This window comes from Polynucleobacter kasalickyi (assembly GCF_900176405.1).
Classification (GTDB): Bacteria; Pseudomonadota; Gammaproteobacteria; order Burkholderiales; family Burkholderiaceae; genus Polynucleobacter; species Polynucleobacter kasalickyi.
In genome coordinates this window covers 57,672-115,342 of record NZ_FWXJ01000009.1, presented here as the reverse complement: position 1 = coordinate 115,342, position 57,671 = coordinate 57,672, and the positions used below count along the sequence as shown (strand labels likewise).

Below are 57,671 nucleotides of genomic sequence, written 5' to 3'. Positions count from 1 at the left end.
CTTTGGTTTCTTTACCTTCTGCGATTAAAGTACCAACGCCCGTTTTCGTATAAAACGCTGGAATACCACAACCACCGGAGCGGAGTTTCTCAGCGAGTGTGCCTTGTGGTGTGAGTTCTACTTCCACTTCACCAGCAATAAATTGACGCTCAAATTCAGCATTACCCCCAACAAACGAACAAATCATCTTTTTAATTTGTCCATTTTCTAAGACGATACCGAGGCCGTAACCGTCGATCCCGCAGTTATTCGAAATCACTGTCAAGTTCTTAGCGCCAGTATCTTTCACACCCTGAATCAAGGCTTCAGCAATACCACACACGCCAAAGCCACCGGAAGCAATCATTACGCCGTCTTTTACAACATCAGCCAAAGCTTCTTTGGCAGAACCAAATATCTTATTCATTGTTTGTCCTTTGAACTCTTAATTAATTTTTCTTTTTTTGATTGCTAAACTTCACAATGGTACATTATCGAACATTTCCCCAAACTGGTCTATTTTTGACCTCAATTCGCTTAAGTGACCAGTAAACCATCATCCGCTGTAATAATCGAGCCATTCATAAAGCCAGACTGCTCACTAGCCAGTAATAACAAGAGCCCATCCAAATCAGTCGCTTGACCAATGCGCTTGCGGGGGAGTTTTTGGATCAGTTTTTTGCCCAAATCCGTCTCCCAGTGCTCAGCATTAATCTCGGTTTCTATGTAACCTGGACAGATGGCATTGATATTCATGCCGTACCGCCCCCACTCGAGTGCCATCGCCTGCGTCATATGAATCACCGCCGCTTTACTCATGCAATAGGTGGAAATTTGCGAAAGCACCTTTAAGCCGGCCACGGAAGCAATATTAATAATCCGCTGCGCAGGCGCTGGATGACCGCTATCTTGAGCTATTTTTGCTCGTTTAATCATATACTTACCGACAGCTTGCGCCACAAAAAAAGACCCACGCGTGTTGGTATCAAACACAAAGTCGTAATCCTTGGGAGTGACATCCACAATCCGCTGGGTCGTGGAAACTCCCGAGTTATTCACCAGGATATCAATCTGACCGGCGCTGGCAAGCACCTGTGCGATCGCCGCGTCAATCGACTCGGTTTGCGTTACATCCATCGTCACACAATGCGCCGTGCCACCCGCTTGCGCAATTTCCTGGGCCAAGGCTTGTAAACGATCTAAACGCCTCGCTGCGAGAACCACAGTGGCACCCGCTTGTGCCAGGGTTTTCGCAAATTGTGTGCCCAGTCCACTAGAAGCTCCCGTAATCAGAGCTACTTTGCCTTGTAAATCGATTTGATACGCCATCAAAACCCCTTTCAATCCGTTTTAAACCAACTATCTCGCCAACACCATTGAGACAACCCCTGCTCTATTCAGCATTTGCTTTTCAGCGGCCTTGCGTCCCAATTCATTTGCTTTTTTGTAATTTTATGGTCAAAGCTACAAAATTTATTTAATGTACACCGAAAATGTCATAATTACACTGTTCATCATTTAGCCAGATCACTTATTTATGCTTAGTAATTCGACTCTTAACAAAATTAATAAAGAACTTTTAGCAACGCAAGGTCCACGTGAATCGATGGATTACGATGTTGTGATCGTTGGCGGCGGCCCAGCGGGTTTATCCACTGCCATTCATTTGAAGCAACTAGCGCAAAAAAATAATCAAGAGATTTCCGTCTGTGTCCTAGAAAAAGGATCTGAAGTGGGTGCGCATACCCTCTCCGGCGCGGTCATGGACCCGATTGCTTTGAATGAACTGATCCCTAATTGGCAAGAACTTGGTGCCCCGTTGAATACGCCGGTGACCGAAGATCGTTTTTTATTTTTGACCAAGTCTCGTGCGATTAAGACGCCGAATCTGCTCTTACCCGCCTGCTTTGTAAACCACGGTAATTACATCGTGAGTTTGTCGAACTTTACCCGTTGGTTAGGTGAACAAGCCGAAGGTTACGGCGTTGAAATTTTCCCGGGCTTTGCAGCGGCAGAAATTTTATATGATGATCAGCAACGTGTCGTTGGGGTTGCGACTGGCAACCAAGGTCTAGGTAAAGATGGTGTACCCACCAAAAACTTTCAACTAGGGATGGAACTCAGAGCCAAATACACGATTTTTGCGGAAGGTGCGCGTGGTCATTTAGGTAAACAACTGATTAGCAAATATCAATTAGATAAAAATTCAGCACCACAAACCTATGCAATTGGTATTAAAGAACTGTGGGAAATTGATCCGGCGAAACATCAGCCTGGACTCGTCGTACATACCGCTGGATGGCCGCTCAAATCCGACACCTATGGTGGATCGTTTTTATACCATCTAGAAAATAATCAAGTTGCAGTGGGTATGGTCGTTGGCTTATCGTATAAAAATCCGTACCTTTCTCCTTTTGAAGAGTTTCAACGTTATAAATTACATCCGAAAATTAAACCGTTTTTTGAGGGTGGCAAACGTCTCTCTTATGGTGCCCGTGCCATTACCGCAGGTGGGTTAACGAGCCTACCAAAAGTTGTGTTCCCAGGTGGTGCACTCGTTGGTTGTGATGCTGGCTTCTTAAACGCCTCCAGAATTAAAGGCTCACACAGTGCCATCAAGTCAGGCATGCTTGCTGCCCAAGCTGCTTTTGAGGCAATTAGCGATAACCGTTCGTATGATGAACTGAGTAGTTATCCTTTGCAATTTAAGCAAAGTTGGTTACATCAAGAATTATCAAAAGCAAGAAACTTCAAACCTTGGATGGCCAAGGGTTTACTCACCGGCACCATCATGGTAGGACTTGAACAAAAACTCCTCGGTGGCAAAATGCCATGGACGCTTAAAAACAAACAAGCTGATCATCGTTATATCGAGAATGCTGAGTATCATCAGCCGATTGATTATCCGAAACCGGATGGCAAAATTACTTTCGATCGCCTCTCTTCTGTCTTCTTATCAAATACGAACCATGAAGAAAATCAACCGGCACATTTAACCCTTAAAAATATTGACACACCCGTCAATACGAATCTGGCTAAATACGCTGGCTTAGAATCTAGATATTGCCCAGCAGGCGTATATGAGTACGTTAAGGATGATGGGATTGAGAGGTTACAAATCAATGCACAAAACTGCGTGCACTGTAAAACCTGTGACATCAAAGATCCGACTCAAAATATTGTCTGGGTCACACCTGAAGGTGGTGGCGGTCCTAATTACTCTGGCATGTGATGAATGGTAGCGTTACATGGCGTTGAGATTAGCCCTAGGTAGCGCTCCATCACTAACATCCCTACAAATAATCAATATCCTTATTTTGCGAAATAAGTTGTGGTTCTTTTTTATAAAAGCGTTTACATTTAATTCTTAAATGGTTGTACCAATTATTTAAGGAGTTCAACTGATTCAATCTTAGAACTATATTCCCAAGAGTCTTCATCAATCTTTTATAAATTACTTAGACCGCACATATCAAAATTGCTATAGATTTAATGTTCCTTTTAATTGAATCTCATCAGCATTTTTTTCGCATAATTTAAAGTTGCCAGAGTCAATCTTCTTCACAATCCATTTTTCAGGTGGCTCATCATCTAACTGGATGTAAGAATTCCCGTTTGCGAAGTTTGACGGATATATTGCTAGGCAAAGTTTTCTTGTTTTGGATGACTTAAATAAGATTCCATCAACACCAGCCTTATGTGCCATTTGACCAAATATTTGACCATTTGCAGGAATGTCAGCCTGCGCAGGCTCTTTCCTCCAGTCGCTTGCTAATAAAGACTCCATCAACAAGGTTGAAGAGTTAATTAAGGTAGGAGTTGGAAGATTTAGGCGTGTTGCAGATTCGTAAATAGGCTTTGGAATCTTAAATTTCGAGATTAAACGAACAAATTTAGTTAGCGAAGATTTTTTGGTTAGATCAAACACTTTATCTAATGATCCTGAAATACTTATGCAGGCATAAGAGCGCTTATTTGTTAAAGATATTTCTTCAGGAGTCAAAGAACTTCCTACCCGTGGACTTCCAAATGCCTCTGCTCTTGCTGTAGGTTGATCCTCTGCGATATAAAAAGCCGAAAATGTTTTGAGAGCGCTGCTTGGAGAGATGTTTTCACCAATATTGAATCGTCCACCGTATTGTTTCAAACTACCAATAGTACATAAGGGGTGATTTGTGTATTTCCAAGTTAATGCACGCTGCCAGGATTCAAACTGATAGTCTTCAATACAACTCTCAGAAATAGAGTCAATCAACTCTTCAGCAATTGTATTTCTTTGAAAGGCTAATTCAGAATAAAAGTCCCATTGATGTTTAAGATAATCCTGGCTGAGTTGTTTGGCCTTTTGAAGGTTAGTTAAACTGCCTTGTTCAAGGAGGTCAGCGACCTCTTTTCCCATATCCTTGATGGGTGGTTTTTTAATTTTAGAAGCCCTCTTTACTTTAGGCGAGATAATTGGTTTCTGTCCTGCCAATTAACGTCCTTCTTCCAAAGCTGTTTGGATAAATTTAAGTAGTTTCTTGTATCGACCAACTTTGATCATATCTCGGGGTGCTACATCTCCAAGTAATGGATTTGGCACTTTAAACCAAAGCATTGTTTTTGTTTGATCATTGAAAAAGCTATGGACAAGCGCAATTACTGTTGCCCATTCAAGCACTCGTTCTGTTAACTCTGCTGGAACTTTATCGTCAAAACGAATTGACCCAATAGGTATGCCAGAGGCTATGGATATGTCCTGCTTTGTGTAACCCAAAATATCTTTAACTTTGTCATAGTCAGGCTTACCCGACTTTTTAAATAACCCTAAATCATCAGACTGTGGAATAGAGTTAAATATAGCTGGATGAATCTTTGTAGCGACTGTTTGCATTCTCATCATTCCTTAATTTTAAGCAATATTTCCATATTTTTACCATATTTAACCACATAAACACCAAGGTTAAGTACTGATATTTACGATTGAAATTAAAGGGCCTTATTATTAAACTTTATATAGCAAATAATCATCTGTGCTTACAGGAATCTAAATTTAGTAGTGAGTTCTAAAAAAACAAAAAATTAAAAAGCTTTGAGATTTCAAGTTATCTTGATAGCTAAGAGGCTATGGTTGAATACTTGTCTCAAGTCTTAGAAGATGCTGACCATAATGAACTTATTCGTGCACTTGGCAATATAGCCAAAGGTATGGCGAATGTTGCCAAAGATCCTAGTTTAGGTCGTTAAAGTCTACATAAAGCTTTATCAGAAGAATCTCAAGCAAAATTTGACACGATTTCGAAAATAATTAGTGCTTTAGGTTTGAAAATGAGTGTTCACATTTAATTTTTAAATACTTTTGCTAAGGTACTTCGTATTTAAACTTACTTGGCATCTAACTCAAGAACAAATATTTTATTTACTTTAATTTGTGATCTTAAATTATCCATAATAATTTTATTGTTATTACAAAAAAGTAATGTTAGAATCTTTTTGTATGTACAATTTATTGTATGAACATTACTTACGATTTGGAAAAAAATGCAAAAAATGTTCTTGAGCGTAATTTACCCTTTGATAAAGTTACTAACTTCCAATGGGATTCAGCTCTATTAAAAGAGGACATACGTTTTCGCTATCCTGAACAAAGATTTATTGCTGTGGGTTATCTCGATGATCGATTACACGTGTTGTGTTTTTCAGAAACTGATTTAGGAATTAGAGTCATCAGTTTCCGTAAAGCCAATAAAAGAGAGCAAAAGGTTTATGAAAAAAATATTACCCCTTACAAATGAAGTTGGTGAAGTACGAGAGCTTCTTGCTGAAGATTTAACGATGTTTAAGCCAGCTAACGAAGTGCTTCCAAAGTCCTTACAACAAAAGTTAGGTGTACGTGGGCCTCAAAAAGCACCTAAGAAAATAGCAACGACGATTCGACTTTCGCCTGATGTGCTTGCAGCTTTTAAAGCAACTGGAGATGGTTGGCAAACTCGGATTGATATATCTTTGCGTCAATTCATCAAAGAACATCCGTTGTTAGGCGAGGCATGCCTCTAAATGAGGAAAAAACCAGCCTCATAGTGTGTGCACTCTAAAATTCAATTTCATCATACTTTCCTTTGGAGGTAGAATAAAAATTCATTGAACGATAAAACTTTAGAAACAATGACCGTTCAATGAATCACTTACTTATAAAAAAAACGAGGAGACAAGACTTGAATAATCAAATTCTTACAGGTGCAAAAACACCGACGCCAATGGCACACTATTGCCAAGGGGTCTTGCATCGCAATACCATTTATGCAGCAGGACAAATCGCTTCAGACTACCAAACGGGTGTCGCGCCTGAGGCCAAACAAGATCCAGCCTTTCCCTACTATGGCTCTAATATTCAAAAGCAAGCAAGGTACATTCTACAAAATCTTCAGTCGGTTTTTGAGAGTGCTGGCAGTAGCTTTCGTGATGTAGTGAAGTCGCAAGTATTTTTAAAGGATTTAAATGACTTCTATTATTTTGATCAAGTATGGAAAGAGTTTTTCCCATCCCCTCCTCCTAGAACCACTGTGGAAGTCGGCGGCTTACTCGTCCCAGGCTGTAAAGTCGAAATTGATCTCTGGGGTGTACAAGCCAAAGTGCCCCGTCAAGTCATTATCGGTAAAAAAACACCGACGCCCATGGCCCACTACTCTCAGGGTATTCTGATCGAAAATGTGCTCTATGCGGCAGGTCAAATCGCCTCCGATTATCAAACAGGGGTTGGTCCTGAAGCGAAGCAAGACCCAGCGTTTCCTTACTACGGCTCTGATATCCAAAAACAAACCCGTTATATTCTAAATAATATTCGAAGCGTCTTTGATGCAGCCGGTTGCGACTATCGAGATGTCGTCAAAGCTCAAATCTTTTTAACGGATCTCAATGATTTTTATTATTTTGACCAAGTATGGCAAGAGTACTTTCAACATCCAGTACCCAGAACCATCGTTGAAGTACAAAAATTATTAGTGCCAGGTTGCAAGATCGAAATCGATTTATGGGGGGTATTACCGAATACGCCCAAAAGAGAAATTACGCTAGATGCGACTAGCGAGCAACCATCCTTTTGTAATGGCGTGATGGTGGATGACACCCTGTACGCCAGCGGACAAATTGCTTCTGACCATAAAACACCAATCATTCAGATCGCACATCAAGATGCAGCTTTTCCTTACTACGGCTCTGAAATTCAAAAACAGACCCGCTTTGTGCTGAATCGTTTGCAACAGTTATATAGGGAAGGTGGCTTTGATTTGGCAGACACCGTCAAAGCACAAGTCTTTTTAGCAGACCTGAATGACTTCTATTACTTTGATCAAATTTGGAAAGAGTATTTCCCATCGCCTCCTCCTAGAACTACTTTAGAAGTTGGCAAGTTCTTGGTGCCGGGTTGCAAAGTACAGGTCGATTTAACCGCAGCAAAAGCTTAAGGAACTGCATGTAAGTGTATGTAAGCAGTTAACTCTGTCATTGGATGAATGAGGCTAAAAGCATTCTTTAAATCATTCGACTGATCAGCAGAGTTAACTTGCTGTGTTTTGCAGTGTTTACCTAAAAAGCAGGATGCCCATGCGAATGGGTAATCTTGATAGATTGTTTAATGGCAAAATAACCGATCACACTAGCGATCGCCGATAAGCCAAAGACATGCTCGGCCCCCAATACATCCCAGACCCAGCCGGCTACAAAGCCGCCGACACTGCCACCAATACCATAAGAGATCGAAGTATATAAAGCCTGACCTCTCGCTTGGGTGGAACCATTAAACCACTGTTGCAAAAAGCGCAGACTTGAAGTGTGATGCGCCCCAAAGGTCATTGCATGGAAAATTTGCATGAGTAATAACAGCCCAAAAATCGGCAAATAGGCAATCGTTGCAAACCGCAAGGCCGCTACGATAAAACAAGCCGCCAAAATCTTTTGCGCCCCAAACTTCGCCAAGAAAAAGCGTTGGTAATAAAAGAAGAGGACTTCAGCTAGTACGCCGAGCATCCAAAAGAGCCCGATTGTTTGTGTGCCATATCCTAGTTTAGTAAGGTAGAGCGAATAAAAAACATAGTAGCTCGCATGCGCAAAAATCATACAAAAGCTCGAAGTAAAAAACCACATCACTTCTGGCTTTTTCAGGATAGCGAGGATCTCACCTTTTTGACGCTCGTACACTTCATGTGGTGGCTCCCACAGGGTCCAGGTACTGACGACCACACCGCACATCAACGCTAGCGCGACATAAGGTAAGGTTTCAATGCCAGATTTTTCAAACCAAAAACCACCGACCGAAACAGCCAGAATAAAACCAATCGAGCCCCACAAGCGAAGTTTGCCGTATTTACTCTCAAAGGCATTTTCTTTTTGTAACGCTCGGATGGTCACTGCTTCACTGAGTGGTGTCAAACTACTACTGAAGGTATTGAGGATAAACATCCAGGCCAATAAAAAGTAGAATTGGTTTGAAACAAAGATACCCAAAAACACAATCAAAGCAAGGATCACGGTAACCCGCATCAGGCCAATGCGGTCTCGGCGATGGTCCGCAAACCATCCCCAAGCAAAAGGACCAATAATCCGCGTAAATTGCAGCATCGACATGAGGACGGAAATTTGGAGCGCTGTAAAGCCAATATGGTTAAAGTACAGACTCATGAAGGGACTCACAATCCCTAAATAGCCAAAATAAAAGAAGAAAAAAGCCGCAAAAGTATAGTGGCTAGCCGCCACTTTAGGGCTACCTGACATTAGAGCGTTTGCGGATTTTGGGCGGCAATCACCGGTGTCGCAGAACGCACATCAGCACATTGTGCACGGTGCAATAAGACATGATCCATGACGACTAAGGCTAGCATTGCTTCGGCGATTGGGGTTGCCCGAATGCCCACACAAGGGTCGTGACGACCTTTCGTTTGCACTTGGACAGGATTGCCAGTCGCGTCAATAGAATCTTTAAAGGTTAAGATACTGGAGGTGGGTTTAATCGCAATCGATACGACCAAATCTTGGCCAGTACTAATACCACCAAGTACGCCACCAGCATGGTTACTGGTAAAGCCCTCAGGCGTTAAATTATCGCCATGAAAACTACCGCGTTCACTCACACTCGCAAAGCCGCTACCGATTTCAACCCCTTTGACGGCATTAATCCCCATCATGGCGTAAGCGATATCCGCATCTAACTTATCGAAAAGTGGCGCCCCCAGACCCACTGGCATGCCAGTCGCTGTCACAGTAATTTTTGCGCCACAAGAATCCCCTTGTTTACGCAGTTGATCCATATAGTCTTCCAACTCAGGAATCATGGTTTGATTGGGCGCAAAGAACGGGTTATGCGGGATATGTGCCATGTCTTCAAAGGGAATCGCGAGATCACCTAACTGGGACATATAACCGACAAATTCAATGCCGTAATGCTCTTTTAACCATTTTTTAGCAATCCCGGCTGCTGCCACTACCGGCGCAGTTAAACGCGCCGAAGACCTGCCACCACCGCGTGGATCACGGATCCCGTATTTCTGTTGGTAGGTGTAGTCAGCATGTCCAGGACGGAAGGTATCCAAGATATTGCCATAATCTTGGCTACGTTGATCGGTATTGCGAATTAATAAGGCAATCGGTGTCCCAGTAGTTTTACCTTGATAGACACCTGACAAAATTTCGACTTGATCTGGCTCTTGACGCTGCGTCACATGCCTAGAAGTGCCAGGACGACGACGGTCTAAATCAATCTGTAGATCCTGCGCACTCAGTTCTAAGCCAGGAGGGCAACCGTCGACCACGGCACCAATTGCTGGTCCGTGAGATTCACCAAAAGTGGTGGTACAAAATAGATGTCCGAGAGTGCTTCCTGCCATACCCTATATTATGGCATTTTATTGTGACAAGAGCTGATTTTATTGTGGCGACTCTTCTGGCCAGTCTCTGATATACGCTTTCAGCATGGAGTTTTCAAAGCCTTGCGCCTCAACCACTGTTTTGGCCACATCATAAAAAGAAATCACGCCCATCAGCATTTGCTGTTCCATCACGGGCAAATAGCGAGCGTGCTGGTTGAGCATCATCCGCCGCACTTCATCTAAGGCCGTTTCTGGGGTACAAATCAAGGGACTTTCATCCATCACCGCACCCACTTTCACCGCACCCAAGGTGCCATGGGACTTGGCGAGTGTACCGATCACTTCCCGAAAGGTCAAAATCCCGACGAGTTCACCATACTGCATCACCAAAAGAGAACCGATGTCATGCTCAGCCATGATATGCACTGCCGTTACAACGGATGTATCGGGGGCAACTGTATAAAGGGTATTCCCTTTTAAGCGCAAAATATCACTAACTTTCATGCTGTTCTCCTTAACTATTATTCATTCAAGTCTATTCTGACTTGCGTCTTCTGTAAAGCCTAATTCTATTCCTATCTTTTGCTGTGCGATGGCTCAACCGAATCACTGTGGCGAGAAAATACTTCCTGACGAATTTGGGGCAAGCTCGCAGTTAATACCGCGCCAGCCAGCGTCACCCACCAGGTCAGATAAATCCATACCAAAAATAACGGACCAATCGCAAATGCTCCATAGAGTGTTTTATACACGGGGACTTGTGAGATAAAAATCGTAAAACCATACTTCGTGAGTTCAAAGACCGTCGCCGCCACAGCGCCCCCAATGATGGCATCTTGATTCGTCACCCGCACATTGGGACCAAACCGATACAACATCACAAATGGCATACAAGTTAAGAGGAAGGGGAAAATCACATCTAATGAATTCAGTTGATCGGCAAAACCAAAATCTAACTTGTGGGTGGCGGTCATGATGAGTGACGTTAAATAAATACTGACCCCTAAAAACACCGGTCCACAAGCGGTCACGACGCTATAAAACATGACTTTCTTCAAGAAGGAGCGCTTAACCTTCACCTGCCAAACTTGATTAAATGACTTTTCAATGGTCATTAAGGTTAAAAATGCCGATATAAATAAACCGGCAGCACCAAACAGCGTTAAACCCTTACTGTGATTAGAGAATTGCATCAAATAGCCACTGACCTTGTGACTGAGCACGCCAGGAATGAGGGTGGCGGTGAGCCAACTTTGGATTGCTTCCCGTAAATTAATAAACTGCGGTAACTGACCAATCAAAATCGTCGCAATCGACAGCATGGGGACTATCGCTAACACGGTCGTATAAGCCAAACTAGCCGAGACTTGATTAATTTGTGCCGCAGCAAAGCGTTTCCGCCAAAAATAGAACACCATTTTTAGATATTGGATTTTTTTTAACTGTCGGGAATTTACATGCATTGCTGTTTAAAATTTTTAGAATCAATTTCAATTATCATACAAATATGCAAACCCTTAATTTATTAGTTTTATATTACTCACGGCATGGTGCCACGCGCCAGCTCGCCGAACTCATTGCGGAAGGGATTGAATCCGTGAGCGGCGCCAATGCGATTTTACGCACTGTGCCAAGCGTCTCAACTGTGAGCGAAGCAGTAGCCGCCCAGATTCCGCCTAGTGGCCCACCCTATGCGGAGTATGCGGATTTAGCCAACTGTGATGGCTTAGCCTTAGGCTCACCCACCCGCTTTGGCAATATGGCGGCTGCCATGAAGTTTTTCTTAGATGGTAGTACCAGTGAGTGGTTACAAGGCTCCTTAACTGGCAAGCCTGCCTGTGTCTTTACGAGCAGCAGCAGCATGCATGGTGGTCAAGAAAGTACTTTATTAACTATGATGATTCCGCTCTTTCATCACGGGATGTTGTTAATGGGCTTGCCCTACTCTCTGCCCGAATTACATCACACCAGTTCAGGTGGCACACCCTATGGCGTGACGCACGTGGCAGGTGGCAGTAATCAATTAGCCATTTCGAAAGATGAGCAAAGCTTAGCCTTCGCACAAGGTCGACAATTAGCGCAGTATGCCCAACTCCTCAAACAAGCAAAGCCGAACGCCAGATGACTCTCTTTAAATACCCTTTGAACGCCTACCAGAAAACCGTGTTGGTGACGTCCGTCTTACTCTGCCTGTTATGTGTTGCCTGGGAATGGTTTTTAGCGCCCTTAAGACCACATGGTTCGCTCATGGTCTTGAAGTGTTTGCCGATTGTGTGGTTACTCCCCGGCTTATACCGAGGCGCTAACTACCAGTTACAAGCACTCTCCATGGTGATTTTATTGTATTATCTAGAGGGCGTTTCCAGGCTGTTTGAAAAAGGCTTAAACCCATGGTTGGCCGGGCTCGAACTGATCCTTTGCAGTGTCATATTTTTTGCGGTTTTAAAGCACCTAGGACCGATTAAAAAGGCGGCGCGCGCGAACAAAGAAAATCAACCACCGTCGACCGACACGCCAAACTAATCCCTGTCCAGCAACTGACATCTGTACCAGTTGTTAACATGACTAAATGTTAACGTGGCTATACCGCTAACGTGGCTATACCTTTAGAAATTACCTAAAGAAAATGAATCAAGGATTTTGACGAAACTGGGGACGAACATGCTAGCTCCAGCAATGGCTGACTAGAGAGTGTTCGTCTTACAAAGCACACGAGGCCGATTAATTAAAGGCGTATGCGACAGAATCGCCAGTCACACGATCGGTACTTCTTCGATTGCGAGATTGATCTCTGATCATATTTTTCTCAACGGCTTCAGCCAACAAATGAGACAGTGTTGAAAAATAACCCATTGCTAGCATCGTCGGCTTAATGATTTTTTTACGACCATCAATGTCGTTATGAAAATCGACATACCCTTTTTTGCGTAGGTTTTTGATACGGGCATGCAAGGTAGCACGCGAACCAATTTTATCAATCGAAATTGCTTCGTTCACTAGTAATGAATTTTCTTTTTTCCAACAAAGAGAAATTTCATTTAATAGTTCGGATTCAATACTATCTAGGGGTGGGAACTGTGGCATCTTCTTGAGTGCTTCTAAAGCCTCAATAAAATGCAGATAAGTTTCGTACTTATGACTGTGATCCATTATAAATTTTCCAATTATGAGTTTTGTTTGCTGGAAATGCGGAATATCTAGAACATGTTCAAGATATGCTTATTTTATTTATAATGAATATCCCTTAATAGAGGGAATCAGTACCTTTATATTGAGTTATTTTGATCAAATTACAGAGAAAAATACTAGCCTGAATCTACTATCCAAACTAGTATTAAACAGCATTACTCTGGTTGAACTTTCGCATTAATCACGACTTGTTCCCATTTCTTTTTCTCTGCCAACACAAATAATTTCGTATTCGCCGGTGTATCTGCTGGCGAATAGCCGCCCAACTCCACAATACGTGATTTCACTTCCGGCGTATTTAATACTTTCTTAGTGGCCGCATATAAAGTGTCGATTATTGGTTTAGGGGTTTTGGCCGGTGCAAACAAGCCAAACCAAGCCGTCACTTCAAAGTTCGGAAAGCCCGCTTCGGCCATCGTCGGTACATCTGGCAACTCTGGACTACGTGATTTACTCGTCACCGCGAGGGCTCGTAATTTACCACTCTTAATAAACTGCATCGAGCTTGGCAAATTGTCCATCATCATATTTACTTGTCCACCCATCAAATCGATTAAAGCAGGACCAGCGCCTTTGTAAGGCACATGGACGATATCAATCCCGGCTTGAAACTTGAACATTTCTCCTGACATATGAATCGATTGACCACGACCTGAAGAAGCAAAGGAATATTTACCAGGATTTGCCTTCGCCAAACTCACAAATTCTGCTACTGTTTTAGCCGGCGAGTTCGCGTTGACCACAAACACATTCGGCGTTGCCAACACCATGGTGATCGGCTCTAAGTCTTCCACTTTATAAGGCAGTGTTTTGTACAAACTGTAGTTAATGGCATTCGGTCCAATATTACCCATAATGATGGTGTAACCATCTGCCGGACTACTAATGAGCGCTTGCGTGCCAATAATCGCTGCCGCACCCGCCTTAATATCAACCACGACAGATTGTCCTAACTCTTTTGCCAAGGCATCCGCCACGACGCGCGCAGCAATATCGGTGGTGCCACCGGCAGCGGCAGGCACAATCAAGCGAATCGGTTTACTCGGGTAGGTATCAGCCAAGACATGGCTGGCAGTCGACACCGCGGCTAAGGTGAATAAGAGAGAGGCAAAGCGGGATTTAAGTAGTTTCAAGTGATTTCTCCAAAAGTGCTTAAAAGTGTAAACGATTCAGACCACCATCTCTGAAAAAGATGCGTGTGACTTACTTTTGGTAATATTACCCGATACATAAAAATTTACCTACAGAGGAGCAATACCCATGACCTACTTTACAGATAACTCTCAAACCATCGGCAAAACCCCTTTAATCCGCTTAAACCGGGTAACGGATGGGGCCAAGGCAACGGTTTTGGCAAAAATTGAAGGTCGTAACCCAGCGTTTTCCGTGAAGTGCCGGATTGGTACTTCCATGATTAATGACGCCATCGAACGTGGCCTTCTCACCCCAGGTAAAGAACTCGTTGAACCAACCAGTGGCAATACGGGGATTGCTCTGGCCTTTGTGGCCGCCGCCAAAGGCATTCCAATTACCTTAACGATGCCAGAAACGATGAGTCTGGAGCGCCGCAAGTTACTCGCTGCTTTGGGCGCTAAATTAGTCTTGACGGAAGGCCCCAAGGGCATGAATGGGGCGATTGCCAAAGCTACCGAAATCGCCAATAGCGATCCGAAATACGTTTTATTACAACAATTTAGTAACCCTGCTAATCCAGCGATTCACGAAAAAACCACTGGTCCAGAAATTTGGGAAGATACCAACGGAAACGTGGATATTTTTGTCGCCGGCGTGGGTACTGGTGGCACGATTACTGGGGTAACGCGATATTTCAAAAACGTCATGAAAAAAGCAATTACGGCCGTCGCGGTTGAACCGACGACGAGTCCTGTGATTACCCAAAAATTAGCTGGTCAAGAAATCAAACCAGCACCCCACAAAATTCAAGGAATTGGTGCAGGCTTTATTCCAGACAATCTTGATTTGAGCATCATTGATCAAGTCGAACAAGTGAGCAACGAGGAAGCAATCGCCTTTGCCAGAAGAATCGCCATAGAAGAAGGTATTTTGGTCGGTATTTCTTGTGGCGCTGCTGCTGCTGTGGCTTGCCGCTTAGCGCACTTGCCAGAGAACGCGGGTAAAACCATTGTGGTGGTATTGCCAGATAGCGCTGAACGCTATCTCAGTTCCGCACTCTTTGAAGGGGTATTTGATGCAAACGGTTTAGCCATTTAATATCAAAGATATAATGGCGAGATGATATATCAAATAGTGGATCTCTTCGTTGGCCTGGCCTCTGCAACCGTTGCAGGGGCATGTCTCATGTTGTGTTATTTTGATTTTTTCCGGATCAATTTAGGCAGAGTCCATGGCTTACTCGGCAACCAAATTGCCTCCTTCTTACTCTTGGTCACGAACTGGTTGACTTTACCGATCCGTAAAGTGATTCAGAATACGGGTAAAGTCAATCTCGTCTATTTGATTTCGGGTTACTTGATCATCGTCGCCAAGATTATTATCTTGTCACTCTTCAGTCATACCTTGTTTAGCGAACTGTCGAGGTTGTTATTACCCATCCTACTGAGTGCACTGATTCAGTACCTTGATTTATTTCTTTCGATTATTTCTGGGATCACCTTTGTCTATGTGATTTTGTCTTGGATTTCCCAAGGTTCTCCTAGCTACTTCTTAGCGGCAAACATCTTAGAGCCGCTATTAGTCCAACTTAGAAAACGCCTACCCAATACGGGCACGTTTGATTTCTCAGCGCTGGCACTCCTCTTAATCATTAAAGTACTACAAATCGTTGTTTCTAACTTCCGATAAATTGTTGGAAAGCGTGCCAAGAGCGCACCAAGTTGGCTAATTCTTGATACCCATCCTGCTTGGGGTGAACGCCATCATTGCTTGTTTGTGAGGCCATCCAAGTCGGATTAGCTCTGAGCGGATGAAAAATATCTAGGTAGGGAATTGCTAACTTGTCAGCCAGTGTTTGATAGGCGGCGTTGTAAGCTTCAATGCGTGCCGTATTAAATTCAAAAACACCTGCACCTGAATGAAATGGTTGCTTCTCATCGATCACAGGAATAGGTCCAATCATAAGACAAGGTAACCACGCTTTGGCCTGCGTCAGAATCTGGGTAGCGTTTGTAATGGACTGCTCCAGCTCCACCCGAATTCCTTGACCAATGGCAACCGCCGCATCATTGGTGCCAAAAGAAAAAATTAAGCCACACTGCTGGGCTTGAGGTAGTCTGGCCCGTGCTTCCGCCTGCCATCTTGCCCCTATCAAGGCCGACGTGTCGGCTCTCACACCTAGGTTATAGATGGTGATGGCAGAATAATCCTGAAATACTTTCCCAGGCCAACCAAGTAGAGTTTCATCCCCAGTACCATGGGTAATGCTATCGCCAATAATACAAATTCTATCCATGCTCAGGACCCTAAGCAACTTCTGGCCAGTTCAATCCAATAACTGATCCCAATGGGTAGGATGTCGTCATTAAAGTCATATTTTGGACTATGTAAATTTTTACCCTGCGCACTACTACCATTGCCTAACCACACATAACAGCCAGGTTTCTTTTCTAACATAAAGGCAAAGTCTTCCGCCGTCATACTCGGTTGCGGATCGTTTACCACCTGCGCCTTGGCAACCACCCTCGCCGCTGCTTGCTTTGCAATCTGTGCCTCTTGCGGGCTATTGATCAAGGCTGGGTAGCGTCGCTGATACGTAAAGGTTGCTGTAGCACCAAACCCCTGACAAATACTCTGGGCAATGACCTGCATTTTTTCTTCAATCAGATTTCTGACTGCCGGTGAAAAGCTCCGCGTGGTCCCTTTTAAATGACAATTAGCAGGAATGACATTCCAAGTATCTCCGGCATGGATTTGGGTGACACTCACGACCGCCGCATCCGATGGATTGACATTTCTACTAGCAATCGACTGCCAACCGTTAATCACTTGAGCAGCTATATAAATGGGGTCCACACTATCATGCGGCATCGCGCCATGCGCACCGCGACCTTGGATTTCTAATTCAAACGTATCGAACGCCGCCATCAGTGGTCCGGCCGTAACAGCTATTTGACCAACCGCCAAACCTGGCCAATTATGCAAGCCATAAATGGCATCGACGGGAAATTTGGTAAACAAACCCTCTTCTAGCATCACTCTAGCTCCGCCCTCGTTTTCTTCAGCCGGCTGAAAAATAAAGACTAAGGTGCCATGGATGCTTGGATCCGTACTCAAAAATTGAGCAGCGCCGAGTAACATGGCACTATGACCATCGTGTCCACAAGCATGCATTTTGCCCGACACTTTCGAGATGTAATCAAAGGTATTCGCCTCTGCAATATGCAGCGCGTCCATATCTGCTCGAAAAGCAATGCTAGGCCCATCTCCTCGTCTTAAAACACCAATCACCCCTGTTTTTGCGATCTGACGATGCACTTCTAAGCCAAAGGAAATTAATTTTTCAGCAATCAAATCCGCCGTAATGACTTCTTCAAAAGCCGTTTCCGGATGTGCGTGAATTTGCTGTCGGAAGGCCCGAATACTGGGAATGAGTGCTTCAACACCGTCGACAATCTGCAAGTTGGCAATCGAGTCTATATTTTTCATGGGCAGTGGGTACTTTCCAGGTCTCTAGGGATGGATAGTGAGTTACACATCACTGCGTGAACTGGCTTCCCGAATCAGGCGTCTCAAATACATCGGGGTTAGGGGCTGTTGGTTCACTTGGATCTTTAAATCACTACAAGCCGAATTCGCAGCATTCATGAGCGAGCCAATGGCACCCATCACGCCACCTTCGGCCATCCCTTTAATGCCTAAAGGAGTTTTTTGATTTGGTGTATTCATATGCACGATTTCAATCTGCGGCAAATCTCCACAAGTCGCCATTAAATAATCAGCGAGCGTACCTGTCGTGTTTTGACCCGTCTCGTCGTAAATCACCTCTTCAAACAACACGCCAGACAGACCCATCGCGATGGCACCGTGTTGCTGACCGGCCACAATTTGCGGATTCAACACGGTCCCGCAATCCTCCGCAACTACATAGCGCTCAATCGTTAAGGCGCCAGTACTTGGATCAATTTCTACTTCACAAATATGGGTAGAGTTTGAATACGTCATTGGTGGTGGATCGTAGGTTAAATGAAATTCCAAACCTGGCATTTCATCCGGTGGTAAGCGCGTCGGTTCAAAGTACGCAATCTGCGCAAGTTGCTTTAAGCTGATATCCGTTGGCACATATTCACCACTCTTTAAACAGTGGATCAAACCCTCGATCATTTTGAGATGTTCAAGCGGGGTGGTCTTGAGTAAATGTGCGGCGATACGCAGGAGTTTTTGGTGTGCTTGTTGGGCACATAAATAAAATGCGCCACCACCCGCGGTACCTCCTCGAGCGCCGCGACTCCCCATGCCATAAGGCGCAATATCAGAGTTCCCCATCAATACCCGAATTTGGGATGGCTCAACACCTAAACCCTCTGCAATCACTTGGGAGAACGCCGTTTCATAGCCCTGTCCGCTCGGTCCTAAACCAACGGAGGCGTTAATCACGCCCGTCGGCTCAATCCGAATCCAAACAGCTTCATGGCCAGAACCGGGTATGCCAGCTGCTTTATAAAAAGCGGAACCGTAAGTAGTTGATTCAATCACATTACAGATACCAATCCCGCGCAGTCGCTGACGCTGGATTGAAAGTTTTTTTCTAGATGGAAAGGCGTCATAATCAATCGCCGCTAAAGCCCCATTAAGAGTTTCTAGGGGAGTTACGTCCGATAAGACTTCCCCGGTTGGCATCACATAAGGCATTTCGTCTTGCGTCACCATATTCATTTTGCGCACATCGACGGGATCCAATCCTAACTCTCTGGCAATCGCATCCATGGTCCCCTCCATCACCCAACTGGTGACGGACATCGGCGCTCGCATCGGTGCATTCCCCACTTTATTCGTTAAAAACACTTTCACGTCATAACGATAATGCGCAATCTTGTAAGGCCCGGTCAGAATCATGGCGACCACTCGGGCCAAGTAATTCCCTGGATAAAAACTATAAGCGCCAAAATCTTCCAAAATCTGAAAATCTAAGCCAAGGATTTTGCCATGTGGATCGACACTCACTCTCGTCGTACAAAAATCCTCGCGCGCTTGAGAGGAGCCCACTAAGTTTTCTAAACGGTCTTCCCGCCACCGAATGGCATGCTTCAACAATCTAGCTAAGGCAGCCACCGTTAGCTCTTCTCGGTACAACACAATTTTTTGCCCAAAGGCCCCGCCAATATCAGGCGAGTGAATCGTTACTTGCGACTCCGTAAGCTGTAAACGAGCTGCTAGTTGGGTTCGATAAGGATGCGGTGCTTGCGTGCCCACATGAAAATTTAAATGTTGATTGCCTTCATCCCAAAGTGCAATACACCCACGGGTTTCCATCGGCAAATGGGTTTGTCGATGTTGAGAAAAGGTCGAGGTGATCACCTTAAATGCTTGCTGTTCACAGAGCTCAACCTGACCCGTTTCATGAAATTGATGGGAGAGTAAATTGGTCTTTAAACTCTCGATCACGAGGGGTGCATTTGGCTCCTGTGCCTGCGCTAAATTCGTAACCGGACTCAAGGGGGTGTAATCCACCTCTACCAAATCGATGGCATCCTCAGCAATATAGCGATTGATGGCAATCACACAAGCGACTAAATCCCCTTGAAATAGCACTTTATCAATCGGTAAAGTCGTCATTTCGACAGGCTTGAGCCCATCAATCGGCGGTGCGATACGCAAAGAGGTCGTCAACTTGGCTAAATCATGGCCTGTATAAACCCCAATCACACCGTCGATGGTCAATGCTTGCGAAGCATCGATACCATTGATGGTTGCATGCGCGTGGGGTGAGCGAATAAAGGCTGCATGCCAACAATGCGGCACTTGAATATCATCAATGAACTTACCATGCCCTGTGAGAAAACGAAGGTCTTCTTTTCTGGGCAGTTTTTTACCGACTTGATCGTGGTTGACAACACTAGTCATCTAGATCCTTTTTTACCTCTGGCAGAATGGTTTTTTTAATGGCCCTCAAGATATTTTGATAGCCCGTACAACGGCATAAATTCCCCGATAATGCATCCGTAATTTCCAAGTCGCTTGGCTGTGGGTTTTCTCTTAATAAGCCTTCAATCGTCATCACAATGCCTGCCGTACAAAATCCACATTGCAAGCCATGCTCTTCATGCATCGCTTGCTGAAACTTACTTAAATGCCCAACGGAGCCAATGGACTCAATCGTTTCTATGACTTTGCCATGCATTTGGACGCCATAGACCAGGCAAGATCTGGCGAGTTGGCCATCAATTAAAATGGTACAGGCGCCACAAACACCATGTTCACAACCGACGTGGGTACCCGTTAAAGCGCAATCTTCACGAATCACATCCGATAATAATTTACGGGGTTCAATCTCGACTTTGTAGGGCTTTTGATTGATCACGAATTGAACTAATTTTTCATGCATCGTTTAAGCTTCCTCTTTTAAAAATCGTCTATGTGCTCTCTGAAAAGCACTGGTGATTAATGACTTCGAGAGATCCAAACGGTAACTTGCCGAAATGCGTTCTTCATCAAAAGGGGCGAACTTGGACATTAAATGCTGCGTTAACTCTGCCACCCACTGTTCAGAATAAGGCTGATGCAAAAAAGCTTCACAATCAGCAGAGTAATCTTTGGCAAAGTCTGCTACTCCATTTAAACCAATCCGAATATTACGAATCAGATGAGACGCGTCATACTCCACCGCTAAGGCAACACTCACTATCGCATAATCACCATGCCGACGATTAAAGAGTTCAAAAGCCCAAGCAGTTTGATGAGAAAAACACGGGTAGGAGATCGCATACAGAAATTCATTTTCTTGCAACGCGGTTGTCATTGCCCCCTGAAAGAAGTCAGCGGCTGCAATCGTTCTTTCCTGACCAAGACTTTTCACATGAAACTGGGCATTTAATGTCAGGGCAATTAAAGGCATTTGCGCTGCAGGATCAGCGTGGCACAAACTACCGCCAATCGTACCTCTTTGCCGAATGACATAATGACCAATCGTCTTGGCCGCAGCAGCAAGCAATGGGCATTGCTGTTGTAAGATGGCAGAATTCGCCACAGCATGATGCCGGGTCATCGCTCCAATCACCACTTGGGATGATGCTGCTTTGATCCCTGACAATTCCGACAAAAGATCAAGATCAATTAATTGCTCGATATGCGCCATGCGCATATTCATCATCGGTGCCAAACTTTGACCACCAGCAATCATTTTGGTACCAGGATATTGATCAAGCATCACCAATAGATCCTGAATATTCTTCGGTTGATGATACGAAAAGGCAGCGGGCTTCATGGTCTTTAGAGCAACGATAGAGTCGTTTGCGTATCAAATAAATGGAGGCGATTCCGATTGAGTTGGAAATGAAAACTACCATCGATCACATTACGATACTCTTTACCCACTCTGAAAAAATAACTTTTCTCATCACTGGCTGATAAACGGGTTTCTAAAAACTGATCCGAGCCAATCGGCAAAATAGACTTAATCTTGCCCGTCAAGGTCTCAGGCGCATTGGCAGCGTCCAGGCTTAAAACATCTTCAGCGCGAATCCCTAAGGTTACTTGAGCAGAACTAGCCGATGAGAAGTTACTCGGCTGCAGCCCAGTCAGATTGACCCGCAGGCACGCGCTTTCGAACAATAACTCGCCGCGATCTTCGCGCAAATTACCTTCGATTAAATTGATTTGAGGCACGCCCAAAAAAGAGGCCACAAAGATATTTTTAGGCCGTTCATAAATCTCATCCGGCGTACCAATTTGTAAAATCTGGCCATCCTTCATCACCACAATCCGATCCGCCAAGGTCAGCGCTTCAGCTTGGTCATGCGTCACGTAAATGAAGGTGGTCTTCATGTTTTGATGCAATTGCTTGATTTCAGCTCGCATCGAAATCCGCAGCGCCGCGTCCAAATTAGAAAGGGGTTCATCCATTAGAAATGCGGAGGGCCGCCGCACCATCGCACGGCCAAGCGCAACCCGCTGCCGTTGACCACCCGATAATTGTCCGGGACGACGATCTAATAATTTTGTAATATCTAAACGTCGAGCGGCATCATCCACTAACACCTTAATCTCTGAATTCGAAAATTTCCGCATTTTGAGACCAAAGGCGATATTTTCGTAAACCGTTTTATGGGGATATAAGGCATAACTTTGAAAGACCATGGCGATATCCCGCTTATCGGGCGAGACATCATTAATGACTTGACCATTAAAGCTGAGTGTCCCTTCAGAAATATCTTCAAGACCCGCAATCATATTTAAGGTGGTCGATTTACCACATCCTGATGGCCCTAACAGAACCAAAAATTCATTGTCATAAATTTCTAAATTCAGGTTATCGATCGCAACAAAACCATTGGGATAGAATTTTTTAACTTGTTGAAATTGAATATGCGCCACGAAGATTACCTTAACCTTTAACTGCACCAGCTGTTAGGCCAGACACAATATATTTTTGAAAAATCATTGCTAGTACCACGGGCGGTATCACCGCCATGACGCCAGCCGCATTAATAAATGAAAAACTAATATTAAAATCCGAGGCAAAAGAAGCAACCACAATTGGCATGGTCTGCGACTGATCCGTTTGCGTAAACATCAATGCGAGTAAGAATTCATTCCAACTCGTTAAGAAGGCAAACATCGAAACCGCGACGAGTGAAGGCACTGCCAGCGGCAAATAAATGTAAGTCAAACTTTGCCATCTTGAACAGCCATCGATCCGAGCGGCCTTATCTAATTCATCAGGTAAGGATTCAAAATAACTCACCAAAATAAATACGCTGAAGGGAATCGTAATTGCTAAATAGGTAATGATGAGTGACAACTTATTGTCCATCAAACCAAGCTTTTGAATGAACAAGAAAAATGGCACTACTAAGGCAATTTCTGGAATCACCCGAGTGGCTAACATAAAGTAAATAGAAGTCGATCTGCCAATAAACCGAATTTTCGCCATCGCATAGGCAGCCGGTGTCGAGATCAATAGATTGAGTAAGACTACGGTAATGGCGACCACAAAGCTATTCCACATCGAGGGTAATAAATTTTTGGCCGTCGACGGAATAAAACCGCCCATCGCAGTATCCCCTTGCTTACGATTTTCATAAGTGACCGCTTCTTTTTCCGAGACGAAGATAGCCCGAAAATTTTCCAGGGTGGGTGTTTTCGGAATCCAATGAGGTGGCTTGGCAGTGATTTCATTTTCCGGTTGAAAGGAAGAGGAAACCATCCATACTAACGGCCCCAGGATGTAGATGGAGAGCACCAAGGAGGCAACGAAAATAATCAGTTTTTTGATCATAGGGTGATTAAATTTTCTTACCTAAAGTTTTAATAATAAAAAATGCGAGTAAAAAAGTCGCGACCGCTAACAGGTACGATAGTGCCGCACCCAAGCCAAAGGAGAGTTTACGGAAGGTTTCTACGTAAATTTCCCAGGATAATACGTGGGAAGCGTCGGCCGGACCGCCCTCCGTCAAAATAAAAAACAAATCAAAATGTCGCACGGCCATCATGACTTCATAAATCATGACCAAGGTAAAGCCTGGCTTGAGTGAGGGTAAGGTAATATGCCAGAATCGTTGCCAAATATTGGCCCCGTCTACTTTAGCCGCAGAATATAAGTCCTCTGGAATGGACTTTAAGGTCACCAGTAAGAGAATCGTAGCCAGCGGGACCTCTTTCCAAACAAAGGCATTGGCAATCAAAGCCAAGGTTTTGTCGGTATCTCCAAGCCAAATCAGATAGTGATTGATTAACCCCAGTTGCAGCAGAGCGCCATTGAGTGCCCCATAACCCGAATCATAAATCCATTTCCACATTAAACCATTGGCTACATAGGGAATCGCCCATGGAATCAATAAAATCGTCGAAAGGAATTTTTTGCCGGCAAAATTCTCATTCAGTAAGAGCGCAATCAGCATGGCAAACAGCATGATGGCGAACACGGCCATCACCGTAAAACTAGCCGTTCTGGACACGCTATCCCAAAATGAGGCATCACTCAACACATGCACGTAATTATCAAACCAAACAAAAGGTACAGACCTAGGTCGGCGCAGCTTTAAATCAAAGAAGCTAATCCACAAGGAATAAACGACTGGAAAAACCGCCACCGACATCAGTACAAACATCATCGGTGCGATAAACCACATCGCACTTCGTTGATCGTGGCGATTCACCTTCATGCCCCCACCTAAGCCATTACTCATCTGAACGCTTAAGCTTTCTTGACCAAGTCAGTCCAGACTGCGGCTGATTTAGTAAGAGCGCTTTCCACGGAGATTTTTCCTAAGACTGCAGACTGGTAAAGAGAACCATTTTCTTCATCCCACTCACCAAACCAAGGAGCAATCGTATCTTTTTTCTTGGCAAACTTTTGCGCAGATTCGTAGATCTTAATATCGGTGTAGGCATTGACTGAAGCAATCACATCTGGGTCTTTAAATAGCGAATTCACGCCAAAACCGCTGCCTAAGTCATTCAAGAGATTCTTTTGGAAGGTATATTTACCCTCGGCTTTACCGCCAAACCATTCGATGAGCTTGACTGCATTGGCTTCACGCGTTTTGTCCGCCACCGCTTGCGTGGTTAAACCATAAAAACGTAACCAACCTACCGTTGCATTGGAGCCCTTAGGGCCGGCTGGCATCAAGGCCTGTTTCACCTGACCAGCAATGGCTGATTGCTTAGGGTCATTGAGCGTGCGAATTCGATAACGCGCCAATAAAGCGAAGGCATGATTGCCTGAACTGAAGGATTTCAAACCGTTTAATTCACCAATTTCAACGCAAGCGGGTGAAATAATTTTATGTTTTTGTACCGCATCGACCACCCACTGGAGTGCCTGGGCAGCTCCTTTTTGCGGATCTTGCATCACGGCTTTACCGGAGTCATCCACAAAGCGTCCACCAAATGAATAATTCATCGCGGTGATAAATTCAATCAGCCAACTCTCTTTGGCCATCGACAGCATAAACGGATACTCGCAAATGCCTGCCGCTTTAATTTTTAAACACTGTTCAGTGACTTCACTCCAAGTTTTGGGGGGCGCAGTGATGCCGGCTTTTTTTAATTTCGCATCATCATAGAAAAATCCCATATAGTCGGTGTAATAGGTCAAACCATATTGCTTGCCTTTATATTCCATCGACTTGACACAGAAATCCGCAGTATCCGCGTTGTATTTCATCAGTTCTGGGTACTTATTAATCGGCGCTAACCAGCCTGACTCCACCCACTCTGGCAACCAGGCATCAGACACCCACAACACATCGACGGGCGCTTTACCAACAAACTTGGCAATGCCTGCATCACGATATTGTGCCCATGGGGAGTTACTGTAATTCACTCCCACATTAAATTTTTTCTCGAAGGCATTCGCGTGGCTCTTGACCGTATCAACTGCAGCCGACCATGTGTAGAAATTTACCTGGTCTGCAGCCATCGCATTCAAGTTCATGCCGGCAAGTCCTGTGCCCGCCAAACCCGCCACGGATGTCATCTTTAGAAACTCACGACGATTTAATTCAAGTTTAGTATTGTTGTTCATTTTTATCCTTAAATACAAAAGTTTGGTTCAATAAAAGCCACACATTTTCAAAACATCTATTTAACTTCAAGTCTCACACCTAATTTACATCGTCAACTGACGATTTGTAAATAGGAATTTCCCCTTAATGGTGATTCTTCTGGAAATATCACGCTTGTGGGACTAAAAATGCCGAGAATCCCGCTATGAAAATTTTTACATGGGCATCGATGACGGTATTGACCTCGACCGAGCGACGATGATCATAAATATGGCTACGAATAGCCAAGTGCGAAATGGAACCATGTAACACCCAACCAATCTCTTGTAGGAGAGGTTCTTGATGAAGGGGTAATGATACTTTTTTCTCTAAAGCAACTTCGGTCACAATCAGTTCTACGAGTTGGGTAACAAACTCGGAAATAAACTGTGGCGCCACCATCCCCTCTTCTAAGGACGTAAATAAAAAGAAGCGGAGCCACTTTCTAGTCAGAATCGTATCGTAATACTCCCGATAGAAATTGATTAATCGATGTTCAATACCGATACTCTGATCCGTTAAAAGTCCAAACCAACTGGTTTTAATCGGACCAGAAATCTCTGATTCATAGACGGCGCTGAGCAAGGCAGCCTTATTCGGGAAGAGGCTATACAGTAAACGCTGGGAGACCCCGCAATAATCCGCTAAGGCTCTGGTCTTGGCCGAGGGGCCGTATTCCGAAAAAAAATCATAGGCTTTGTTTAAGACCAAGGTGCGCCTGAGGTCTTTGGGTAAACGTGGCGTGGTTTTTCTTTTTTTAGCGGGGCTGGTCTGCGTCATAAAATGGAATCGTCAATGAACCTACTCAACTAATGATACTTTATACCGATCACTGGTTATGTTTTAATGAATGCATGACAAATACACTAAAAGGAGAAACAGATGATTTATGAGTTAAGAACCTATCAAGTTCAAGCAGGCAAAGCACCCGAATTTCTAAAAATCTATGAAGCAAATGGCGTGGGCATTATCACCAAATATGCCCAACTGATTGGCACTTGGAATAAAGAGTCTGGCGTGCTTAATTCCATTGTGTTTTTATGGGCTTATGAAAGCTTTGGGGAGCGCACTAACCAAAGAGCTAAATTAGCTGCGGATCAGGATTGGCAAGCGTTTGTACCGACGATCCTACCGTATCTGGTGCACCAAGAAAGTATCTTCTTAAATCCTGTGAATTTTTCACCGCTGAAGTAATAGCGAGGCAATAGGCCTACTGCACGCAACATCACAATCGAGGGGTGTCAGAGGATTTTTCCAGCGATTGTGATGCTAGCTTTAGCATTGCTGCTTAAGCAATGAAGTCATTAAACGGTACCGGTTTCCCAAACAGATAACCTTGGTAGAGATAACAGCCTTTTTCTAACAAGAATTGAAGCTGTGATTGATTCTCAACCCCTTCGGCTACTACTTCTAATTTCAAGGACTGACAGATGGCCACAATCGCCGAGACGATGGCCGCATCATTCACATCAGTACTAATATCTCGTACAAAAGATTTATCAATTTTGACTTGGCTAATCGGTAGTATTTTTAAATAGGACAATGAGGAAAAGCCGGTACCAAAATCATCCAAAGCAAACTCAACGCCCAACTGCCTTAACTCATTCATTTTCGGAATGACTTCTTCTAATTTTTCAATAATCGAACTTTCTGTCAATTCGAGTTTGATCAATTTTGGATCTACCCGATAGCGTTCAATGAGATTCTTAATATTCTGCACAAAGGATGGTTGCAAAAACTGACGAGCGCTAATATTGATCGACAGCTTCAGATGTCTCGCATGCTCCATCATCTGCCATTTTTTTAAATACTGTAAAGCTTGCTCAATCACCCAGTCACCGATTGGCAAAATTAAGGCACTACTTTCGGCCAAGGGAATAAAGTCATTTGGCATCACCGGAGTTTCTTCACCATTGAGAAACCAGCGCAACAATACTTCACCACCCACCAGATTGCCGCCATGATCTACTAGCGGTTGACAATACAAGCGCAGTTGATTTTTTTCAATCGCACCTCGCAGAGCTGATTCCATGGAAGATCTCTCATGAATGGCTTCTTGCATCTTGGGATCAAAAAATTTGTAATTATTGCGGCCGTCATTTTTTGCTTGATATAAGGCCAAGTCAGCTTGTTTAATCAATGTTTCTGTGGATAAATCAGCGCCTTTAAACAGCGTCAAACCAAAGCTACAGGTCATATAGTAGTAAGGTTTGTTCGGCTCGAGTGGATAAGGCTGTGAAATTTCTTGAATCAGTTTATTCGCAATCTTCTTCGCCTCGATTAAGGCCTTATTGACATTTGAGCCAAGATGTTCAGCGATCACAATAAACTCATCACCGCCAATCCTGGAGACCACATCAATTTCACGCATACACGCGCTAAGGCGACTTGCCACCATCGTCAGCAATAAATCTCCCAAATCATGACCCAAGGTATCGTTTAAGCTTTTGAAGTCATCCAAGTCCAGCATCATCAACACTACATACTGATTGTCTCGTTTACTCGTGATGAGTGCTTGACGCAAGCGATCTTGTAACATGCGTCGATTCGGCAAACTGGTCAGCGCATCATAGTAGGCCAACTTATGAATATTTTCTTCATCAACCTTTTTCTGAGTAATATCTACACAAAAACTCATGACCAAATTATTGGGCAAACTCATGGTTTTTAACTGCATCATCAATTTAGCATCCGTCGCAGTAATAAAAATCAGCTCTTCAATATCTTTTTTATTATTAATAATATTTTTAAACTGAATCACAAAATCTGACTTATCTTCGGCAGCGGTCAAGGCACCGATTGAATATCCCACTAAATTTTGCTTTTCTTGACCGAGTAGCATGCATAGTGAAGGGTTTACTTCGACAATGTTGTAGTTGTGATCCACCACCAAAATGCCCTCGGGTGCATGATCAATATAAGCTCGGTAGCGCTCTTCACTCTCTCGCAAATCATTTTCTAACACTATTCTTCGCGATATTTCATCGGCTAATAGGGTATTGGCATCATATAGAGCATTGATATTTTTACTTGAAATCTCCACATTGGTCTCGAGTTCCAAGGTCTTTTTCCGCATTTGGAAATACGTCAGTAAACCAATGATCAAAATAATGGGGACTAAAGAAGCGATATATAAAAAGACATTCGAAGATAGTTTGCTAAAGATTCGATCTGAAGTCACTATCGTGATTAATTTAAAGTATTCACCATCAATGCTATTTTTTAAGAGATATAGTGAGCCAGTATCTTGTGGGGTAAAAATAGAACCAATTAAAAAGTTGTATTCCTTTTTAAAAGGGATTAATTTTTCATTCGGTAAGATGGCGACGCGATTCTCAGCTTGTTGCACAATGTCATCGCCCACTTTAAATAAGCGTTGATTCGAATTAAAGATAAAGAATTGATGTAACTCTGGATCCTTTTGGTCGACTTGCAGGGGTTTAAATAATAAATTTAAACTCGCTACCGTAATCACTCGCCCTTTACTTAAGCCGCGATAGGTCACTGGTGCTTGAAAGATTAAGGTTTTGTTGGTGCCATCAATTTGAAAACTATTCGAAAAGTTATGTGCCAAATGAGAAAAATCAGTCGTAGAACCATTCGTTTTAGTATCAACTAAAACCTGTTCATGCTCATCCAAAAAGACAATGCGTTGATAGATTGGCTCATCAAACCACTTTAAATTCGTAATTTTTTTATCAAAACTACTTTTAATCGAAAATAAATTAACATTGAGTCCATACTCTAAAGACATCCCTAGAGATTGATTGACTAAGAAATTTTCTATTTCATTGCCGGTGGCAATCGTTTCAACAAGACTTTTTTGCTCCTCCAAAAAGTTCGCCAAAATGGTAGAAGTATGTTTTGTCTCGATATAAAAGCGCTCTTCGGCAACGCTTTTTAGTTTTTCCTGCGATTGCACAGAATAAACTAATAGGAAAACGATGTAAACGAAGAGGAAGATGAAAAAAAGATAAAAGAGGGAACGTCTTTTCCGAAAAAAAGACCTTAACTCAAGAAAATTGAACTTTTCTAACCCCATTTAAACGAATTGCTTAATTTTTCGCAAAAAACACAGGGAAGTAGTTTCTGATACCAGGATAGTACTTATCCACCAACCCATCATAAGTACCATCTGCTTTAATTTTCTTTAAGTACACATTAAATTCATCTTTTAAGCGCGGTGCATCTTTCGGAAACGCTGTAGCTAATACTTGGTGTTCAGAAACAGGTCCTAATACTTTGAATTTACCGGCCCATTTTTTTAGATCCAACATCAGATCAGGTAAGTCGAGTAGGGATAAATCGGCGTCTTTATTTAACAAGGCCGGAACCATTTCGTTAATATTGGCACTTTTTACATAAGGATGTAGGTTGTATCCCGTGCCTTTTAAACCATAATTAGCAGGATCGAGACAAGTTCTCTCCATGACTAATAAGGACTGTTTACCAATCAATTTTTTGGTTTCAAGTACGTCGTTTGCTAAATTCTTGGAGGGTTGGATTGGCTTGATAGTGCTGTCAGATCTTGCAATCAACACGACCTGGGAAGGGAATGTCGGCTCAGAAAACAATAAAATTTGCTCACGCCAAGGCAAGTAAGTAAACCCTGTGGAAATGACATCCCCTTTGACGGGGAAGTTTCCTTCTAAAACGGCTTGGCCATTATTAATGGACACACTTTTGCCCAATAAGTCTTTCACGACCGAGTAAAAATCGGTATAGACCAAGACATATTTCACACCAAGATGTTTTGCAAAGCCCTGCATGAGCTCAACATCAAAACCATCGCCAGCGCCTGTAACAAAATTTGCATAAGGAATTCCAAGGTGTCTAATTTCACCTTTGGCTTTAATTTCTTGCAAATCTGCGGCACTTGCTTGCCAGCAAAGCAAGCCAATGAGGAGAGATAAAATCCATCTAAAATGTGCCAGTTTCATGTGAATTGTCTTTTTAAAATAAGTAGTTACAGATATAAAATATCATACTCTTTTTAAAACTACTTTTCTCATTTTAAAACGCTACAAAATCAATTATTACCCAATTAAAGGCATCAATAAATAACTCTGATACTCTCCTCCCGTAAAGATTGTCCCGGCACCACCAAACTCGTCAATCGGTCGATCTTGCGGATCATTATGCAAAATGCGGCCTTGGGGGTTGAGGTTAAAGTCCCGTCCCATGATAGTGATGGCGAGTTGATAGCCCTTTGGAAACACTAGGCTCGTCGGCAAAATTTCGATATCCAACTCATAGACTTGATGAGGTACCAACTTTTGGCTTTCGTCATGGCAATGATATGGCAAGTACTCGCGTGATCGATCCAGGTCCAATTTGCGATGCGAGGCGCGCAACCACCCACAAGCAACTGGCACCACTTCGTGTGCACCAATAAAGTGCACCTCCACCCCTTGGGGATCAAAACATCGTAAGACGGCGAACACATCTAAATCGGTCGTGGCTGAACTAACAAACAGTTTCAATTTCACATTACCGGTAAATTCGGCCTCCTGCGGCAAAGGTGTCGACTTAAAAGTCACTCCATCACCGAGGCAATCATAGGTAATACGACCATCCGTTGGGATGGCAGAAGAACTGAGCGTAAGAGCATTACTATCGAGGTACCACTTTTGCCACTGCGTTCCTGGGATCGGCCAATCGCTGGTTTTACGCAGAACGGCCGTACCATCGACCCGACGAATGGCTAACTGCACACGAGGTTCTGTTGGCCAACCATTCTCTTCCCCTCTTAGATAATGATTAAAGAAACGTTTTTGAATCGCCACATAATGCGGTAAATAAAAACTTTCGTAATGCGTACCAATATGCGCAAACAGCCATTTTTCGGCGGATCCACTGCCAGAGTATCCACAAAAATTTCCCCGTAAATGAATCCCTGCACCACCCCAATTCGCGGCACTTAATAGCGGTACGGTGATTCGTTCTAACTTGGCGGTATGATCACTAAACCACGCATCCCATAAAAACCGCTTAGCAATCTCGGCCGGATAATCGGCGCGATTGCCCTTTAATTGCTCCACAGGTAAGGGCTCCCCGGTGGTGATTCCTTGCGTTTGACGATCGATATGGGTGGTCTGACCATTGCCATGCTGATTCACTAAAATTTGCCTAGGCCACCACGCTTGGGTAAATGAATTACTTAAAATTCCACCGTGCCGCAGTAAATCCCGGTAATGATCGACGGCGCCTTCCCAAGGAATCATAGCGGCAAGATGAGGCGGTTGGAGGGCGGCCACTTGCCATTGCTTAATCGCTAAATAAGAAATGCCGGATAAGCCGACTTTGCCATTACTCCAAGATTGCACGCCAGCCCATTCAATCGCTTCATAGTAGTCTTGCGTTTCACGCGGCGAATACAAGTCAAGATACCCAGGCGACATGCCACTCCCGCGACTATCCACGACCACCAATACAAAACCATCCGGCACCCACCGCTCTGGGTCAGGTACCTCCCAACGCAAATATTCTCCCGAAGAATCCCCTTGATCAATCTCGGGATACACGGCTTTTAACTTTTGCCACTGCGGATGAAAGCCATCCTCAAAATGAACATCTTTGCCATAAACACCGAAGGACATAATGACGGGATAATGACCTGCCACAGGCGGACGAAAGACATTACACATTAAGTGTGATCCATCGGACATTGGAATTGGGGTATTTTTTTCGACAATCACAAATTACTCACTTCGTTGTTAATAGATGAAAACACGGGTAATACCAAGCACCGCAGTCAGATGGGCGGCGCTGGAGAACTTATTGTGGCTTGAGGCCAATGGTGGGGATTAACTTTTTATACATTTCGTATTCCAACTTGAGGCGTTGCTCATAGGCTTTGGTATCTAATTCGGGGCTTGGTGCGCCACCTTGCTTGATCATTTTTTCTCTGACCTCAGGCATTTTCATCGCCTCCACAATCAATTGATGCAGTTTTTGCACCTGCCCTGCCGGTACATTACTAGGTCCTACTACGCCAATGGTAATTTCTGACTCCGCCTCTGGATATCCAAGTTCCCGCACCGTTGGGACGTCCGGTAAAGCAGCGCTTCGAACTCGGCCAGTATTGGCAATGGCCAAGGCCCGGCCTCCTTGAAACAGGGGCAGTGCTGAGGGCATCAGATACACTTCATATTGCACATCACCAGACCACAAGCCTGTATAGGAGTCAGCGATGGTCCGATAAGGTACATGAATCGTTTTCAGGCCCATACTGCGGTTCACAATCTCGGCCGACAAATGGGAGGCCGTACCATCTCCTAGCGAACCATAGTTCAACTCATCTGGTCTTTTTTTAACGAGGTCGATCAGATCCTTCATGTTTTTGACGTTATTTTTGAGAGAAGTAACGACGATATTCGGGATCACCGTGAGTTGCGCGATGGGGGTGAAATCATTGATGGGATGATAGGCCGGTTTGGCTTGCAATAAGGGCGCAACTATATGGGCCGTGGCGGCAATACCAATGGTATAGCCATCCGGAGCCGCATTGGCGAGAGCGGTAGCACCGATAATCCCACCAGCCCCTGCACGATTGTCCACTACCACCTGCTGGCGCGTAATTTCACTCAGCCCTTGCGCGAGTGCCCGACCAATTGCGTCCACCCCAGAACCCGCGGGCGTGGTAATGATTAAACGGATCGGTTTATCTGGGAAATTTTGAGCCTCTACTTGTGAGCTAAAGGCACACAAGCCAAAAAAAATGGCAGGGAATATCGACGTCAACGACTTGCAGATCATGCTAGTTGTACCCCATCCATTTTTTGCTCCCCTCTTCATCAAAAAATCCGACCAACTTATTTGGCTGACGCTCCGACTTTCATCGCCTTGACCGTCTTCTCCCAACGCATCAAATCACGTTGGACATTCTCAGTCGTTTGCTCTAAGCTACCACCGACCGTAATAAAGTCATTTTGATCCAATTTATCTTGCACCTCTTTGGTCGCAATGGCCTGACTAATGGCTTGATTCATTTTTTGTAGAATTTCTTTGGGCGTCTTTACTGGGGCAAACACACCGACCCATAAATCGTCCTTAATCTCTGGATAACCTTGTTCCGCAAAAGTCGGTGCCTCAGGCATCGAAGGTAAGCGTTTATCACTCGAAACGGCAACCACCTTGACCTTCCCTTGTTTCATGAACTGCGAAACCCCGGCTACTGCGCCACAAAAAATGGGCGTCTCACCACTCACAGAAGCAATCAAAGCGGGGCCAGAACCTTTATACGGAATATGCGTGACATCCGATTTCCAATATTGACGGAACAAATTATCGCAAGTTAAATTGGGTGGTGTCCCATTGCCAGCGGTGGCGTACGATAAATTATTCTTAACAGCTAATTCTTTGAGATCACTTAAATTCTTTGCTGGCACTTTTTCATTGACCACCACACTCATCGGTTGCGTCGCTGGAATAGAAACTGGCGCAAAATCTTTGTCAGGCGAGTAACCGGCATTAGCGCCCATCGTCAACGGATTGACAATAAAGGACGGCGAAGTGACTAAATAGGTATAGCCATCGGCCGCAGCATTTGCCACGTATTGGGTACCAATACTGGCACCAGCGCCCGGTTTATTTTCGACAAACACGGACACTTTTAAAATGCTCGTTAAACTTTGGGCAAGAATTCGTGCAGCGATATCAGTTGACCCTCCTGGGGCAAAAGCAACCACTAATCGAATCGGTTTATTGGGAAAATCATTCGCAGACTGGGCCATCGCAACAGGGCCACAAGTCAGACTGAGGGTCAGCAAGCTCAAACATTGAACAGCGAGTTTATTTTTAATCATTTTTGCAGCAAACATGATGTCTCCTTACATGATTGGATGAAAATATCTTCTACTTTTTCTACTGTTTACAAATTCCTCACTACCAAATGGCATCACCAATTCACCAATCATTGATCAGCGCACTGGTGAATACCATCATTGCGCTTTGCTATGACGGCATCCAAGCCATTTGCGCTTGATAAGCAAACTCTGTTTTTACATCAATCACTGCTGGCAAGTTGCTAGCGAGTGCCGCGGCAAAAGCAGCCTTAAAGTCTTCAGGTCTTTCCACGGTAATACCGAAACAATCAAAAGATTGCGCAACTTTTGCAAAATCAGTTTCACGATAGACATAACACTCTGATTTACGCCCATCTTCCTCACGGTGTGAGTAAGCAATATTGAGATTTTTAACACCCTGTGATAAACAATGGTTGTTATTGACGATCGTAATAGTATTTAAACCCCAACGACGGGCGGTCTCTAATTCCGGGAGGTGATAAGCAAATCCGCCATCGCCCGTGAAGCAAACCACAGTCCGCTCTGGGGCGGCTGCTTTAGCACCAATGGCTGCCGGGAAGGACCAACCGAGAGAACCCGCTGCGCGCATAAAGGTTTGATTACGATGATGTAACTCCACCAAATTTCCACTCCACAACGCAGAGTAACCGGTATCCGCCACTAAAATTGCATCTTCAGGTAACACTTCGGTGAGTAATCTACAGAGACGTTGAGGGCGCATTGGTACTTCATCACGCGTGAGTTCAGGCAATTGTTCTTGCCACCAATCATCCACTAATTTCTTCGAACTGGCTAACCATTCGCCTCGCTCTACTCTAGTGGCAGCAGCTGTTAAAGCCTCTAGCCCTTTACCCACATCGGACAAAATGCCGATCGTATTGGGGTAATTCCGACCGAGCTCGACGGGGTCAATATCGATTTGAATAATAGGAGTACCTGACTTCGGCAGCTTCCAACCACCGGTTGTATGATCACTCGTATTACTACCGACATAGATCACGAGATCTGCCTGATCAATCATGCGGTTCGTGCAAGTTCTACCATACAAGCCAGCCATCCCTCTAAATAAGGTATCGCCCTCCACCATGGTGGATTTAGCATCAAGTGTAGTTGTAATCGGTGCTTGAATTTTCTCGCCAAAGGCGCGCAAGGCTTCGTCCGCACCAGCAATCACGACCCCACGATCACCAATAATTACAGGTTGTTTTGATTTAGCAATCGCAGCCACCGCTTGGGCAATGACAGCTGGATCAGGCGCTGGTCTAAACGCTGGGAAACGGGTATGTACTTGATCGACATCGATGGGGAAGTCTGCCTCATGCGGTGTGATGGCATCTCCCGTAAAACCGGCAATGTCCAAGTGCACAGGACGGGGAGCCCCGGTCGTTGCTTCTCTAAAGGCTTGACGAATTAAGTGTGGCATTTGTTCAATCACTTCCATTTGCGCATGGAATTTTGTGACTGGGGTAAATAAAGGACCGTGCTCTACTTCTTGATACGAATTACGATATTGCATCGCTGCTACATGACGGCCAGTCATCGCAATCACCGGTGAGTATCCTAAGTAAGGGTCTTGCAAGGAGGCGGCTAAATTTGCAGCCCCCACAGACTGGGCAAAACATAAACCAGGCTTACCAGAAATCCGCGCATAACCATCGGCCATATAACCAACACCTTTTTCGGAATGACCTAGGATTCTTTTAATCTTGGTATCTTCCATCTCGGCTAGCGCACGTCGCAAGACAGCGTCCATAAAAAACACGTGGGTTACGCCGTAGGCTTCTAACAGGCGCGCAAAGTAAGTCGCACCATTCATTTTGCTTGTCAATTCAGTCTCCTAATTATTGAATAATTTATTTATAGTAATTGATGGATATATCTTACTTCATCCACTGCTAGCCGATGCAAAAACCGCCTAGGCCCAGACGTGATGAAGCCCCAACGGCTGCTGGGGTTCACCTAAGGGGCAAGCTGCCCATGGAATTTTTAGAACGGCTCGAAGCCTAGATGTTGACGAAAGCGATTCTTAATATACGTACCATCTCTTGGTGGCAAGGCTTTCGGATAGTCAACCGCTTCAATAAAGATATTCGCTAAACCGCAACTATTTTTAGCATTCACTTGGTCAGCGATTTGACCAACGAGTGCAGGATCTCGCACAGAAAGAGTCCAATCAAAATTACAAGCACTCGCCACCCCTGTTAATTCAACCCCTAAAGAGGTATGACTGCGTTGCATACCGGTTTCTGCATAGTGTCCATTATCTAAGACCACAATGGTGAGATTCTTCGGCTTTTGTGCGCCAACGGCAGCTAAACTTCCCAGCCCCATCAACATTTCTCCATCGCCAGTAATAACTAATACTGGCTTTTGTGGTTGAGCGATGGCAATCCCTAGGCCCATTGCTACTGCTGCGCCCATGGCTCCCCACAGATAAAAATTCTGCGGACGATCTCCTGCCGCAAAGACATCATAGGACGGTGAACCTAAACCCGTCACGATTAATGCCTCTGGGCATAAGTCGACCAACTCTTTTACAAACTCCCTACGATTGATGGTGCCATGTTGATAGTTATTTTGATTCATTTGGCATCCCATTTTTTGCGTCCAATCAGACTTTGTGATAGCAAAACTGCAACTGCGTCTCCCCCTACGAATGCTGCGTCAAACCCAGCACTTACTACATCCGGTACACTTTGTGGCGTATCTGCTCTTAACACATTCACCCCCATCATTTCAAAGGCTTGTTGCGTAGCGCTGCCCATCGGAGTTTGCCATTGATTAAACTCAGCCCACTCCCCACGCATCGTCACTAAACAGAAGAAAGGAAATTGGCAATTTTTAATCAGTGACAACATATTCACACAATTACCAACACCACTACTTTGCATTAATAACACGGCACGCTTACCGCCTAACCAAGAGCCACAGACAACGGCCACACCATCTTCCTCGGTCGTCACTGGCACAGGTGTCATGACCTCATCTGCCCAAGCTTTTTTAATGACTTGCGAATGACCTGCATCGGGCACATAGACGAGTTGGTCGACGCCCCCGCGTTTGAAAATATCAAAGATTTCATCTTTCCAAGAATGTTGCAAGGTTTGCTCTATGACGTCCACTATGAATCCTTCTTTTAATATCGTGCTTTTTTAGTAAAGTATCTGCTTAGCGATTACATGGTTGGGCTTTTAAATTCACCGCCTAAAGTGACTAACCCAAAGGGAATCAGTTGGGCATCTAAATTAAACACCATATGTCCAGCGGAAGCGTGGGCATCTCGAAAACGGCGTTCAAATTGGTATTTTTCATAAACGCCATTGGCGCCTAATAGCTCATGCAACAAATCCACTGCTTCATTGGCCATTTTCATCGCCATCGCTGAATTGCGTTTGTATTTCAACTTGGTCGGAATATCAAACACCACATTATTCTTATAAGCCAATTCGGCTTCGATGGTATTACCCGTTAACCATTGATAGGCTGCGTCAATCTTGCCATCGGCAATCGCAATTTTCATTTGCAGCGTCGGAATATCGGCCATCTTAGCACCGGTATACGTGGTATTTTTTGATTTAATCCAATCAGTCGTCTCTGTCAGCATCATGCGAGCGTTCGCAATCATCGCACCGGCAATACCGTTGCCACCCACCGAACTCGTAGGTACTTTAAACATGGAGTTTTGATGTACTCTAAAACCGGGAAATTCATGCTTTGGATCACGTAAATTCATCGAGATAATGCGGTGCGCAGGTACAAACACATTTTCACATTTGACACTTCTACTACCAGTGCCGCACATCCCCATCGTTTGCCAATCATCAATGATTTCATATTCATGCCGTGGGACTAAGCAGACACACCAATCCACCACCTTATCCTCTTCTTTCACCAAGCAGGACAGCATATTCCATTCACAAATATCGACGCCTGACGAAAAGCCCCAATAGCCTGAGAGTAATAAGCCACCATCTACTTTTTCGCCTTTACCTTGCACATAAGCCACACCCGAGGCAATCAGTGCGTTCGGGTCTTCACCCCAAATATCTTCTTGAGCTTGCATGGGCCACTGTGCCAATTGGCGGTTGTGGGAAGCCACATTCGCAAACACCCAGCCTGTAGATGGACAGCCCAAACCTAATAAATAAGGCACCTCCATAAAGGCTCTAAAGTCGACTTCCATCCCACCCCACAACTTGGGTTGTTGATACCGAAAGAGTCCGCTTTCATGTAATTTATTCACGACCGCAGGGGTTAAATGGGTTTGCTTTTCGTTAGCAGCTGCTTCAGACGCTAAAAAAGGAATTAACTCTTTAGCGCGCTCAATCATCTCATCGTAGGAAACATCAGCAAAGGATTTTTTCTTATAGGGATGATTTGCGATATTTTCTGCTTGATTCAATAGCTCTGGAGCATTCATGATGTGTCACTTATGATTGAAATGAAAGTGGATTCATCTTATTTTCTATCTTTTTAATTGTCAATACAATTCAACTTAAAGAATTCCCATCTTTCCTGAAATTCTTTTTTAAAAACTATAAATCATTGATACATATAGGAATTAAAATATATGAAATCTTCTAGGTACTTTCCTTATTGCATTAATTATCATAATGATATAGTCTAAATTCGTTAGAATTTTAATACTCTGCCCCCACCAATAAGACCTACAACAAAGGAGACTCTATGGCTATCCAAGGATTTGCTCACATCAATGTTAGTACTTCAGATCTCGAAAGATCGAGACGTTTTTATGCAGAAATCTTAGGTTTACAAGATGGCTATCGACCTCAATTTGGCAGGAATGGGGCTTGGATGTATTTAGGCGATCAACCGATTGTGCATATTTCCACTTCCAGAAGTCCTGTTCCGCCCACGGGCAAAACAGATGCGTTTGATCATTTTGCCTTGTGGACCAAGGATATTGAACATTATCGAAATTTATTAAAAACACACGGAATCAAATTTGCTGAGTTTGGTGTCCCTGAAACATTCCAATACCAATTATTTTTTAAAGATCCAGACGGTACGGAAATTGAATTAATTTTTAGTGGTGAAGAAGCCCTTTTAGCTACCCAAGCGAAAGATGCAAAAATGGATGGTAGTTTTGGTCGAGATAATTAATTGAAGATGAAGTGGAACGCTATGTGTAGTCCAAGATGGTTGGTCGAATGAAGTCTCTCCCCTTACATTTGCAAATCTCCAATGACATCCGACAAAAAATCCTCGACGGGATTTACCCCTTAGGCACTCGGTTGCCGACTGAGGAAGAACTTTGTATTACTTATAAGGCCAGTCGGCCAACTCTCCGGCAAGCGCTCACCACGCTCTCCCAAGAGGGGCTAATTATGCGTAGACCTCGCACTGGTTCGACCGTGCTGGCGACGCAACCACAAACAGTGTTGTCGCATAGCGTGCATACCGTGAATGAACTATTAGACTATCCGGGCACCATGGTGCGCGAAATTTTAGATATGTCGTATATCAAAGCAGATCAAGCTCTGGCGGATCAAATCCATTGCCCCGTACACATGGGTTGGTTTCGGATCGTTTCGCTTAGGTTTCAGAATCAATCGACCGTCCCCCTTTGTTTAACCACCTATTACATCTTGCCCAAATATGCTGGCGTGGTGAAACATAAGAAGCACTTGACGATTCCGATTAGTGAACAAATTGTCGAGATGTTTGATGAGGTGATTCAACGGGCGAAAGTTGAAATTTATTCAGAGCAAGTTCCCAAAGAGTATATCAAGCCATTATTGGTCAAAGAACACACCTCAGCACTGGTGGTGATGCGGTCTTATATAGGCATCGATCAAGAAGTCTTTCAAGTCACCACTAGTCATCATCCCGATGAGCGTTATCGATATAGCTTTGAGTTGATTCGTGAACAAAAAAATATTACAGCACGACCTAAAAAATCCTAAAGGAGACCTATGCAAGTATGCCAATTTAAAACCATTAAGTACGCGCTACTATTGGCATTGAGTAGTTGCCTGAGTGTGTCAGTCACCGCGCAAGAAAAATATCCCAGTAAGACCATCACCATTATTAACCCCAATCTACCAGGTGGATTCGTGGATAACGTGGCCAGAAATTTGGCCGTAATTTTGCAAAAAAACTTGAAACAAACGGTGATTATCGTTAATAAACCTGGGGCGAATGGCGCCATTGGTCATGCTGCGGTCGCCAACGCTAGCCCAGATGGCTACACCCTATTAATAACTTCCCCGTCTTTGGTAACGCAACCAGCGATTGATGCGCTGTACAACAGAACCCCCATTTATACGCTGAATAAGCTCATCCCGATTTCGCAGATTACTTCTGATCCAGCCATTATTTTGGCCAACCCAGAATCGAATATCAAAACCATGCAGGATCTCGTCAAAGCGGCCGGTAAATCACCTGGCAACATTGCCATTGCTTCCTCAGGCACCTACGGCGCAACCCACTTACCAATGGCGATGATTGAAAATGTTTCGGGAGTAAAGTTTAAGCATATCCCGACCGGTGGTGGAGCGGGTGCGATGACCTTAGCGCTGGGTGGGCATGTGCAAGCCCTCGCCTCGGCCCCTAGTGTTGCTCACCCTCAATCCCAAGCTGGCAAGATGGTGGCTTTGGCGCAGACTGGCAGTAAACGTCTACCGCCCTACATGGACTTACCAACCCTGAAAGAATCCAATATCAATGTCGAGTACACCCTTTGGACGACCATCTTTGCCCCTGCAGAAACACCGGAGCCGATCGTGAGACAACTCACGCAAGCCTTGCGGGAAAGTGTGCGGGACGAGCAATTTAAGACGGCGCTATTTAAGGGCAACTCAACGCTGGATTATCTAGATGGGGATGCCATGAACCAGTTTTGGAAAATGGAAATTAAGAAACTACAAGATACTGTGCAGCAAATTGGTAAAACTGACGAATAAGCGCTCGCTGAGGGATTGCTTCTAGCAGAACCTTCTCCAACGCTAGTAAAGCGTTAGAGAAGAGGACTTACCAGTGATTAAACTGGTGCAAACATTTGACCACCATCCACGTTGATGACGGAACCACTGAGGTAACCGCATAAAGGTGATGAGCAGAATACAGTTAAATTCGCAATTTCATCCGGCTCAGTCATTCTACCGAATGGTAATTTTGAAGTTAACTCAGTCCATCTAGACTCATCGCCTAGCTTGTTCTTCGCATTATTTTTCATCATTACTTCCATACGATCACTGCGTGTCGGTGATGGATTAATACCGAATACACGTACGCCATGCTTGTGACTGGTTGCACCAACACCTTGTGTAAAGGCCATTAATGCAGCATTTGCAGTAACACCACAAATATATTCTGCTCTTGGTGCTGCGCCTGCCATACCAATGATGTTGCCGATGATGCCACTACCTTGTTTTTCCATCGCTGCTAAATACACTCTTGTTAAATTAATATAACCGAAGAGTTTTAATTCCCAAGCTTGACGCCATCTGTCTTCTTGAATATCAGCGAGTGTGCCGCCAGGAATCGCACCAGCATTATTAATTAAAATATCAACGTTACCAACTTTTGCGAATAAAGCTTCAGCAGACTGTGGCGCACCTAAATCGAGTTCAACGGTTTGGCAAGCAACGTTATAAGTTGATTCAATCAATGCTTTACCTTTTGCCAAATTCGCTGCATCTCTTGACACCAAAATTGGGAGCGCGCCTTCTGCTGCATAGGCTGCTGCCACTGCGAGTCCGATACCCTTAGAGCCACCAGTCACTAAAACTTTCTTTCCTTTTAATTGCAAATCCATGTTGATACCTTTCAGTAAGTTAAATCAATAAAACAATGACACCTTTTTCCAAATATTGGATCGAAGTATGGTTAAAAAAATGAGACGAACGGACGCCACTCTGGATACATCAAACCAAAGTGACGCTCTACGTTTATTTAAAGCCGAGAATTCCTGTTGCCTGTGAGCGTGGATCTCTGAGGGACCATCTGCCAGAGAGTACCTTTAAATAAAACTCACTCAAGGTGCTATTAAACAAATCAGGATCTTCAATGTTGTTGGTATGACCTGCATTCGGGAACACCACTAAACCAGCGCTTGGAATATTTCTCTTCATCAATAGAGCGGGCTCTAGACAAGGATCATCCTCATCACCAGTAATAATTAAAGCTGGCACCTGAATCGTTTTCATGCCATCAATCAATTCCCACAATGAAGGACGCATTTTTTGTACGCCACGCAGGGTATTGGCAGAGCCGGCTACAGGGTGCTCCGACATGGCATTGACAAACTCTGCAAAACCGCGAGGATCTTTATTTTGGAATTGAACACGTGTCGGTCCGATGGTATATTTTTTACCACCTTCCACACTACCCAAGTCTTCAAATAATTTTGCAGCCGCTTCCACTTCTGCATGAAAACCTGTTTTCTTCTCAGGTTGAGCGCCATAACCACAGCCAGCGATGACCAAGGATAGAGCACGCTCCGGATGATGGATACCAATGTGTAAAGTGGCAAAGCCACCCATGGATAAACCCACAATATGGGCTTTTTCAATCTGCAAGTGGTCTAAAACAGCCAACACATCCTTCATCGCCCGTTCTTGACTATACATCGTCGTATCTGTCGGTACGTCAGATGGCAAGTAGCCTCTAGCAGAAAAAGTGATGCATCGAAAGTATCTTGAAAAGAAACGCATTTGCGGTTCCCAGCTACGATAATCAGCCGCAAATTCATGCACAAAAATCAGAGGCTGTCCACTACCAGACTCTTCATAATATAAATTCACGCCATCATCAGTTTTGGCAAAAGCCATTTTCAATCTCCTTTTTAAATTATTTTTTTAGTTTTAAATTCTTGAATTTGATTTTCAGAATAACATAATTCACGCAAGATCTCTTCAGAGTGTTCACCGAGTTCGGGCGCAGAATGAGTGATTTTCGCCGGCGTTCTAGAAAGCTTAACGGCTTGGTTGACGAGCCGAATCTTACCGACTTTAGGGTGCACGACTTCCACCGAGGCGTTTTGCGAAATCACCTGAGGATCACTAAAGACCTCTGACATGTCATAAATGGGGCCGGTTGGAACACCTGCCTGATTGAGCAACTCCACCCAATACGCTTTGGGTTGTGATTTTAAAATCGGAATCAGAATTTGATTTAATTCATCACGGTGTGCAACCCGCATCGCTTCAGACTTAAAGCGCTCATCAGTCGCGAGCTCGGCGATACCCATGGCCTCACATAATGCCACCCACATCGGTTCACCAGTCGCCGCCACGTTAATATAACCATCGCTACTTTGATAGCAAGAAGTTGGCATACTCGTCGGGTGGTCATTCCCCACTTGTTTGGGAATTTCGCCTGCCATTAAATATCTAGCAGCTTGGAAGTCCATCATGGCAATCCCAGCTTGAATCAGTGAACTCTGTACCCACTGCCCCTCACCAGAAACTTCCCGCTCAAGTAATGCCGTCATCGCACCGCAAGCAGCAATATAGCCAGCCGTAATATCTGTAATCGCCACGCCAGCTCGCATCGGTCCACCTTTCGGGTCGCCTGTGACCGACATGATGCCACTCATCCCCTGTGAGATTTGATCAAACATCGGCCGCTTCACATAAGGTCCATCTTGGCCAAAGCCAGAAATAGAAACCAAAATAATCCGCTTATTCAAGGCTTTTAGCTTTTCATAATCAATGCCTAGTCGCACTTTGACATCAGGTCGAAAATTTTCGACGACAATGTCAGCCGTTTTGACGAGTGCATAAAAAATTTCTAAGCCTTCCTTCTGTTTCAGATCAAGGGTTAATGATTTTTTATTCCGATGTAAATTTTGCATATCTGGGCCATGGCGAGCGCCACTGAACTGGCTAGCATCGCCCATGCCTTCGGACATTTCAATTTTGATCACATCCGCGCCAAAATCAGCAAATTGTTTTACACAAGTGGGTCCTGCTCTAGCTCTAGTTAAATCAAGAACTTTAAATTTTGAAAGTGCTGTCATAGTTAATCGTTGGTAAATGAATGAAGAATAGAAGGCTGAGAAATAAAATCACTAAAAGCGCTCGCTTGATCAAAGTGGGGCTCGAAATGAAAATCGTTTTGAATCCTTTGAATACTCATGGGTGAACGAGGCAAAGGACTACTGTTTTTAAATGCACAGAGATGGGGATCATCCGTCATCTCATAGGTGAATTTCGGAAATAATTGCTGAAGGTTTTCTAACCAAGTAGCAATTGACCACTGCATACCAGCGGATAAATGATAAAGACCTTGCGGTGATTTGCCCGCCTCTAAGATCAGGGACAATCCCTGCGCGATGTCTGTGGCATAAATATAATCATCCCCGTGTACTTTTGAGATAACAAGATGCTCACCAAGTTTGGCCTTGAGGTAGGTTTTGTAAGGCAGGCTCAAGGTATCGCGATGCCCGGTATCGTACTCCCATGGGCCATAAGCAAGACCAAGGCGAACCACCGTCACATTGAGCTGTCGGTTTTGACGATAACGCAGAGCAGTCCGTTCTGCAGCTAGTTTACTAATGCCGTAAATGGTTTCTGGTAGTACAGGACTCGTTAATTCATCAATCATCGGGTCATGGGTCCCTAGGTGCCCAAAAATGGAACCCGAACTCAAGTAAACGACCTGTTTAATGTGATGCCGAACCGCGCATTCAAAAATTTCTACCGAACCCATTAAGTTCGTTTCTAAAATTTCTCTCGTATGGGCAATTTCACGATTACCATCCGCCGTAATCGCGGCGGCATGCACAATTTTGTCGATTTTATAGAGCGTACAAACTCGGTCTAAATCTGCCGAATTGCTTACGCTTCCTTGAAAAAAATCAAAAGAAATGTTTGCTTGCATCAGCTGTTGTTGCAACTTGAACGACATTGGAGCGAGTGCCATTAGCACTGGCTTGAAGCCTTTTTTGCACAATTGTTGGGCGAGGTTAAGACCTACAAAACCTGTGCCACCTGTTATCAGTACTATCATTTTCTAATGCATTGTCTCAATTGAATTAATATTTTTTATTCATATTACACCTACTTGTCAAAAAATATTTTATGAGGTAATGTTTGTTTAGTAAAAAAAAATATTTATAAATACTTTGGAGACTACATGATGAAACCATCGGCAACACGTCCGTTTGTTGGACAATTCACAACTAAGCTTATTAATGGCATGATCATTACTGCTGTAGCAGGCTTATCCATTGCAGCTAGCCAAGCGCAAGAAAAAGTTATTCGAATCGGCGCATTATTGCCAGCTTCTGGCCCGGGTTCTTATTTCGGTGTGATGGGTAAACAAGGTGCGGAACTCGCGCTAGAAGAACTCAATAAAACGGGTGTGAATGGTTATAAATTCGTGATTAACTACGAAGATTCACAATGCTCTCCACTCGCTGCAACGAATGCGGCAAAGCGGATGTTAGAGAACTTTAAGCCTCACGTCACTATCGGTGAAGAGTGCTCAGATGCAACTTTAGCGGCAATGTCCGTTTTAGAAGAGGCTAAAGTGCCCCTCATTAACGCAGGTTCTGCGACGGTGAAATTTACGGAATCTGGTTACAAATATGCCTTCCGTATTTTCCCAGATGCCAAACAACAAACAGATAGCTTAGCCATCAATGCCATCAAAAATATCAAAGCAAAAAATGCGATTTTATTGAACGAAAAAACGAATGCAGGTATTGATATTTCTGACAACTTTGAGAAAACCTTCGTTGCAAACGGCGGTAAAGTGTTAGGCAGAATTGAATTTGCGAGAGACGTGAGCGACTTCACATCGATTGCAACGCGCGTAGCTTCGATGGGTGACGTCGATGTCTTGTTAGTTTCAGCACTCGAAGGTCAAACAGTGAAATTGGCGCAAGCCTTAGCACAAGCTGGTGTGACTAAAGGTGGTGGCGGTAAAGCAATTCAGATCGGTACGATTTGGGTACCTTGGGGCTATGACCAAAAAGCTGGTAAAGCTTCTGTTGGCTATACCCGTATTTCTCAATTCGATCCTAATGAAAAGCGTCCTGTCGTACAAAACTTTGTGAAAAACTTCAAAGCAAAATACGGTGCAGATGTAGTTCCTACTCACTTAAATGCTCATACCTATGATCAAATCTTGATTATTGCTGAGGCAGTAAAAAGAGGTGCAACGAATTCTGAAGAAATCAAAAATCAATTATTAAAAATGGTTGATGTTGAAGTCACTACCGGAAAAATCACCTTTGGACCAACTGGCCAAAATCAAAACATGTCTGTTATTCACTATGTGGAAACAAATCCAGATTTGAGTTGGAAAACACTCAACTGGTAATCCATTCGTAACATAGTGTATGTCCCTTTTGTAGATTAAAACTCTGCATCCGCCTTCATGAAGGTTGATGCAGAGCTGATCGACATCTTCTCTCGTAGTACTTTTAATCATTCAAAATGCCTGATATCTTAAATTTAACGATCCAACAAACCATTAACGGTGTTGTGATGGGTTGTTTGTATGTAATGGTCGCACTTGGTTTAACCCTCATCTATGGGGTCATGAACCAAATCAACTTTGCTCATGCTGACTTTGTCACCTTAGGTGGTTTTGCAGCGTACTTTTTTGTACAGTGGGTTGGTGGTGCTTATTTACTCAGTATTGTGGTTGCCCTGTTTACTGGCGCGCTACTAGGTTATTTAATTAATCTGACGATTTTTGCGCCACTGCGAGAACGAGGGGATGAGCTACGACCACTGATTGCCACCATTGGTGTTTCCGTTTTACTAGAAAACGGTGCTTTACTGGCCTTTGGCCCAGTCCCTTACCAATTTAATAGTCCTTACGATGAAACAATTCGCTTTGGTAAGATTTTCTTTACTTCACAAAGCTTACTCGTTGTGATCGTGGCTTCGAGCACGATTGCAGGCCTCTATCTCTTTATGAAATACACCTTTACAGGCAAGGCGCTAAGAGCAATTTCACAAGACCGCGAAACAGCTGGCCTCATGGGGATCAATCAAAAATTCCTCATCATGCTAACGATCGTGATCGCCTCTGCCATGGCCGGTATGGCTGGTGCCATGCTGGGTCCAATTTTGGTACTGACGCCGTTTGCAGGAGCGTCTGTGATTGTTAAATCCTTCGCGATTGTGATTATCGGTGGCTTCGGCAATATGGCAGGTACGATTATTGCCGGATTACTAGTTGGTCTCATTGAAGCCTTTACGACCCAGTATCTCGGATCAGGAGTGATTGACCTCGTGGTTTTTGCCCTATTACTGGTGATGTTATTAGTCAAACCTACCGGTTTGGTTGCAGAGAAGAAAGAAGAAAATGTCTGAGTTACGATTGTTGAAAAAAATCCCAACTTGGGTACAGTACTTGCTCGTTGCAGGGGTCATTTGGTTACTCCCCATTGTCCTGAGTGGTTCCGCCTATTGGAAAGGAATCTTGGTGGTGATTGCCATGAACATCATGCTGGCGATGTCACTCAATCTCATTTTAGGTTATACCGGGCAGTTGAATTTAGGTCACTCGGCATTCTTTGGAGTGGGTGCTTATGCCACGACGCTACTCATCAAAAAAGCTGGGTTTACCTTTTGGTTCGCCGCCCTTTCTGGTTCTTTTTTAGCAGGTGCTGTCGGTATTTTCTTGGCATTCTTTGCTACTCGCCTCAAAGGCCATTACCTGGCGATTGCCTCCATGGCTTTTGCGATTATTTTGCACCAAATTTTATTAAATTGGGACTCAATGACCTCAGGACCTTTGGGTATTTACGGCATTCCAGCGCCAACGCCAATCCATCTGTTTGGCACTGAAATTAAATTTAATAATAGTGTGAACCTTTTTTATTTGGTCGCAACTGTCACGATGGTTACTTATATTATTTTAGGAAACCTCTTAAGATCGCCCATCGGCGATACCTTACGCGCGATTCGGGAAGATGAAGTATCGGCAGCGTCACTCGGGATCAATGCCAAACTTTGGAAAATATTTGCTTTCGGTGTCGGCGCCTTTATTGCTGGCTTAGCGGGTTCTTTTTATCCTAGTTTTGTTGGTACCTTAGTGCCAGATGCCTTTGCCGTCGTTGAATCCTTTACCTATTTAGCCATGGTGATCGTCGGGGGAATGGGTACGATGTTTGGCCCTATTATCGGCGCTATCGTACTCACCATCTTGCCTGAATTATTAAGAGGCTTAGGTGATGCACGTCTTCTCGTTTATGGCATTTCTTTAACTCTCGTTGTTCTGTTTATGCCTGGTGGAATTCTGCAGGCCTTCCAAACAATCAAGAATAAACTTTTCAAATCACATTGATTTATACATACAGAATATTGACATGTCAGAAAACATCTTAGAAGTCACAAATTTATGTAAGCACTTTGGCGGTGTAAAAGCTGTCGATGGTATTTCATTTAAAATTCCAGCGAATTCCATTCAAACCATTATTGGTCCGAATGGTGCCGGTAAGTCAACCACCTTAAATTTATTGTCCGGCGTTTATTTACCAACGTCTGGCTCCATTAAATATAACGGCGTTGAAATCAACACCTTGTCTCTTCATCAACGGGTTCATTTAGGGATTGCAAGAACCTTCCAAAAGATTCGTTTATTTAAACAATTATCGGTGATTGACAACGTGATTGCGGGCTTTCATATTCATCACAAAATTCCATTTTGGCAATACTTTATTCCGGCTGGAGAATACAAAAAAAATCGCCTTGAATGCCAGGCACAAGCTCTCGAGTTATTAGACTTTATTGGCTTAAAAGATAAAGCGAATGAACGCGCTGGTTCCCTGTCCTATGGTTCCCAACGCATGCTAGAGATTGCACGGGCTCTCGCGACCAAGCCTAAAGTATTTATGCTCGATGAACCTGCGGCTGGACTGAATGATACGGAAGTGCAATTTTTAATGAGCCGTCTCAAACTTTTACAACAACAAAATATGACCATTATTTTGGTTGAACACAATATGAAATTAGTTATGAATATCGCCGATCAAATCTTTGTCATGGATCACGGAGAGTATCTGTTTGATGGAAGTCCAGCAGAAGTACAGTCGAATCCCAAAGTGATTGCAGCTTACCTTGGTAGTGAAGGAGCGACTGTATGAGCGCACTCTTAGAGGCTATTGACCTTGAAATCGCCTATGGTGAAGTGGCTGCCTGTCAAAACATCAACTTTACCGTAGGTCACAATGAAATCGTGACCTTAATTGGTTCCAATGGTGCTGGCAAAAGCACCACGATGCGCGCGGTCGCTGGTGCGATGTACCCACGTAAAGGCAAGATCTTATTTGATGGGATTGATATTACAAGAATGCCATCCTATGAAAGAAATAAGCTAGGGATTGCTCTAGTACCTGAGGGTCGTCATGTGTTCCCCTTCTTAACGGTCATGGAAAACTTGGAAATGGGCGGCTACTGCCACCGTAATAACCGCCCAAAAATGAATTCCTTGATTGAAAAAATGGTCACGATGTTTCCTAAGTTGAAAGTCAGAGCGAAACAGAATGCGGGTACTTTATCGGGTGGTGAACAACAGATGCTCGTCATTTGCCGTGCGCTGATGTCAGAACCACGCTTACTTTGCTTAGATGAACCGTCCTTGGGTCTCGCGCCGATTATTGTCCAAGATATCTTTAGAACGATCAGAGAAATCAATGCCAACAATACGAGCGTTTTATTGGTTGAACAAAATGCGCACTACGCGCTCGGCACTGCTTCACGTGCTTACGTTTTACAAACCGGCAAGATTCTGACAAGTGGTAATAGTAAAGATTTAATCAATGATCCAAAAATTAAAGAAGCTTATTTGGGTACCTCTTAATTAGGTACCTCATAAATACGGAGACAAGCATGGAAAATATCCTCAATAAATATGCCTTAACCGGCAAAGTAGCGGTTGTGACAGGTGCGGGCCAAGGTATTGGTAGAGCAATTTCTATAGCCTTTGCCCAAGCAGGTGCTAAAGTTGCCTGCTTAGATATGCTAACTGAAAATGCCATCAGAACGGCTGAAGAAATTAATCAAGCTGGTGGTACTGCCATTGGTATACATGCTGACGTGAGTAGTGAGCCATCGACGCAACAAGCCGTCTTGCAAGTAATGCAAGCTTTTGACGGGATTCATGTGTTATTGAATGGCGCCGCAGCTAAAGATCCGAGTGGTAGCGTAGCAGATTACTCCTTAGAAGATTGGAATAAAGCCATTTCCGTTAACTTAACCGGTGCATTCTTGATGAGTAAAGCAGTCATTCCGCATATGGCTGCTGGTAAATCAGGCTCAATTATTCATATTGCCTCGCAACTTGGGCGCGTTGGAACGGCGAATCGTGCCGTTTATTGCGCGATTAAATCAGCTTTGATTAACTTAGCACGGGCGATGGCGATTGATCATGCAGCACAAGGCATCCGGACCAATACCATTTCACCGGGTGCGGTTGAAACGGAAAGAATGACGCTGCGTTTTGGTACGATGGAAAACGCTCGCAAAGAACTAGGTCCAATGCATTTATTGGGTAGACTTGCGCAACCAGAAGAAATCGCCCTCGCCGCTTTGTACTTAGCGAGTGATGCCTCTGCTTTTGTCACGGGCTCTGATTTACTGGTTGACGGGGGTTATGCTGCACAATAATTTTCTGGTCTTATTTATCCTCTGATGATCTCATGTTGACGAAGCACCCCTCCATTGCGCAGATGCTTTGTCAACAAGAGCAGGAAAAAATCTCTGCCGAAGAAGCTGTCCATCAGCAAGCAATCGCGGCGAACGTAATCAATCAAACCTTTCATTGCCTCTCAGGGTTCACGCAAGCTAGTATTCCAAAACCAGGGCCATTAGCAGGGATTGGGCTCATCCATAAAGATATCTTTGATTTAAACCACCTTGCACCTGGCTTTGGTTTGACACCACCAATACCGGCAGAAGAGACGAAAAATGCGCCAGTTATCCAACAGTTAGAGGATGCTGGGGCTGTCACGATTGCTACTGCCGTAATGGTGCCATATGCCTGTGGTGCCAGTGCGCAAAATGCTAATTTTCCTAGATGTATCAATCCCCTCCACCCCGATTATGTGGTGGGTGGTTCATCGAGTGGTTCGGCCGTTGCAGTTGCCAGTGGGATGACGCCGATTTCCTTAGGAACTGATACTACCGGTTCAGTGCGCATTCCAGCTGCCACCTGTGGCATTCTCGGCTTAAAAACTAGCGCTGGTTTGATTTCATCGACCGGCGTGAACAAACTATCACCGAGTCTAGATACTGTTGGCTTGTTAGCGTACCATCTAGAAGATATCAAACTGCTCCTTAACATCATTGCCGAGCTGCCATTGATCTCTACAGAGGAAAGTCCTGTCGCACCTCGCATTGGGCTTTGGCTCCCTGCGTTGATCGATGAGATGGTGAGCACCGCCCTCCTCGACGTTCTTGGCTCTACTGTAGAGATGCAGAAAATTGAGATGCCAGAATTTGCGCACTTGAAAGTGTTAACCGATCAAATCATGAGTTATGAAGCCAATCAGTTATATGCTGGAGAACTTGATCAGGCATCTTGTACGCGCACCTTAAAAACTGTCTGTAAGCAGGGTAAATTAATTTCTCAAGCCGAATACGCCGTCATGCTGAGCGATCGCTCCAACAACTCGGCCGCCTTTATCGAGAAGTACTTTACTGACTTTGATATCTTGTTATTACCAAACTTTACGTGCTCTCTCCCAAATTGGAGTGAAGCAGAAATTGGTCACCCCGACTTCTCAAAGGAAAAGTTAATCGGACTTTTCCACTTGATGGGATTTATTAATTATTTAGGACTTCCTGCTCTTTCAATCCCCATTGGTAAAGATGAACGTGGTCGTCCGCTGAGTATTCAAGCAGTTGGTGCGCCACGAACTGAGTTACGATTGCTTGATTTTGCGCGAAAAATTTATGTGCCATTCGGAGAATAAGTTATGTCTCGTCAAATAAAGCATTTTTTGCTCGTATGTAGTTTTATTTATGCCAGCTTTTTTACTAGTCCATCCTTATTTGCTCAAAGCACGAATTATCCTCAACGCCCTGTTCGAGTTCTAAATCCGTCTTCCCCAGGAGGTGGTGCAGATGTGATTGGTCGCATTATTCAACAAGAATTGACGAGGTCGATGGGCCAAACTTTTGTAGTGGAAAATCGTCCAGGAGCGGCCAATATTATTGCCACAGAGATTGCTTCCAAAGCGCTACCAGATGGCTATACGCTGTTACTCGGGACCACGGGTACTTTTGTGACAAACCCTTTACTGTATGAAAAACTCTCTTATTCGACCAAGCAGTTTGAGGCAATTAGTTTAGTGGCGGATGCGCCTTTCATCTTGTCAGTTCATCCCAGCTTACCAGTGAACAATCTACCGGAACTGATTGCGTACGCCAAAGAAAACCCGAATAAGTTATCGTTTGCCTCCTTTGGAAATGGTAGTTCCTCGCATTTGGCCGGAGAGTTATTTCAAATGCTCACTGGCACGAAATTGATTCATGTACCCTATAAGGGTAGTGCTCCTGGGATGGCAGATTTACTGGCGGGTAATATCTCGATGACCTTTGATAGCGGTTTGTCTTCCATCCCTAATATTCAGGCAAAAAAAATTCGCCCAATTGCCGTTGCTTCAACTACCAGGCTGGCCAATTTACCTGAGGTACCAACCTTTAGTGAAGTGGGCCTCAATAACTTTTATGTGGGCTCTTGGTATGGTTTTTTTGCGCCTGCTGGCACGCCCGTAGACATCATGAAAAAACTGAATCAACAAATTGTGCAAGCCAGTAAATTACCCGAAGTGACTCAACGGATTAATCATCTCGGTGCGATTGTGGTAGCAAATACTGCCGAAGACTTTACGAAGCAAATTGCTCGTGAATCAGAAACTTGGTCACTCGTGGTTAAAAAATTAGGTCTTAAATTGGACTAAGCAATTGACGAATCAATTTATTTTTCCTTAAAGGAGAGTACGGAATGAATCTTCCGCATTGGTATAGTTTTTTAAAGGCTGGTTCAACCATGAGGCAAAGCCTTGTGGGATTCGGGGCTTTACTCATCCTAGCTAGTATAGGCAACCAAGCATTCGCGCAAAACACTACTACTGAAAAATGGCCCACTCGTCCGATCAAAATGATTGTGCCTTTCTCTGCTGGCGGTCCTTTAGATCTGATGGCGAGAAAAGTAGCTCTCAAACTCAGCGACTCTTTAGGAGTCTCTGTGATTGTTGATAATCGTGCCGGAGCGAATGGCATTATCGGCTCTGACCTAGTGGCAAAGTCGGCGACCGATGGTTACACCATGTTATTTATGACTGGCTCTTTTAGTGCCAACCCCGTACTTTATAAAAAACTCCCCTATGATCCCATGAAAGATTTTGCGCCCATTACCTTAGTGGCGCGTTCTTATGGTTTAGTGCTTGTCGTGAATAACGACACTCCCGTAAACTCCTTAAAAGATATCATTACCTTAGCCCAAGAAAAGCCGGGAAAAATGAATTATGCCTCGGGTGGTCAAGGCAATTTAACACACCTAGCAGCAGCACTCTTCGAACATTTAACCAATATTCAATTAACCCACATCCCTTATAAAGGAAGTGGTCCAGCCATTGCTGATGTACTCGCTAAACAGGTAGATATGACATTTTTGTCCACTGTGGGTGCTACACAAATGTTTAAAGAAAAACGCTTAAAGGCAATCGCCATCTCTAGCTCAGTGCGTTGCCCAGCACTACCCAATGTACCTACTTTTAGCGAGCTCGGTGTTAAAGGTATGGAACCGATCTTTGGGTGGTATGGCATGTGGTTTCCAGCAGGAACAGGCGTTGAGAAAATTGATAAGGTGCAACAAGCCATTGCAAAATCAATTCAAACGCTAGAGATGAAAGAACAATTAGAAGAGCTCGGCCTCATTCCGATGGGATCCACACCGGCTGATTTTGCTAAATTTATCAGTGAAGATATCGCGTATCAAAGCAAGATTTTTAAAATTGCCAAAATAGACCCACAATAATAGATCCACTATAAAACTAGGAGACCATATGTTTGAATATTTCCCCAATAATTACACTTGGAGTTTAGCGGTGATGTCTGCGCTCAACCGTGGCGGACAAATCGCAGAAATTGATGAAGCTTGTCGTTCGTTAAAAGAAGCGGCCGGCATTAAGGCACTGGGTGGTGACGTGGTAGCTCAAAATGCCTGGTTTGAAAGTTGGACAAAAATGGCCGAGCGGGTCGAGCGCTTAGCGCAGGCCGATGAACAAGCGGGCAATCTATTGTCAGCGGGTAGGAAGTATCTACGCTGTGGTTTGTATTTTCAGTTAGCCGAACGGATGCCAAGTCATAAAGACCCGAGGAGAATTGTTGCTTATAAAAAAGGGATTGCCGCCTATGAAAAGGGCCTCAAGTTTCGTAAAGAGCCGGTTGAATATGTCCAAGTCCCGTATGAAGGCACCTTTCTACCAGCCATCTATATGAAAGCGCCTGGTGCGGAAAAGTCTCCTTGCATGGTGCACTTTAATGGCTTAGATTTAACCAAAGAGATTGTGTACTCGGCGATTGCAGATGAGTTTAAACGCCGTGGTGTTTCCGTATTGATTGTGGATCATCCAGGCGTAGGTGCCGCACTGCGTTTACAAAACTTACCGAGTGGACCGGATACTGAACGCTCCGCATCTGCTTGTGTTGATTACCTAGAAACTCGCTCCGATGTGGATGTCAACAACATCGGTATCATTGCTCTAAGCCTTGGTGGTTACTATGCGCCAAGAGCTGCGGCCTTTGAGCCACGCTTTAAATGCTGTGTCGCTTGGGGTGCGATTTTTGATTACGGCCATGCGGTAGAAAGTCGCCTAAAGGGTAATGGTGAGCCTTCTGTGCCAGGATACGCTGAGCATGTCAATTGGGTGTTTGGTACCGACTCGTTTCCTGAGACCTTAAAAATTGTGAAGCAGATGACACTCGAGCCTATCGCTCATCAAATTCGTTGTTCACTCCTCGTCGTACACGGTGAAAATGATCGCCAAATTCCATTGTGGCATGCGGAGAAAACGATTGAAGCAGCCGTGAATAGTCCCGATAAAGAGTTAAAGGTATTTAGCTTGTTTGATGGCGGTGCAGAACACTGTGGCGCTGACAATAGCACCATGGTAGTGGATTATATGACGGACTGGGTGGCGCGTCGTCTCGGTGGGAATCCGCAAGGTATTTAAACTAATGAGATTGAGAATAGTACCAAATCTTAGAGCACAAGAATACTTTCTGATAAATACTCATTTGAAGTTGACATGATGGATTAGTCTGAATTAATGTATAAATAACACGGCTCGCTCCTCTACGTCGAAAGATGCACGGGCGAGTTTTCTTTTTTTAGTTTCAGAAATGTCGTCAACCTATTGCAAACATCACCTTTCTTTAGATCAACAGTTGGAGTTGCTTAAATCGAGGGGACTTAAGGTCACGGATCATACTACTGCACTTGCATACTTGACTAGGATTGACTATTAACGCTTAAGTGCCTATTGGTATCCCCTGCGACTTCCGCTAATCACCCAAGATTCAGTATCAAATAGGGGATTCCCAAACGAATGGCAGCAACACGAGTTTTGGATACAAACTTTAACATCCTCTAAATTTACTTAGACTTTGTAAAGTGGCGTCTTGCAATTTGCTATCATTCAAATATATTTTGCAGGTCTACTCTTTTTCTACTCCTGCTCGTTTCATCACCTCACCAATAATGGGTGAATCTTTACGAGATAGTTCAAAGACTTTTGCTGGAGCACTAAATAAAGGAGTGACGCCCAGTTTTTCAAACGACTCTTTAATCTCGTTACTCACCATAATTTTGCTCAAAGCTAAATTGACCCGATCAATAATGACATTAGAAGTTCCTCGAGGCGCGACGATCGACCACCAGACGGAAGCGTCGAAATTCGGAAAACCCGCCTCAACCATCGTCGGCACATCCGGCAAAGTATTGGTACGTTGGGGAGAGGTAACTGCTAAAGCGCGTACTTTATTCGCTTTTATAAACGGTACAGCTGGTGCCATATCGGAGAAGATCATCTGAATCTGCCCTGCTACCACATCTGCCACAGCAACGCCAGTTCCTTTATATGGAACGTGAATGATATCAACACCTGCAGCAGTTTTATACATTTCTCCACTGATATGCGACTGAATCGCTTTCCCACCAGAGCCAAAATTAAGCACTCCAGGTTGCGCTTTGGCAAGTGCGGTGAGTTCTGCAACATTTTTTGCTGGCACACTAGGATGCACAATCAGAACTTGTCCGGCAATCGCTACTAAAGAAATGGGACTAAAGTCTTTGTACCAATCGAAATTCATTTGCTTATACAAAAAGGGATTGTTTACCACCGTACTACTATTCGACAACAATAGGGTATAACCATCCGGCGCAGCTTTAGACGCAATCTCGTGACCAATATTGCCACTGGCACCAGGACGATTTTCAATAATCACGGGTTGACCTAATTCATCGGATAATTTTTGAGCCAACATACGACCCAATAAATCACTAGTTCCTCCTGGAGGAAACGGCGCAATTAATTTAATAGGCCGAGTGGGATAGCTGGTTTGAGCATAGGCCAAATTCAGCAATACACCCAAGAGGACACTCATAACAAAAGCGAGAAAAATTACGCGAAGACGAGTCATTGTCATCATTTTTAACAGAAGCCTCCTAATTTTTTGAATTACTTAATCAAAAATGAACTTCCTTCATTCTGAACTGATTTAGTAATTAAACAACTAGGGTTAGTGCTCATCATGAATGCCGTACTTATATCTCGTATTGCGGCGAATCAACTACTCTCAACTCTCTGGATCGTCTTCTAAGTCTAGACCGATTAAACTGCCATCGGGCATGGATAAAACTTCAACGCCCTTTAAGGCTTTATTAATTTGTCTAGTTCGAGTATCTACAGAATCAAATTGTTTAGACGCCGCTTCTAATTTTTTCTTGGTCGCATCAATCACTTCACCAAACTTGCCAAATTCAGTTTTGACTTTAGAAAGAGTTTTCCAAATTTCTGAAGAACGTTCTTCAATCGCTAATGTTTTAAAGCCCATTTGTAAACTATTTAACATCGCTGAGAACGTTGATGGTCCTGCGACTGAAACACGATATTCGTTTTGTAAAAACTCGATTAAACCATTACGCCTGATGATTTCGGCGTAAAGTCCCTCAGTGGGTAA

57 protein-coding genes and 1 pseudogene (2 of these 58 cut by a window edge) are annotated in these 57,671 nt (G+C 44.1%); 23 read left to right on the top strand and 35 right to left on the bottom strand.

Annotated features, from left to right (window positions below):
• Together B8983_RS09330 and B8983_RS09325 are read right to left on the bottom strand one after the other, a co-directional pair.
• Positions 1-406, bottom strand: partial view of a CoA transferase subunit A gene (locus B8983_RS09330; protein WP_084283881.1) — the 5' portion only. It extends 299 nt beyond the left edge of the window; 406 of the gene's 705 nt are visible here — the first part of the coding sequence; its start codon is at positions 404-406; the stop codon falls past the left edge of the window.
• Positions 407-516: 110 nt separating this feature from the next.
• Complete coding sequence (locus tag B8983_RS09325; RefSeq protein WP_084283880.1) at positions 517-1,308, bottom strand: SDR family oxidoreductase; 792 nt, start codon at positions 1,306-1,308, stop codon at positions 517-519.
• Between the two features lie 208 nt (positions 1,309-1,516).
• Here B8983_RS09325 and B8983_RS09320 point away from each other — a divergent pair, with 208 nt between their 5' ends.
• Positions 1,517-3,211: an electron transfer flavoprotein-ubiquinone oxidoreductase gene (locus B8983_RS09320; RefSeq protein WP_200806885.1), complete on the top strand. Its 1,695-nt coding sequence runs from the start codon at positions 1,517-1,519 to the stop codon at positions 3,209-3,211.
• A 249-nt stretch (positions 3,212-3,460) separates the two neighbouring features.
• Here B8983_RS09320 and B8983_RS09315 read toward each other — a convergent pair whose 3' ends face one another.
• Complete coding sequence (locus B8983_RS09315; RefSeq protein WP_084283879.1) at positions 3,461-4,453, bottom strand: RES domain-containing protein; 993 nt, start codon at positions 4,451-4,453, stop codon at positions 3,461-3,463.
• Positions 4,454-4,852, bottom strand: coding sequence for a hypothetical protein (locus B8983_RS09310; RefSeq protein WP_084283878.1), 399 nt, complete (start codon positions 4,850-4,852; stop codon positions 4,454-4,456).
• A gap of 233 nt (positions 4,853-5,085) precedes the next feature.
• Between B8983_RS09310 and B8983_RS14375 the strand changes: the two are divergent.
• The 4 genes and pseudogenes from B8983_RS14375 to B8983_RS09290 all read left to right on the top strand — a co-directional run bounded on the left by B8983_RS14375 (position 5,086) and on the right by B8983_RS09290 (position 7,421).
• A pseudogene (locus tag B8983_RS14375) lies at positions 5,086-5,304 on the top strand (addiction module antidote protein).
• Positions 5,305-5,471: 167 nt separating this feature from the next.
• Complete coding sequence (locus B8983_RS09300; RefSeq protein ID WP_084283877.1) at positions 5,472-5,753, top strand: BrnT family toxin; 282 nt, start codon at positions 5,472-5,474, stop codon at positions 5,751-5,753.
• Entirely contained in the window at positions 5,725-6,015 is a 291-nt protein-coding gene (locus B8983_RS09295; protein WP_084283876.1) for a BrnA antitoxin family protein, read from the top strand. Before B8983_RS09300 ends, B8983_RS09295 begins: the two co-directional genes overlap by 29 nt.
• Positions 6,016-6,173: 158 nt before the next feature.
• Positions 6,174-7,421 (top strand): RidA family protein, encoded by a 1,248-nt coding sequence (locus B8983_RS09290; RefSeq protein ID WP_159460876.1) that lies wholly within the window; start codon positions 6,174-6,176, stop codon positions 7,419-7,421.
• Positions 7,422-7,542: 121 nt separating this feature from the next.
• On the opposite strand, the gene B8983_RS09285 is transcribed toward B8983_RS09290, so the two are convergent.
• From B8983_RS09285 to B8983_RS09270, 4 genes are all read right to left on the bottom strand, one after another.
• Complete coding sequence (locus B8983_RS09285; protein ID WP_084283874.1) at positions 7,543-8,727, bottom strand: MFS transporter; 1,185 nt, start codon at positions 8,725-8,727, stop codon at positions 7,543-7,545.
• The gene (gene aroC / locus B8983_RS09280; protein ID WP_084283873.1) at positions 8,727-9,836 is read right to left on the bottom strand and encodes a chorismate synthase; all 1,110 of its coding nucleotides are present in this window, start codon (positions 9,834-9,836) and stop codon (positions 8,727-8,729) included. The genes B8983_RS09285 and aroC overlap by 1 nt, the downstream gene beginning before the upstream one ends.
• Positions 9,837-9,875: 39 nt before the next feature.
• Positions 9,876-10,322, bottom strand: coding sequence for a CBS domain-containing protein (locus B8983_RS09275; RefSeq protein ID WP_084283872.1), 447 nt, complete (start codon positions 10,320-10,322; stop codon positions 9,876-9,878).
• 71 nt (positions 10,323-10,393) lie between these two features.
• The gene (locus tag B8983_RS09270; RefSeq protein WP_084283871.1) at positions 10,394-11,281 is read right to left on the bottom strand and encodes a YhjD/YihY/BrkB family envelope integrity protein; all 888 of its coding nucleotides are present in this window, start codon (positions 11,279-11,281) and stop codon (positions 10,394-10,396) included.
• A 44-nt stretch (positions 11,282-11,325) separates the two neighbouring features.
• Between B8983_RS09270 and wrbA the strand changes: the two genes are divergently transcribed.
• Complete coding sequence (gene wrbA / locus B8983_RS09265) at positions 11,326-11,943, top strand: NAD(P)H:quinone oxidoreductase (protein WP_084283914.1); 618 nt, start codon at positions 11,326-11,328, stop codon at positions 11,941-11,943.
• Positions 11,944-11,960: 17 nt separating this feature from the next.
• Positions 11,961-12,341 carry a DUF2069 domain-containing protein gene (locus tag B8983_RS09260; protein ID WP_234986987.1) on the top strand — a complete coding sequence of 127 codons (381 nt, stop codon included), beginning with the start codon at positions 11,961-11,963 and terminating at the stop codon, positions 12,339-12,341.
• A gap of 198 nt (positions 12,342-12,539) precedes the next feature.
• On the opposite strand, the gene B8983_RS09255 is transcribed toward B8983_RS09260, so the two are convergent.
• Positions 12,540-12,968 (bottom strand): hypothetical protein, encoded by a 429-nt coding sequence (locus B8983_RS09255; RefSeq protein ID WP_084283869.1) that lies wholly within the window; start codon positions 12,966-12,968, stop codon positions 12,540-12,542.
• Between the two features lie 194 nt (positions 12,969-13,162).
• On the bottom strand, positions 13,163-14,140 hold the full coding sequence (locus B8983_RS09250; RefSeq protein WP_084283868.1) for a Bug family tripartite tricarboxylate transporter substrate binding protein: 978 nt from the start codon (positions 14,138-14,140) through the stop codon (positions 13,163-13,165).
• A 127-nt stretch (positions 14,141-14,267) separates the two neighbouring features.
• On the opposite strand from B8983_RS09250, the gene cysK reads away from it, so the two are divergent.
• On the top strand, positions 14,268-15,239 hold the full coding sequence (gene cysK / locus B8983_RS09245) for a cysteine synthase A (protein ID WP_084283867.1): 972 nt from the start codon (positions 14,268-14,270) through the stop codon (positions 15,237-15,239).
• 21 nt (positions 15,240-15,260) lie between these two features.
• Positions 15,261-15,830 (top strand): YggT family protein, encoded by a 570-nt coding sequence (locus B8983_RS09240; protein ID WP_084283866.1) that lies wholly within the window; start codon positions 15,261-15,263, stop codon positions 15,828-15,830.
• Here the strand turns inward: B8983_RS09240 and B8983_RS09235 are convergent.
• The 10 genes from B8983_RS09235 to B8983_RS09190 form a co-directional block, all read right to left on the bottom strand.
• Positions 15,817-16,437 (bottom strand): GDSL-type esterase/lipase family protein, encoded by a 621-nt coding sequence (locus tag B8983_RS09235; RefSeq protein ID WP_084283865.1) that lies wholly within the window; start codon positions 16,435-16,437, stop codon positions 15,817-15,819. The two genes, B8983_RS09240 and B8983_RS09235, sit on opposite strands and share 14 nt — an antisense overlap.
• A 2-nt stretch (positions 16,438-16,439) precedes the next feature.
• Positions 16,440-17,603, bottom strand: a complete 1,164-nt coding sequence (locus B8983_RS09230) for a M20 aminoacylase family protein (RefSeq protein ID WP_439650377.1) — start codon at positions 17,601-17,603, stop codon at positions 16,440-16,442.
• Positions 17,604-17,672: 69 nt separating this feature from the next.
• Complete coding sequence (locus B8983_RS09225) at positions 17,673-20,045, bottom strand: xanthine dehydrogenase family protein molybdopterin-binding subunit (protein WP_084283863.1); 2,373 nt, start codon at positions 20,043-20,045, stop codon at positions 17,673-17,675.
• Complete coding sequence (locus B8983_RS09220) at positions 20,038-20,526, bottom strand: (2Fe-2S)-binding protein (protein ID WP_084283862.1); 489 nt, start codon at positions 20,524-20,526, stop codon at positions 20,038-20,040. The genes B8983_RS09225 and B8983_RS09220 overlap by 8 nt, the downstream gene beginning before the upstream one ends.
• Before the next feature lie 3 nt (positions 20,527-20,529).
• Positions 20,530-21,405, bottom strand: coding sequence for an FAD binding domain-containing protein (locus B8983_RS09215; protein WP_084283861.1), 876 nt, complete (start codon positions 21,403-21,405; stop codon positions 20,530-20,532).
• Positions 21,406-21,410: 5 nt separating this feature from the next.
• A complete protein-coding gene (locus tag B8983_RS09210; protein ID WP_084283860.1) occupies positions 21,411-22,514 on the bottom strand; it encodes an ABC transporter ATP-binding protein in 1,104 nt (367 codons plus the stop codon).
• 10 nt (positions 22,515-22,524) lie between these two features.
• Positions 22,525-23,418 carry a carbohydrate ABC transporter permease gene (locus B8983_RS09205; RefSeq protein WP_084283859.1) on the bottom strand — a complete coding sequence of 298 codons (894 nt, stop codon included), beginning with the start codon at positions 23,416-23,418 and terminating at the stop codon, positions 22,525-22,527.
• Between the two features lie 7 nt (positions 23,419-23,425).
• Positions 23,426-24,328, bottom strand: a complete 903-nt coding sequence (locus B8983_RS09200; protein WP_234986985.1) for a carbohydrate ABC transporter permease — start codon at positions 24,326-24,328, stop codon at positions 23,426-23,428.
• 8 nt (positions 24,329-24,336) lie between these two features.
• The gene (locus B8983_RS09195; RefSeq protein WP_084283858.1) at positions 24,337-25,668 is read right to left on the bottom strand and encodes an ABC transporter substrate-binding protein; all 1,332 of its coding nucleotides are present in this window, start codon (positions 25,666-25,668) and stop codon (positions 24,337-24,339) included.
• Between the two features lie 148 nt (positions 25,669-25,816).
• Positions 25,817-26,467 (bottom strand): TetR/AcrR family transcriptional regulator, encoded by a 651-nt coding sequence (locus B8983_RS09190; RefSeq protein WP_084283857.1) that lies wholly within the window; start codon positions 26,465-26,467, stop codon positions 25,817-25,819.
• Between the two features lie 102 nt (positions 26,468-26,569).
• Between B8983_RS09190 and B8983_RS09185 the strand changes: the two genes are divergently transcribed.
• Complete coding sequence (locus tag B8983_RS09185) at positions 26,570-26,881, top strand: NIPSNAP family protein (RefSeq protein ID WP_084283856.1); 312 nt, start codon at positions 26,570-26,572, stop codon at positions 26,879-26,881.
• Between the two features lie 94 nt (positions 26,882-26,975).
• Here the strand turns inward: B8983_RS09185 and B8983_RS09180 are convergent, their stop codons facing one another.
• The 9 genes from B8983_RS09180 to B8983_RS09140 all read right to left on the bottom strand — a co-directional run bounded on the left by B8983_RS09180 (position 26,976) and on the right by B8983_RS09140 (position 38,914).
• Positions 26,976-29,609 carry a sensor domain-containing protein gene (locus B8983_RS09180; RefSeq protein ID WP_159460875.1) on the bottom strand — a complete coding sequence of 878 codons (2,634 nt, stop codon included), beginning with the start codon at positions 29,607-29,609 and terminating at the stop codon, positions 26,976-26,978.
• A gap of 133 nt (positions 29,610-29,742) precedes the next feature.
• On the bottom strand, positions 29,743-30,627 hold the full coding sequence (locus tag B8983_RS09175; RefSeq protein ID WP_084283854.1) for a transporter substrate-binding domain-containing protein: 885 nt from the start codon (positions 30,625-30,627) through the stop codon (positions 29,743-29,745).
• A gap of 96 nt (positions 30,628-30,723) precedes the next feature.
• Positions 30,724-32,385 carry a CocE/NonD family hydrolase gene (locus B8983_RS09170; protein WP_084283853.1) on the bottom strand — a complete coding sequence of 554 codons (1,662 nt, stop codon included), beginning with the start codon at positions 32,383-32,385 and terminating at the stop codon, positions 30,724-30,726.
• A gap of 79 nt (positions 32,386-32,464) precedes the next feature.
• A complete protein-coding gene (locus tag B8983_RS09165) occupies positions 32,465-33,445 on the bottom strand; it encodes a Bug family tripartite tricarboxylate transporter substrate binding protein (RefSeq protein ID WP_159460874.1) in 981 nt (326 codons plus the stop codon).
• Positions 33,446-33,501: 56 nt separating this feature from the next.
• Entirely contained in the window at positions 33,502-34,509 is a 1,008-nt protein-coding gene (locus B8983_RS09160; RefSeq protein ID WP_084283851.1) for a Bug family tripartite tricarboxylate transporter substrate binding protein, read from the bottom strand.
• A 133-nt stretch (positions 34,510-34,642) separates the two neighbouring features.
• Complete coding sequence (locus tag B8983_RS09155) at positions 34,643-36,322, bottom strand: thiamine pyrophosphate-binding protein (protein ID WP_234986983.1); 1,680 nt, start codon at positions 36,320-36,322, stop codon at positions 34,643-34,645.
• A gap of 158 nt (positions 36,323-36,480) precedes the next feature.
• Complete coding sequence (locus B8983_RS09150; protein ID WP_084283849.1) at positions 36,481-37,080, bottom strand: thiamine pyrophosphate-dependent enzyme; 600 nt, start codon at positions 37,078-37,080, stop codon at positions 36,481-36,483.
• Complete coding sequence (locus B8983_RS09145) at positions 37,077-37,616, bottom strand: phosphonopyruvate decarboxylase (protein ID WP_234986981.1); 540 nt, start codon at positions 37,614-37,616, stop codon at positions 37,077-37,079. Before B8983_RS09145 ends, B8983_RS09150 begins: the two co-directional genes overlap by 4 nt.
• 53 nt (positions 37,617-37,669) lie before the next feature.
• Entirely contained in the window at positions 37,670-38,914 is a 1,245-nt protein-coding gene (locus B8983_RS09140; RefSeq protein ID WP_084283848.1) for an acyl-CoA dehydrogenase family protein, read from the bottom strand.
• 266 nt (positions 38,915-39,180) lie between these two features.
• On the opposite strand from B8983_RS09140, the gene B8983_RS09135 reads away from it, so the two are divergent.
• The 3 genes from B8983_RS09135 to B8983_RS09125 are packed head-to-tail and all read left to right on the top strand — an operon-like array spanning position 39,181 to position 41,420.
• Positions 39,181-39,618 (top strand): VOC family protein, encoded by a 438-nt coding sequence (locus B8983_RS09135; RefSeq protein WP_084283847.1) that lies wholly within the window; start codon positions 39,181-39,183, stop codon positions 39,616-39,618.
• 47 nt (positions 39,619-39,665) lie between these two features.
• Complete coding sequence (locus B8983_RS09130) at positions 39,666-40,421, top strand: GntR family transcriptional regulator (RefSeq protein WP_159460873.1); 756 nt, start codon at positions 39,666-39,668, stop codon at positions 40,419-40,421.
• A gap of 9 nt (positions 40,422-40,430) precedes the next feature.
• Positions 40,431-41,420 carry a tripartite tricarboxylate transporter substrate binding protein gene (locus B8983_RS09125; RefSeq protein ID WP_084283845.1) on the top strand — a complete coding sequence of 330 codons (990 nt, stop codon included), beginning with the start codon at positions 40,431-40,433 and terminating at the stop codon, positions 41,418-41,420.
• 77 nt (positions 41,421-41,497) lie between these two features.
• On the opposite strand, the gene B8983_RS09120 is transcribed toward B8983_RS09125, so the two are convergent.
• The 4 genes from B8983_RS09120 to B8983_RS09105 form a co-directional block, all read right to left on the bottom strand.
• The gene (locus tag B8983_RS09120) at positions 41,498-42,274 is read right to left on the bottom strand and encodes a short-chain dehydrogenase/reductase (RefSeq protein WP_084283844.1); all 777 of its coding nucleotides are present in this window, start codon (positions 42,272-42,274) and stop codon (positions 41,498-41,500) included.
• Positions 42,275-42,407: 133 nt separating this feature from the next.
• The gene (locus B8983_RS09115) at positions 42,408-43,289 is read right to left on the bottom strand and encodes an alpha/beta fold hydrolase (protein ID WP_084283843.1); all 882 of its coding nucleotides are present in this window, start codon (positions 43,287-43,289) and stop codon (positions 42,408-42,410) included.
• 14 nt (positions 43,290-43,303) lie between these two features.
• Positions 43,304-44,479, bottom strand: coding sequence for a CaiB/BaiF CoA transferase family protein (locus B8983_RS09110; RefSeq protein WP_084283842.1), 1,176 nt, complete (start codon positions 44,477-44,479; stop codon positions 43,304-43,306).
• Positions 44,480-44,481: 2 nt separating this feature from the next.
• The gene (locus B8983_RS09105) at positions 44,482-45,471 is read right to left on the bottom strand and encodes an NAD-dependent epimerase/dehydratase family protein (protein WP_084283841.1); all 990 of its coding nucleotides are present in this window, start codon (positions 45,469-45,471) and stop codon (positions 44,482-44,484) included.
• A 126-nt stretch (positions 45,472-45,597) separates the two neighbouring features.
• Here B8983_RS09105 and B8983_RS09100 point away from each other — a divergent pair, with 126 nt between their 5' ends.
• The 10 genes from B8983_RS09100 (at position 45,598) to B8983_RS09055 (ending at position 55,663) form a co-directional block, all read left to right on the top strand.
• A complete protein-coding gene (locus B8983_RS09100; RefSeq protein ID WP_084283840.1) occupies positions 45,598-46,788 on the top strand; it encodes an ABC transporter substrate-binding protein in 1,191 nt (396 codons plus the stop codon).
• A gap of 116 nt (positions 46,789-46,904) precedes the next feature.
• On the top strand, positions 46,905-47,792 hold the full coding sequence (locus B8983_RS09095; protein WP_084283839.1) for a branched-chain amino acid ABC transporter permease: 888 nt from the start codon (positions 46,905-46,907) through the stop codon (positions 47,790-47,792).
• Positions 47,785-48,768: a branched-chain amino acid ABC transporter permease gene (locus tag B8983_RS09090; RefSeq protein WP_084283838.1), complete on the top strand. Its 984-nt coding sequence runs from the start codon at positions 47,785-47,787 to the stop codon at positions 48,766-48,768. The genes B8983_RS09095 and B8983_RS09090 overlap by 8 nt, the downstream gene beginning before the upstream one ends.
• 22 nt (positions 48,769-48,790) lie before the next feature.
• Positions 48,791-49,567, top strand: a complete 777-nt coding sequence (locus B8983_RS09085; protein WP_084283837.1) for an ABC transporter ATP-binding protein — start codon at positions 48,791-48,793, stop codon at positions 49,565-49,567.
• Positions 49,564-50,283 (top strand): ABC transporter ATP-binding protein, encoded by a 720-nt coding sequence (locus B8983_RS09080; protein WP_084283836.1) that lies wholly within the window; start codon positions 49,564-49,566, stop codon positions 50,281-50,283. Before B8983_RS09085 ends, B8983_RS09080 begins: the two co-directional genes overlap by 4 nt.
• Positions 50,284-50,312: 29 nt before the next feature.
• Positions 50,313-51,089, top strand: coding sequence for an SDR family NAD(P)-dependent oxidoreductase (locus B8983_RS09075; protein ID WP_084283835.1), 777 nt, complete (start codon positions 50,313-50,315; stop codon positions 51,087-51,089).
• Positions 51,090-51,121: 32 nt separating this feature from the next.
• Positions 51,122-52,396, top strand: a complete 1,275-nt coding sequence (locus B8983_RS09070; RefSeq protein ID WP_084283834.1) for an amidase — start codon at positions 51,122-51,124, stop codon at positions 52,394-52,396.
• Positions 52,397-52,399: 3 nt separating this feature from the next.
• Positions 52,400-53,386: a Bug family tripartite tricarboxylate transporter substrate binding protein gene (locus B8983_RS09065; protein ID WP_084283833.1), complete on the top strand. Its 987-nt coding sequence runs from the start codon at positions 52,400-52,402 to the stop codon at positions 53,384-53,386.
• A 44-nt stretch (positions 53,387-53,430) separates the two neighbouring features.
• On the top strand, positions 53,431-54,465 hold the full coding sequence (locus B8983_RS09060) for a Bug family tripartite tricarboxylate transporter substrate binding protein (RefSeq protein ID WP_084283832.1): 1,035 nt from the start codon (positions 53,431-53,433) through the stop codon (positions 54,463-54,465).
• A 28-nt stretch (positions 54,466-54,493) separates the two neighbouring features.
• Complete coding sequence (locus tag B8983_RS09055; RefSeq protein ID WP_084283831.1) at positions 54,494-55,663, top strand: alpha/beta hydrolase family protein; 1,170 nt, start codon at positions 54,494-54,496, stop codon at positions 55,661-55,663.
• 484 nt (positions 55,664-56,147) lie between these two features.
• Here the strand turns inward: B8983_RS09055 and B8983_RS09050 are convergent, their stop codons facing one another.
• Positions 56,148-57,140 carry a Bug family tripartite tricarboxylate transporter substrate binding protein gene (locus B8983_RS09050; RefSeq protein ID WP_084283830.1) on the bottom strand — a complete coding sequence of 331 codons (993 nt, stop codon included), beginning with the start codon at positions 57,138-57,140 and terminating at the stop codon, positions 56,148-56,150.
• A gap of 147 nt (positions 57,141-57,287) precedes the next feature.
• Positions 57,288-57,671 carry the end of a DNA recombination protein RmuC gene (locus tag B8983_RS09045; RefSeq protein ID WP_084283829.1) on the bottom strand. Its footprint extends 954 nt past the window's final position, so 384 of the gene's 1,338 nt are visible here — the last part of the coding sequence; the start codon falls outside the window, past its right edge — the gene reads right to left on this strand; it ends in the stop codon at positions 57,288-57,290.

What these genes read in the sequence shown, in the direction of transcription:
- B8983_RS09325 (WP_084283880.1), bottom strand. Translation starts at nt 1,308, where the DNA reads ATGGCGTATCAAATCGATTTACAAGGCAAAGTAGCTCTGATTACGGGA.
- B8983_RS09320 (WP_200806885.1), top strand. Translation starts at nt 1,517, where the DNA reads ATGCTTAGTAATTCGACTCTTAACAAAATTAATAAAGAACTTTTAGCA.
- B8983_RS09310 (WP_084283878.1), bottom strand. Translation starts at nt 4,852, where the DNA reads ATGCAAACAGTCGCTACAAAGATTCATCCAGCTATATTTAACTCTATT.
- B8983_RS09300 (WP_084283877.1), top strand. Translation starts at nt 5,472, where the DNA reads ATGAACATTACTTACGATTTGGAAAAAAATGCAAAAAATGTTCTTGAG.
- B8983_RS09295 (WP_084283876.1), top strand. Translation starts at nt 5,725, where the DNA reads ATGAAAAAAATATTACCCCTTACAAATGAAGTTGGTGAAGTACGAGAG.
- B8983_RS09285 (WP_084283874.1), bottom strand. Translation starts at nt 8,727, where the DNA reads ATGTCAGGTAGCCCTAAAGTGGCGGCTAGCCACTATACTTTTGCGGCT.
- aroC (WP_084283873.1), bottom strand. Translation starts at nt 9,836, where the DNA reads ATGGCAGGAAGCACTCTCGGACATCTATTTTGTACCACCACTTTTGGT.
- B8983_RS09275 (WP_084283872.1), bottom strand. Translation starts at nt 10,322, where the DNA reads ATGAAAGTTAGTGATATTTTGCGCTTAAAAGGGAATACCCTTTATACA.
- B8983_RS09270 (WP_084283871.1), bottom strand. Translation starts at nt 11,281, where the DNA reads ATGCATGTAAATTCCCGACAGTTAAAAAAAATCCAATATCTAAAAATG.
- wrbA (WP_084283914.1), top strand. Translation starts at nt 11,326, where the DNA reads ATGCAAACCCTTAATTTATTAGTTTTATATTACTCACGGCATGGTGCC.
- B8983_RS09255 (WP_084283869.1), bottom strand. Translation starts at nt 12,968, where the DNA reads ATGGATCACAGTCATAAGTACGAAACTTATCTGCATTTTATTGAGGCT.
- cysK (WP_084283867.1), top strand. Translation starts at nt 14,268, where the DNA reads ATGACCTACTTTACAGATAACTCTCAAACCATCGGCAAAACCCCTTTA.
- B8983_RS09240 (WP_084283866.1), top strand. Translation starts at nt 15,261, where the DNA reads ATGATATATCAAATAGTGGATCTCTTCGTTGGCCTGGCCTCTGCAACC.
- B8983_RS09235 (WP_084283865.1), bottom strand. Translation starts at nt 16,437, where the DNA reads ATGGATAGAATTTGTATTATTGGCGATAGCATTACCCATGGTACTGGG.
- B8983_RS09225 (WP_084283863.1), bottom strand. Translation starts at nt 20,045, where the DNA reads ATGACTAGTGTTGTCAACCACGATCAAGTCGGTAAAAAACTGCCCAGA.
- B8983_RS09220 (WP_084283862.1), bottom strand. Translation starts at nt 20,526, where the DNA reads ATGCATGAAAAATTAGTTCAATTCGTGATCAATCAAAAGCCCTACAAA.
- B8983_RS09215 (WP_084283861.1), bottom strand. Translation starts at nt 21,405, where the DNA reads ATGAAGCCCGCTGCCTTTTCGTATCATCAACCGAAGAATATTCAGGAT.
- B8983_RS09205 (WP_084283859.1), bottom strand. Translation starts at nt 23,418, where the DNA reads ATGATCAAAAAACTGATTATTTTCGTTGCCTCCTTGGTGCTCTCCATC.
- B8983_RS09200 (WP_234986985.1), bottom strand. Translation starts at nt 24,328, where the DNA reads ATGAGTAATGGCTTAGGTGGGGGCATGAAGGTGAATCGCCACGATCAA.
- B8983_RS09195 (WP_084283858.1), bottom strand. Translation starts at nt 25,668, where the DNA reads ATGAACAACAATACTAAACTTGAATTAAATCGTCGTGAGTTTCTAAAG.
- B8983_RS09190 (WP_084283857.1), bottom strand. Translation starts at nt 26,467, where the DNA reads ATGACGCAGACCAGCCCCGCTAAAAAAAGAAAAACCACGCCACGTTTA.
- B8983_RS09185 (WP_084283856.1), top strand. Translation starts at nt 26,570, where the DNA reads ATGATTTATGAGTTAAGAACCTATCAAGTTCAAGCAGGCAAAGCACCC.
- B8983_RS09175 (WP_084283854.1), bottom strand. Translation starts at nt 30,627, where the DNA reads ATGAAACTGGCACATTTTAGATGGATTTTATCTCTCCTCATTGGCTTG.
- B8983_RS09165 (WP_159460874.1), bottom strand. Translation starts at nt 33,445, where the DNA reads ATGATCTGCAAGTCGTTGACGTCGATATTCCCTGCCATTTTTTTTGGC.
- B8983_RS09160 (WP_084283851.1), bottom strand. Translation starts at nt 34,509, where the DNA reads ATGTTTGCTGCAAAAATGATTAAAAATAAACTCGCTGTTCAATGTTTG.
- B8983_RS09150 (WP_084283849.1), bottom strand. Translation starts at nt 37,080, where the DNA reads ATGAATCAAAATAACTATCAACATGGCACCATCAATCGTAGGGAGTTT.
- B8983_RS09140 (WP_084283848.1), bottom strand. Translation starts at nt 38,914, where the DNA reads ATGAATGCTCCAGAGCTATTGAATCAAGCAGAAAATATCGCAAATCAT.
- B8983_RS09135 (WP_084283847.1), top strand. Translation starts at nt 39,181, where the DNA reads ATGGCTATCCAAGGATTTGCTCACATCAATGTTAGTACTTCAGATCTC.
- B8983_RS09130 (WP_159460873.1), top strand. Translation starts at nt 39,666, where the DNA reads ATGAAGTCTCTCCCCTTACATTTGCAAATCTCCAATGACATCCGACAA.
- B8983_RS09125 (WP_084283845.1), top strand. Translation starts at nt 40,431, where the DNA reads ATGCAAGTATGCCAATTTAAAACCATTAAGTACGCGCTACTATTGGCA.
- B8983_RS09120 (WP_084283844.1), bottom strand. Translation starts at nt 42,274, where the DNA reads ATGGATTTGCAATTAAAAGGAAAGAAAGTTTTAGTGACTGGTGGCTCT.
- B8983_RS09115 (WP_084283843.1), bottom strand. Translation starts at nt 43,289, where the DNA reads ATGGCTTTTGCCAAAACTGATGATGGCGTGAATTTATATTATGAAGAG.
- B8983_RS09110 (WP_084283842.1), bottom strand. Translation starts at nt 44,479, where the DNA reads ATGACAGCACTTTCAAAATTTAAAGTTCTTGATTTAACTAGAGCTAGA.
- B8983_RS09105 (WP_084283841.1), bottom strand. Translation starts at nt 45,471, where the DNA reads ATGATAGTACTGATAACAGGTGGCACAGGTTTTGTAGGTCTTAACCTC.
- B8983_RS09100 (WP_084283840.1), top strand. Translation starts at nt 45,598, where the DNA reads ATGATGAAACCATCGGCAACACGTCCGTTTGTTGGACAATTCACAACT.
- B8983_RS09095 (WP_084283839.1), top strand. Translation starts at nt 46,905, where the DNA reads ATGCCTGATATCTTAAATTTAACGATCCAACAAACCATTAACGGTGTT.
- B8983_RS09090 (WP_084283838.1), top strand. Translation starts at nt 47,785, where the DNA reads ATGTCTGAGTTACGATTGTTGAAAAAAATCCCAACTTGGGTACAGTAC.
- B8983_RS09085 (WP_084283837.1), top strand. Translation starts at nt 48,791, where the DNA reads ATGTCAGAAAACATCTTAGAAGTCACAAATTTATGTAAGCACTTTGGC.
- B8983_RS09080 (WP_084283836.1), top strand. Translation starts at nt 49,564, where the DNA reads ATGAGCGCACTCTTAGAGGCTATTGACCTTGAAATCGCCTATGGTGAA.
- B8983_RS09075 (WP_084283835.1), top strand. Translation starts at nt 50,313, where the DNA reads ATGGAAAATATCCTCAATAAATATGCCTTAACCGGCAAAGTAGCGGTT.
- B8983_RS09070 (WP_084283834.1), top strand. Translation starts at nt 51,122, where the DNA reads ATGTTGACGAAGCACCCCTCCATTGCGCAGATGCTTTGTCAACAAGAG.
- B8983_RS09065 (WP_084283833.1), top strand. Translation starts at nt 52,400, where the DNA reads ATGTCTCGTCAAATAAAGCATTTTTTGCTCGTATGTAGTTTTATTTAT.
- B8983_RS09060 (WP_084283832.1), top strand. Translation starts at nt 53,431, where the DNA reads ATGAATCTTCCGCATTGGTATAGTTTTTTAAAGGCTGGTTCAACCATG.
- B8983_RS09055 (WP_084283831.1), top strand. Translation starts at nt 54,494, where the DNA reads ATGTTTGAATATTTCCCCAATAATTACACTTGGAGTTTAGCGGTGATG.
- B8983_RS09050 (WP_084283830.1), bottom strand. Translation starts at nt 57,140, where the DNA reads ATGATGACAATGACTCGTCTTCGCGTAATTTTTCTCGCTTTTGTTATG.